A 56,974-nucleotide genomic window follows, 5' to 3' on the forward strand; every position below is an offset into this window, starting at 1 on the left:
GCGCCTCCGTGCAGGTGACGGTGTGCCGCCGACGGGTGACACGGAGCCGGGTCAGCGCCCCGCGCCGGTGACCACCGTCCGCTCCGCCGAGAAGCCGCCCCAGGTACCGTCCGGCAGCATCGCCCGGACGCGTACCCGGTGGCGGACACCGGACTCACGCCCCACGTAGAAGCTGTACTCCGCCCGGTCCCGCGGGGCCCGGCCCCCGTACACCAGGGAGGTGGCGGGCCTGCCGTCGAGCTGGATCTGGTACTCCGTGATCTCACCGTCGACCCGCGGCGGAACCCAGCTGAGATCGAGGTAGTGGGCACCGTCCGCCCGGTGGCTCGACGCCCGGAAGGCGGTGGGCGCCGTACCCCGGCCGTCGTCCCCGCCCGGGGTGGTGATCCGTACGGCGGCACTGGCGGGGGAGACGTTCCCGGCCGCGTCCCTGGCCCGGACGGTGAACACATAGGCCCTGCCGGGCCGCAGCCCCGTGACCACCGCGGCCGTCTGGTTCCCGCCCACACCGTGGATCTTGGTTCCGCTCTGATGGATGTCGTACGAGACCACCTTCCGGTCGTCCTTGGACGCGGACCAGCTCAACTGCACCGCCCGGCTCCCCGCCGGCCGGCCCCGGGGTGCCGCGGGGCGGCTCGGGGCCGAGCGGTCGTCGGCGACGGCCGCAGGCGTCCGCGCCCGCACGGCACGGCTGCTCGGGCCCAGACGTCCCTCGGCGTCCCTCGCCCGCACGGTGAAGACGTACGACGTGGAAGGCCGGAGTCTGGTGACATCCACCATGTGCTTCGAACCGGGCACTTCCTGGACCTTTGTGGTGCCGCGATACACCTCGTAGCGCTCGGCCCGGGCGGTCGTGTTCCACATGACGTGCACGCTGGTCGCGGTGCCCGCCTCCGCGGTGACGCCCGTCGGCGCGCCGGGCGGGGAGCCGCCGTCCTCCCGGCCGGTACCGGCCCAGCCGCACGAGGTGAGCAGGGCCAGGGCCGCGCAGAGGGCGAGCCGTCGCGGGGAAACGGGGAGAACGGAGGGGACTCGCACGTCGCTGCCTCCCGGGGCGGCACTCGGGAATGGTCCGGACCAATAGTGGCGCCGATGACGCGATCACATCAAGAGGGCGGTGCCGGGTGGCGGCCGGGCCTCCCTGCTTCTACGGTCGCCGGACACCGGTGCCGGAGGTCCCGCGAGGACCTTTATGCTGAAGGCCACGCGCTCGAACGCACGCCCCAGGGCCGCGAGTTCGAGCCTGTCGCGCGGACCGCTGTCGTCGCAGATCCCGCGCCGGCGCGGGCGGCCGGGAGGGCCGGGGCGTATCGCGCGCCCGGGCTCCCGGCCCCCGCCGTGGGTCACGGACGCGTGCACCGTCCGGACCCCCAGCGGTGGCCCGGCCGCGAGCCCGGGGACAGATTGGGCTGAGTGCCCGTCAGGTCCCCGAGGAGAGGCTCACCCATCGTGCGTGTCCAGTCCCTCACACTGGCCGCGGCCAGTGTCGCCCTGCTCGCCCCGACGGCAGCGCCCGCCGATCCGCCCCCGCACCGTGCCCGGCCGGTGGTGTGGCGTGAGGGCACCGTCCGCGCCGCAGACCTGCTCGGCGCGGTGCGCGAGTGCGACCAGATCTCCAAGGGCCGGTACCGCAGCGACAACGGCAGACCGGCGGACATCCCGGTCTGCGCGACCCGCGACGCCGTGCACTGGAAGGCCGACATGGACATCGACTGCGACGGCCGCCCCGGCCCGCGCTGCAACCGGCGCACCGACCCCTACTTCGCCGCCAGTACGGCGTACGCGCAGTCGGACGGCCGCCCGCTGAGCGCCGAGCGCCTCCCGTTCATCGTCGTACCGGCGCCGAGCCGCATCTGGGACTACCGCGCCCACGGGATCGGCGGCGGTACGGTCGTGGCCGTCGTGTACCGCGACCGGGTGCAGTACGCGGTCGTCGGCGACACGGGCCCGCAGAACATCATCGGCGAGGCGTCCTACGCGACCGCCGAGGCGCTCGGCATCCGCCCCGACCCGCACGGCGGGGGCGTGGCGTCGGGCGTGACCTACATCGTGTTCAAGAACACGAAGGTGTCTCCCATCGAGGACCACGCGGCGGCCGTGAGAGCGGGGGAGCGAGCGGCACTCCGGCTGGTCGGCGCGGCGCCCGGCGCGGGCACGCCGACCGGCTGACCCGCCGTCACCGCCTGCGGCCGGGCCGGACACCGAGCCTGCGGCCCGTCCTCCGCGCCGTTCCTGCAGCCGTACTGTGCGCCGGTCCTGCGGCCGTCTTCCGCATCGGTCCTGCGGTCGTCTTCCGCAACGGACCTATGGTCGGGGTCCGCGGCGGGCTCGGGGTCGTCTTCCGCGCCGGGCTTGCGGTCGTCCTGTGCGCCGGGCTCGGGGTCGTCTTCCGCCGGGCTTGGGGTCGTCTTCCGCAACGGTCCTGCGGTCGTCTTCCGCAACGGACCTATGGTCGGGGTCCGCGGCGGGCTCGGGGTCGTCTGCCGCGCCGGGCTTGCGGTCGTCTGCGGCATCGGACTGGCGGTTGTCTGCCGCTCCGGGCTTGCGGTCGTCTTCCGCGCCGGTCCTGCGGTGGGGATCCGCGCCGGTCCTGCGGTCGTCTGCCGCATCGGCCCCGCGGTCGTCTTCCGGCAACGGACCTGCGGTCCGGATCCGCGCCGGTCCTGCGCTCGTCCGCCGCGCCGGGCCCGCGGTCGTCTCCCGCAACGGCCCTGCGACCGCCTCCCGCACCAGAGCTGCGGGTCGGACTCCGCGTCGGGCCCGCGGTCGGGCTCCGCCCCGGGCGTGCGGCGGCCCGGCCGCGGCCGTGCTCCCGAGCGGGAGACAGCCCTGTGTTACACCTTCCGGTAGGAGTACGCCTCCGCGGCGGCCGCTTCCACCGCCGCCAGGTCCGCGCCGGTCGCCGCCGTGACGACCGCGGCCACGGCTCCCTCCACGAACGGCGCGTCCACCAGGCGCGTGCCCTCGGGGAGTTCGTCGCCCTCGGCGAGCAGCGCCTTCACGGTGAGCACCGCGCTGCCCAGGTCGGTGAGCACGGCCACCCCCGCGCCCCGGTCGACCGACGCGGCCGCCGCGGCGATCAGTTCGGCGCTCGTGCCGAGCCCACCGCCCTCCGTGCCGCCCGCCGGAGCGACGGGCACCGCCGGGCCGCCGCCCGCGAGCCCCTTGGCCAGCGCGGCGACCGAGGCGGCCACCTCCGCGCTGTGCGACACCAGCACGATCCCCACCAGCCGCTCGTCACTCACCGTCGGCCTCCGCCAGTCCCGCGATCAGCAGCGCGGCGGAGGTGGCCCCAGGGTCCTGGTGCCCGATGCTGCGCTCGCCCACATAACTCGCCCGGCCCTTGCGCGCCTGCAGGGGCGTCGTCGCCACCGCGCCCTCCTCCGCGGCGGTCCGGGCCGCCGCGAACGACTCACCGAGCGCGTCCACCGCCGGGACGAGGGCGTCGATCATGGTCTTGTCGCCCGGGGCGGCACCCCCGAGCGTCATGACGGCGTCCACCCCGGCCCGCAGGGCCTGGACCAGTTGTTCCACGCTGACCTCGGGGGCGTCTCCCAAGGCCTTCCCGGTGCGGCGCAGCAGCGTCCCGTACAGCGGCCCCGAGGCGCCGCCGACCGTGGAGATGAGCCGGCGGCCCGCCAGGACAAGGACCGCGCCGGGCGTGTCCGGGGACTCCTCCTGCAGCGCGGCGCTCACGGCGGCGAAGCCACGCTGGAGGTTGCTGCCGTGGTCGGCGTCCCCAATGGGGGAGTCGAGGGCGGTGAGCCGCTCCGCCTCACGGTCGACGGACGCGGCGGTCGCCGTCATCCAACGGCGGAAGAAATCGGCGTCGAGCACTGGCTCTCCTTGCCTGGTAGGTGTGGTGGTCCGCTGCCCCGCTGTCACATGCCCCAGCGCAGCCCCGGCGTCTTCACCGGCGCGTCCCACAGCCGCAGCAAGTCCTCGTCGGCCTGGCACAGGGTGAGCGAGGCGCCCGCCATGTCCAGGGACGTCACGTAGTTGCCCACCAGGACCCGGGCCACCGGCACCCCGCGCTCGGCCAGCACCCGCTGCACCTCGGCGTTGAAGCCGTACAGCTCCAGCAGCGGCGTCGCGCCCATGCCGTTGACCAGCACCAGTACCGGATTGCGGGGCCGGAGGTCCTCCACCACCGCCTCGACGGCGGCCTCGGCGATCTCGCCGGACGTCATCATCGCCCGCCGCTCCCGGCCGGGCTCGCCGTGGATGCCGATGCCCAACTCCAGCTCGCCCGGCGGCAGGTCGAACGTGGGGCTGCCCTTGGCAGGGGTGCTGCACGCGCTCAGGGCGACACCGAAACTGCGGGAGTTCTCGTTCACCTGCCGGGCGATCGCCTCGACCCGCTCCAGCGGCATCCCCTCGTCCGCGGCGGCTCCCGCGATCTTCTCCACGAACAGGGTCGCGCCCGTGCCGCGCCGGCCGGCGGTGTAGAGACTGTCGGTCACCGCCACGTCATCGTTGACCAGCACCTTCGCGACCTGAATGCCCTCGTCCTCGGCCATCTCGGCGGCCATGTCGAAGTTGAGCACGTCACCGGTGTAGTTCTTCACGACGAAGAGCACGCCGGCCCCGCTGTCCACGGCGGCGGCCGCACGCAGCATCTGGTCCGGCACCGGCGAGGTGAACACCTCGCCCGGACAGGCGGCGGACAGCATGCCGGGGCCGACAAAACCGCCGTGCAGCGGCTCGTGCCCCGAGCCCCCGCCCGACACCAGTGCCACCTTCCCGGCGACAGGGGCGTCCCGCCGCACGATCACCCGGTTCTCCACGTCCACGGTCAGCTCCGGGTGCGCAGCCGCCATACCGCGCAGCGCGTCCGCGACGACGGTCTCCGGGACGTTGATCAGCATCTTCACGGGAACCTCCTGGTGAGACCGGTGAACATGTCTCCGGCCAACATTTTCGCAGTTCAACATAGGGCGGGCCAGTTCTCGACCTTCCTCGTGCCCGGGAGCTCGGGCCGCACGCCGAGGCGGTCGGCACGCAGGCGCACCGGTTTCGTCGACGGGTCATCAGCTCCTTGCCGGACTCGGTGCGGTCGGCCGCGACACTGCCGCGGGCAAGTATCGACCGTACGGCGGCGACGGTCACGTGCGCGGCCGGTCCATCGAGGACTTGAGTACCGCAACTCATGTGCACCGCATGGCCGGCCGGCAGCATCCGCCGTATGACGAACGGCAGAGGAGCGACGACGGCGCTGCACCTTCTCCTGGTCTGAGCGGTGGCGGTGGCCGCGGTGCCGGCCCTCGGCTTCGCGCTGCTCGCGGCGCTCTGGGGCGGTGGGAGCGGGGCCGTGGCCGTGGTGCTCGCGGTGGGTGCGCCGGCGGCCGTGGGCCTGCTGGCCGTGGTGGGGGTCCCCGCGCGGTCCGTGGTCCCGCTGTGCGGTACCGCCCGGGGCCGCCTCGGCTGGGCGGCCGCGGTCTTCCTCCTCGGCACGTCCGGTGTCGCGGCGGGGCTGCTCGCGTACCGGGCCGGCGTGGACCTGGGCGGCGCGGGCAGCCGGGTCGCGTTGACAGGGGTCCCGTACGCCGTGGCCGCCGCGCTGTTCGTACCTGGCCGGTGGGTCCGGCGGGGGGCCGTGACCGCGCTCGCGGCCGGGGTGGCCTACGGGGGTTTCGCCGGCCCGGCGCAGGCCCGGCAGCGGCGGCACGAGGCGGAGATCGCCCGCTACCGGGAGTACGCGCAGGTGCAGTACCTGGGCGCCGCACCGCCCGGGATGACCGTGGCCCGTGTCCGGGTCGGCGCGGCGTTCGGTGTCGAGTACCGCGGTGTCCGGCCCGACGAGTTCTCGCTGGCCTCGCTCACCGTGCGCTCGCCGTCGGCTCCGCGGGCGCGGTGCCCCGAGCCGCCGGACGAGGACCTGGCCTGCACCGTGGACGCCCGGGGCGGCATCCGCACGGTCCGTCGGATTCCCGGCGGCACGGCGGAGATCACCCTGATCCGCAGGTACCGCGGCATGGAGGCCGAGGTCTCCAGCCAGACCCTCGACGAGCCCGGCCTGCGCCGTCTCCTGGACACACTGCGCCCGCTGCCGGACGCGGAACTGGAGCGGCTGATGCGGGAGGACCGCATCGACAGCGGCTTCTGACCACCACCGGCCCGGGGGCGGCCCCAACCCGAGCACCACGCCACCCCCGAACCGCTGCCCCGGCTCCTCGCTGACGTCCGCGTCCGGACACAGGACCTCCGCCTGGACGAGCCGGGCCTCCTCGGGCACCACCAGCCGGCTGACTGAGTCCGCACGGCCCTCGCCGAGCACCGCCCAGTTCGTCATGGCCGGCACGGGCCCCGGGGCGGCCGGTCAGCGGTGCTGTACGGCCTGCTGCAGCAGGCGCTGCAGGGTTCGCTGCTCCTCCTGCGTCAGGCCGGCCAGAGGGGAGTCCGCCGTCAGCAGTTCCAGCAGCCGCTCCCGCAGTGCCGTGCCCTGGGGTGTCAGGACGAGCTGCTTGGCGCGTCGGTCGGCGGGATGCGGCCGGCGCTCGATCAGGGCCTGCTTCTCGAGCTTGTCGACGATGAAGGTGGCGTTGGAGGGTTCGCAGCTCAGGCGGTCGGCCAGCTCTCGCATGGTCATCGGCCCGGTCAGCTCGCGCAGAGCGGTCGCCTGAGGCGCCGTCAGGCCGAGCTTTCCCGCGCGCTGCCGGACGTGTTCCGCGATCCGGTGAGCCATGCCGTTCACCAGGCCGCACAACTCGCGCTCGGCCGTGGCCCGGGCGTCCGCATCCCTCATGCGCACCAGTCTAGCGAATACATGCAGTCTTGATAATGCAAGCTTGAATGGTTCTAGCTTGATGCTTATGGTGGACTGCGGCCGCCGGACGGCGGCCCTACGATTCGGCTCTTTCCCGAGAGGTGCACAGTGAACGACGCGAAGCCGATCACCGGTGAGCGACTGCGCCGGCCCGCGATCATCAGATCGGTGACGCTCGGGGCGACGAAGGTGAGTTACGTCCCCGACGGCGCCGTCCAGCTCGTACCGCGCCGCTGGCTACCGGACACCGACGACGAGGTGTGGTCCGCCCACCCCGAGTACCTGGACGACACCGGGCACCTCGTGGCAGGGATCGGCGGCCTGTTGGTGGAGCGTGACGGCCGTGCGTTGCTCATCGACGCCGGATTCGGGCCCCAGGCGGTGCCCGCCGTACCCGGCAACCCTCACGGCGCCATCCACGGCGGCGCGCTGCTGGACAGCCTCGCCGCGCTCGGCAGGGCCCCCGAGGACATCGAGGCCGTTGCCTTCACGCATCTGCACATCGATCACATCGGATGGGCCCGGCAGCCCGTACCGGGTGGGACCGAGTCCGCCTTCAGCAGGGCCGGCCATCTCGTGAGCGAGTCCGAATGGGCCCGGCGCCACCTGCTCCACGCCCACGGAACGGACGAGAGGATGCTCGCGGCCCTCGCGCCCCGGGTCCGGACCGTGGCCGACGGCCAGGAGATCTTCCCGGGGGTCCGGGCCCGGCTGATGCCCGGCCACACCCCGGGTCACCTCGCCTACGTCATCGAGTCGGGCGGACGGCGGCTCATCGCGTTCGGTGACGCCCTGCACTCCCCGATCCAGGTGACCCACCCGGAGTGGTCGGCGGCTTCGGACCACGACCCCGCGCAGTCCGCCGGCTTCCGGCACCGGCTGGTGACCGAGCTGCGCGCGCCCGGCACGATCGGGTTCGGTATCCACTTCGCCGACGTGGTGTTCGGCACCGTTCAGCAGGACGGCGGCCGCACGGTCTGGCACCCACTCGACGACTGACGCTCCCGGGCCGGGCGGGCGCACGCGTCGCGCGGCCCTCCCGCCCCATGACGGGGCCGGCCGACGGACTCACCTTACGGTGGGCCCCGTCGACCCCCGCGCGACCCGCATCCGTCGGCAAGGGCCCTGACCGGACCATCGGGAGAGCCCTCACCGGCGGCCCCGGTCCGCAGCGCGGACATGAACCGGCACCGACCGTGCCAGCCGGGATGAAGCACGCGGCACCGGGTACCCGCCGCCGCATGATCAGGCGCGCACTGTGGCAAGGGCTGGTCGCCGGTACCGCCGGCGGCGTCGTGATGACCCTCGGCGAGAAGGTGGAGCAGGCGGTGACCGGCCGTCCCGACTCCCACGTACCCGCCCGGGTCCTGCAGAGACTCACCGGCATGCGGGAACGTCCCGGCACCCAGCCGCTGCCCGTCAACTGGGCCATGCACTTCGGCCAGGCCGCGGTGCTCGGCGTGCTGCGTTCGGTCATGGCCCAGGCCGGGCTGCGCGGCCCGGTCGCCTCGGCCAAGTTCACGGTCGTCCGCCTCACCAACGACCAGATCCTCGAGAACGCCACCGGCGTCGGCGCCCCGCCCCAGACCTGGCCCCGTAAGGAACTCGTCGTGGACGTCCTGCACAAGGCCGTCTACGCCTTCGTCACCGGTGCCGTCGCCGACGCCCTCGCCGCTCGCAACGGACCCGGCCCGGGACAGCGTCACGCGGCCCTGCGCCGGGGCCGCCGGGCCGATGTCGGGCCCCTGCCCCGCAAGGACGCCTACACCCGGTGAAAAGCCGGATCCGGACGCACCTACGGGAGCGGGCCGCCTCGACGCATGTCGAGGCGGCCCGCTCCCGGTCGGTCCCGGCGGTTGCGGCCGTCAGCCGGTGAGGTCGCAGACCACGGCGCTCACCGACGCGGCACAGGCCAGGACGGCACAGGCCCCGGCCGCGTGCCGCCGGAGCAGAGCGCGCCGGAGTTCGGCGTAACGGGCCTCGTACTCCTCGCGCAGTTCCGCCGCCCGCTGGACCGTGCCGCGCAGGAGGCGGCGGCTGACGTCGAGCCGCTGCCGCACGAAGTGGTCGGTGAGTTCCTCGGCCTCGGCCGTCGTCAGCCACGGCAACTGCGCGCACAGTTCGTCCGCCTCGCGCCGCGCCTGGTCACGATGGCTCTGGGCGAGGAGGTACCCCTCGGCCTCCTCGGCCAGGCCGCTCCCCGTCGCGCCGGCCGGCGCCCCGTGCCCGGCGCGTCTCACGGCCGGTCGCCCTTGTGGCCCTCGGCCTCCACGACATCACGCCGTCCGGTGTTCTCCGCCTGGTCCAGCATGGCCACGTCAGGGTGGTGCAGGTCGAAGGCGGGGGACTCGGAGCGGATCTTCGGCAGGGTGACGAAGTTGTGGCGGGGCGGCGGGCAGGAGGTCGCCCACTCCAGGGAACGGCCGTAGCCCCAGGGGTCGTCGACCTCGACCTTCTCGCCCTTCTGGGCCGTCCTCCACACGTTGTAGAGGAAGGGGAAGGTCGACATGCCGAGCAGGAAGGCGCCGATCGAGGAGACGGTGTTCAGGGCGGTGAAGCCGTCGGCGGCGAGGTAGTCGGCGTACCGGCGGGGCATGCCCTCGGCGCCGAGCCAGTGCTGCACCAGGAACGTCATGTGGAAGCCGATGAACAGCGTCCAGAAGTGCACCTTCTCCAGGCGCTCGTTGAGCATCGTGCCGGTCATCTTCGGCCACCAGAAGCTGAAGCCGCCGAACATGGCGAACACGATCGTGCCGAACAGCACGTAGTGGAAGTGGGCGATCACGAAGTACGAGTCGGTGACGTGCCAGTCCAGCGGCGGCGAGCCGAGGATGACGCCGGTCAGTCCGCCGAAGAGGAAGGTCACCAGGAAGCCCGCCGCCCAGAGCATGGGCGGCTCGAAGGACAAGGACCCCTTCCACATGGTGCCGATCCAGTTGAAGAACTTCACACCCGTCGGTACCGCGATCAAGTACGTCATGAAGGCGAAGAACGGCAGCAGCACCGCGCCGGTGGCGAACATGTGGTGCGCCCACACCGTCACCGAGAGGCCCGCGATGGCGATGGTGGCGCCGACCAGCCCCGTGTAGCCGAAGATCGGCTTGCGGGCGAAGACGGGGATGATCTCCGTGATCACGCCGAAGAACGGCAGGGCGAGGATGTACACCTCGGGATGGCCGAAGAACCAGAACAGGTGCTGCCAGAGGATCGCTCCGCCGTTCTCCGGGTTGAAGATCTGCGCCCCGAAACGGCGGTCGGCCTCCAAGGCGAACAGCGCGGCGGCCAGCACCGGGAACGCCAGCAGCACCAGCACCGAGGTGAGCAGCACGTTCCAGGTGAAGATCGGCATGCGGAACATGGTCATGCCGGGGGCGCGCATGCAGATGATGGTGGTGATGAAGTTGACCGCACCGAGGATCGTGCCGAAGCCCGACAGCGCCAGCCCCATGACCCACAGGTCACCGCCGAGGTAGGCGGTGCGCTCGCCGCCGCTGAGCGGGGTGTAGGCCGTCCAGCCGAAGTCGGCCGCGCCCTGCGGGGTCAGGAAACTGCTCATCACGATCAGCCCGCCGAAGGCGAACAGCCAGTACGAGAGCATGTTCAGCCGTGGGAAGGCGACGTCCGGGGAACCGATCTGCAACGGCATGATCGCGTTGGCGAACCCGGCGAACGTCGGCGTCGCGAACAGCAGCAGCATGATCGTGCCGTGCATCGTGAACGACTGGTTGTACTGCTCGTTGGACAGGATCTGCAGACCCGGCCGCGCCAGTTCGGCCCGGATCGCCATCGCCAGTGCTCCTCCGACCAGGAAGAACAGGAACGAGGTGATCAGGTACAGATGTCCGATCTTCTTGTGGTCGGTGGTCGTCAGCCAGGAGACGATCACTTTCCCTCTGCCGCGGCGCTCCACCGCGGGTACTGGCGCAACCGGTTCAGTGTGTGTCGCCATCAGTCCTCTATCGGCAGCAACAATGCATGACGGGTGACGGGTCATCCGACCCGAGGAACCTAGTCGTTCTCCTTCATCGCCATTGCCCGACATAGTTCTTTCTTGGGCTGAATGGCGGAATGTTCCATTCGATGGGGCGGTGGGGTCAACGCCGTTTGCGCAGGGCCGCGAAGACCACCGCGGAGACCACGAGCCCGGCCAGTCCCGCCAGCACCTTCCTGAGCACGGCCGCGGGCAGGTTCAGTCCCAGCGCGTCGCGGGTCCGGTCGTACAGGCTGAGCGGCACGCCCAGGACCGTGTTGCCCGGCGGGCGCCGCGGGATGACCGGGTGGGGGTGCGTGGGCGCGGTCCGGCGCATCGTCTCCCAGGCGGTGCCGAGCCTGCGCAGCCGGTCGGTGTCCACGGCCTCCTGCAGCCGGGGCAGCAGGAGGCCCTCCTCGTCCTGGATGTCCTGCCGGATCAGCGCGAAGGCGCGCTCCACCTTCTCCTCGCGCTCCGGGGTGCCGGGCTCCAGGCGTTCGATGTCGGCCACCAGATCGTTGATCTCCTGGTGCTCCTCCTCGACGCGGGAGGTCAGCTCCTCGCCGTCCGGCACGGAGCGCCGCACGGCGGGCCACAGGACGGTCTCCTCGGCGAAGGCATGGCTGAAGACGAGCTGGACCAGGTCCTTGAGGACCTTCTCGCGGTCCTCACCGGCCGGCAGGGACCGGTACCGGTCCATCAGGCGGTCCATCTCCGCGTGGTCGCGGCGCTGCCGCGCCAGCACGCTGGACTCACCGCCCAGTTCCTCGACCGACTGATCCTCGATGGTCCTGGGCACGGGCCGCTCCCTTCGACGGGCCGGCGCTACACCGGCGTCACCCCCGGCGGTCGCCGGATGCCGCGCGCGAGTACCCCGATCCCCCGGCCTACACCTCGCGGAGGGGCCTTTCCCGGGGGCAAGCTGGTGCCAGCTTCCCGGACGTGGTTTGCCGCGAGCGGGCCGCGGCACTCGGTGACCCGCGAGAGCGGGCCTCGCCGCGCACCGAGCGCAGGCCGGGCGTACGGTGCCCGGCCCGCCGGGCGGGTGGAACAGAGGGTGGTCGATGACGACGATCGGCGTGGAAGAGGAGTACCTGCTGCTCGACCCGGTCACGGGTCTGCCGGTGCCCCAGGCGGACAAGGTGCGCGCCGCGGCCGGCGTGGGCCGTCTGGTGGCCGACCAGGAGGTGCAGTACGAGCTGCTCCAGGCACAGGTCGAGGTGGCCACACCGGTCTGCACCACCCTGGAGGAGGTCGGAGGCCATCTGCTGCGGCTGCGCCACGCCGTGGGCGGAGCGGCCGAGGAGCACGGTTGCCGGATCGGGGTGTGCGGCACACCCCCCGTGCGGCACGGCCGCCCCATCGCCGTCACCGACCAGGCCCGCTACCGCGCGATGGTCCTGCAGGCGCCGCAGCTGGTCGCCGAGCAGCTGGTCAACGGCACGCACGTGCACGTGGGCGTGCCGGACCGGGAGGCGGGCGTGCAGGTCCTCAACCGGATCCGCCTCTGGCTGCCGACGCTGACGGCGATGGCGGCGAACTCCCCGCTGTGGGACGGCCACGACACCGGCTTCGCCAGCTGGCGCACGGTGATCTTCAGCCGGTGGCCGGTCAGCGGGATGCCCCCGTCGTTTCGCGACGTCGAGGACTACGACCGGCGTGTGGAGCGGCTGCTGGAGGCCGGCCTGATCTCCGACATCGGCCAGCTGTACTGGCAGGCCCGCCTCTCCTCGCGTTACCCGACCATCGAGATCCGCTGCCCGGACGTCCAGCTGCGCGCCGACGAGGCCGTGATGCTCGCGGCGATCATCCGGGCCCTGGTGGAGACGGCCCTGGCGGAGGCGAACGCGGGCGTCCCCGCCCCCGACTGTGCCCAGGAGCTGCTCCAGGGCGCCATGTGGCACGCCGCCCGGCACGGACTGGGCGACACCCTGGTCGATCCCGGCGGCACCCTGCAGCGCGCGGGCGACGTGCTGTACCAGCTCCTGCGGCACGTGAGCCGCGCCCTCGACGCCTCGGGCGACGCCCGCCAGGTCACCTCCCTGGTCCACCGGCTCCTGCAGGACGGCACCGGGGCCGACCGGCAGCGCGCGGCCCTCGCGCAGGGCGGTCTGCGGGCCGTCACCGACCTCGTCAGCGCCCAGAGCACGATGCCGTGACGCCGGCGATCCCCTCCTCAGGCGGCCGCGGCGTACGCGGCGGCGACGGCGGTGTCCGTACGGGCGTGGACGACCAGGCGCGTGCCGGCCGGGTCGGCCTCCGCCTCCAGCGCCCGGCGGGTGGGGGCGCTGTGCGTGGCCACCGACATCAGCACGCCCAGGCGGCTGCACAGGCGGTGCACCCGCAGGAGCACGCCGACCGCGGCCCGCGTGGCCGGCTCCCCGAGGACGACGACCAGGGGAGCCGGGCGGTACGCCTCCACGAGGCCGGTGATCCGGGTGAGCAGTTCGGCCCGCCCGCCGACACCGGGGTCGCGGTGGACGGTGACGACGAGGACTCCGCGATCGAGGGAGTGGGACAGCAACACGGCCTCCGTTTCCACGTGCGGCGCGGGGTGGTTCACCGTCGAAGTACCCGCGGGCGGGACTCCGACGCTTCCGCACCGGTGAGCCGCGGCCCGGTGGGTATCCGTCCCGTGCGCGGCGGGGGCCGACACCAGCGGTGCGGCCGGTGACCGGAGGAGGCGGGACCGTGAGGGAACACAGCGGGGAGGGCGGCCGGCGGATGCTCGCCGATCTGCTGGCCGCGAGCCACCTCATGCCGGTCGAGCTGCTGCCGGACAAGGCGACCGAGTGCGCACGCGCGGCCTCCTTCAGCCGGGTGCTGATCTACCTGGCCGACCTCCAGCGCCGGACCCTGCGCCTGCTCCCCGGTGCCGGGGCGGACGGCGGCGACGCCGAGCACGAGCTGCCCGTCGAGGGCACGGTCGCCGGACGCGCCTTCCAGTACAGCGGCGTCCTGCCCGCCTCGCCCCCGGGCGGCGACGTCTTCGAGTGGTGGGTACCGCTGCTGGACGGGACGGAGCGCATCGGGCTGCTCCGGGTGAGCGCCGAGCGCGACGACGCCGCCGTCCACGAGGACATGGAGGCGCTGGCGGGCCTCGTCGCACTGATCGTCGTGAGCAAGCGGGGCACCAGCGACGCGCTGGCCCGGCTCGGGCGCAGCCGGCCCATGAGCGTGGCCGCGGAGATGCAGTGGAACCTGATGCCGCCGCGCACCTACGCGGACGGCAGGGTCGCGATCGCCGCCGCACTGGAACCGGCCTACGACATCAGCGGCGACGTCTTCGAGTACGCCGTCGACGGGCCCCTGGTCCATCTGACGATCTTCGACGCGATGGGCCACGACACCGCCGCCGGACTGTCCGGCACCCTGGCGCTGGGCGCCTGCCGCAACGCCAGGCGCCAGGGCGCCTGCCTGGCCGACAAGGCCGACGCGGTGGAAGCCGCCCTGCTGGAGCAGTACGACCACCGGCGCTACGTCACCGGGATCCTGGCCACGCTCGACACCCGCACCGGCGTCCTGCGATGGGTGAACCGGGGCCACCATCCGCCGATCATCATCCGTGACAGCCGCTGGTCCACCCATCTGCGCTGCCCCCCGGCCCACCCCATGGGCACCGGACTGGGCCTGCGCACCACCGTGTGCGAGGAGCACCTGCAGCCGGGCGACCGCATCGTCCTCTACACCGACGGCATCACCGAGGCCCGCAGCTCCGGCGGCCGGGAGTTCGGCCTGGCGCGCTTCACCGACTTCCTGATCCGCCACCACGCCGACGGCCTGCCCGTCCCCGAGACACTGCGCCGGCTGGTCCAGGCCGTGCTGGCGTACCACGACGGCCGGCTGGAGGACGACGCCACCGTCCTGCTGTGCGAATGGATCGGACCGCACCTGGAGCCGGTCGGCACGGCGGCGGCTCTGACGGGCCTGTCGTCGGAGGGGCCGGCGGACGGTGAGGGACCGGTCGGCGGCGAGAGGCGGGCGGACGCTGAGAGGCCGGCGGGCGCTGACGGCGCGGGCCCCGTGCACTGAGCACCCACTTGGCACCCGGCCGGTGGCCGGATCCCCCGGGGGCCGAAAGACTGCCACGGACGCATCCGTGCTCGTCGGCCCCCGAGGCCAGGCTTCAGGACGGCCGGCGGGCGAGTCCCCCCACAGGAGACGGCCCGTGACTTTCAATCCGCTGGAACAGCGGGGCATCCCGCTCGACCGCCAGCTGCGCAACTGGCGCGAGCTGAACGTGCAGCCGATCGACCCCGACCGCTGCGACCCGTACACGCGCTGCCGGATCATCACCATGAACGGCATCGAGGTGGAGGCCATCCTCTTCAGCCACCAGCTCGCCCGCAACACCGTCGACCCGGAGGTCAAGCGGCAGCTCGCCCGGACCCGCTACATCGAGGCGCAGCAGCAGAAGGCCGTCAACTGGCTGCTCCCCGGGGTGTCGTCGGTCCTGGAGACGACCATCGCCTACGAGCAGGTCGCCGTCGACCTGACGGCGTGGGTGGCGCGCATGGAGCCCGACCCGTATCTGACACAGGCGTACCAGTTCGGCGTGCTGGAGGACTTCGACCACCTGTACCGGTACGCCAACCTCTACGAGATGATCGAGCACCGCAAGGCGGAGACGATCGTCGACGGGCTGACCGAGGTCATGCCGGGCCGGCCCACGAAGTACCACCACCGCAACCCGGTCGACAACGTCCGCGACCCGTACGACCGCTCCACCACCAACCCGCTGTCGAAGCTGCACGCGCTGACGATCATGTCGGCGGAGCAGCAGACCATGAACTTCTACATGAACACCGGCCCCACCTACATGGAGCCGATCGCCCGCCAGCTCTACCAGGAGATCGGGCTGATCGAGGAGGAGCACGTCACCCACTACGAGTCGCTCGTCGACCCCGGTGAGACGTGGTGGGAGCAGCTGGTCAACCACGAGTACAACGAGTGCTACCTGTACTACTCGTTCATGGAGCAGGAGAGCGATCCCAAGGTCAAGGCGATCTGGGAGCTGCACCTGAACATGGAGCTGGAGCACCTGCACACCGCCTGCGACCTGATGCGCCGCCACGACGGCCGCGAGCCGCAGGAGGTCCTCGCCCCCGAGCTGCCCAACGTGCTCACCTTCGAGCCGAACAAGCAGTACCTGCGGGAACTGCTGGAGACCCAGATGGACCTGACCACCCTGGGCGCGGGCTACGTGCGCGAGGCGCACGAGCGGTTCGAGAAGATGCAGGAGCAGATCCACGGCGGCGAGGAGCCGCCCAGCGAGCGCGTGATGGCCGAGCACGACGCGATGTTCGGACGCGAGTACCGCGTGCAGTCCGAGGGCGAGCACCCCGACCCCGCGATGCGCGAGAAGTGAGGCGGACGGCCATGTCCGAACTGCACACACCCCAGGCCGGTGACGACCGCGCCGAGGACACCGACGTCGTCGCGCTCCTGATGCGCCAGCACGGCGACATCCGCAACCTCTTCGACGAGGTCGAGCAGAGCGAGGGCGAGGAGCGCCGCGAAGCCTTCCGCAGGCTGGTGCGGCTGCTCGCCGTGCACGAGACCGCCGAGGAGGAGGTCGTCCACCCGTTCGCCCGGCGGTCCCTCGCGGGCGGGGAGCAGGTCGTGGAGGACCGGCTCGCCGAGGAGCGCGCGGCCAAGGAGACCCTCGCGGCCCTGGACGACATGGACACCGACGATCCGGAGTTCATGCCCCGGCTGCGTGCGCTGCGGACGGACGTGCAGGAGCACGCCCGGGCGGAGGAGCGCTACGAGTTCACGCACATCCGCCGCAGCACCGACGCCTCCGGCCTCGCCACCATGGCCAAGGCCGTGAAGGCCGCCGAGGCCATGGCGCCCACCCGGCCCCACCCGGGCGTCGAGTCCGGTGCGGCCAACGTGGCCCTGGGTCCCGTCGCCGCCCTCATGGACCGGACGAAGGACACGGTCCGCAAGGCCATGGGCAAGGACTGACGCGGGGACGCGCGCTCGTGACGGCCCGGCACCCGTACCGACGGGGTGCCGGGCCGCCTCCGCGCCCACGACCCGGACGAGGGCGCCCACGACCCGGACGAAGGCGGATGCGGTCACGTTCTGACCTCGTCGCCTGTCAGGGTGGCCGTGAAGCCGCCCGGTGAGTGGACGACGGGCCGGCGCACGACGCGAAAGCCGAGGACCCTGGATGACCGTTCTGGACGCACGAGCGCTCAACCGCGCCACCCTCGCACGCCAGTTGCTCCTGGACCGCGCCGACCTGCCCGTGCTCGACGCCGTCGCCCACCTGGGCGGGCTCCAGGCGCAGGAACCACAGGAGCCGTTCACCGGGCTCTGGTCGCGGCTGCGGGCGTTCGACCCGGACGGCCTGTCCGGGCTGCTCACCGGGCGGCGGGTGGTGCGCACCCACCTGATGCGGCGCACCGTCCACCTGGTCACCGCCGCCGACGCCCTGGCCTGGCGGGGCCGCCACGACGCCATGCTCCGTCAGCGCGTGCTGGGGGTCTACCGCCGCGAGCTGGACGGTGTGGATCTCGCCGAGCTCGCGGCGGAGGGCGAGAAGATCATGTCCGACGGCGAACCGCGCACGATGCCCGAACTGGGCCGGGCCGTCGCCGGCCGCTGGCCGCAGGCCGGTCCGCGGCCCCTGGGCGAGATGCTGGTCGCCGGTCTCCTGCCGACCGTGCAGCTTCCCCCGCGCGGCCTGTGGCGGGCCAAGGGCGGCGCACGCTACGCCCTGATGTCCGCCTGGCTGGGACACGGGACGGACCCGCCGGCCGCGGACGGCTCCGACCCCGTCGGGCAGGCACTCGTGCGCAGGTACCTCGCCGCCTACGGCCCCGCCGCCTCCGCCGACCTGCGCGCCTGGTGCGGCCTGGCCGGACTGCCGCGCGCGGTGAGCGCCCTGCGCGGGGAACTGGTCTCCTTCCGCGACGAGCGCGGCCGGGAACTCCTCGACCTGCCCGGCGCGCCGCGCCCGGACCCCGGCACCCCGGCCCCGGTGCGGTTCCTGCCCGCCTTCGACAACGCCGTTCTCGGCTACGACGACCGCGGCCGCATCATCGACGACGCCCACCGCGGCCTGTCGGTCGCCGGGGCCCGCCTGGTGCTGGTCGACGGCCGGGTCGCCGCGACCTGGACCGTCGAGGCGGACACCGTCCAGGTCACCCCGCTGCGCGGCCTCTCCCGGGCCGAGCGCGACGCCGTGACGGAGGAGGGGCACGCCCTGGCCGGCTTCCTCCGCGCCGACCCCGACGCCCCCGGCGGCTCCGGCGACGGGCGCGGGCGGGTGCGGATCGCCGCGTCCCCGCCCCGGCACCGCCGCGCACACCGCTGATACGTAAGCGGTCCGGCGGGTACCCAGGGCTGCGCCGCGGACGCGATCCACCGCCGTCCGCACGGAACAGCGAGGAGCCGGCATGGGACGGAAGGGGTCGGGGACACGGCAGGACCGGGCCGCGAGCCTGCGGGAGACCGCGGCCGGCGTGTTCGGCTGGGACACCCTCCTGCCCGAGCAGCTCACCGCCATGGAATGGGTGCTCGACGGGGAGGACACCCTCGTCGTCATGCCGACCGGGTCCGGCAAGTCCGCCGTGTACCAGGTCCCCGCCGTCCTGCTGTCCGGGCCGGTCGTGGTCGTCTCGCCCCTGCTGGCCCTGCAGCGGGACCAGATCGCCGGGCTGCCGGAGGGCGAGCGCGCCCCCGGCGCCGTGGCGGTCAACTCCGACCTGGGCGCGACCGCGACGCAGGAGGCCTGGGAGGCGGTGGAACGGGGCGACGCCCGGCTGGTGTACCTGTCACCGGAACAGCTGGCCAAGGACGACGTGCTGGAACGGCTGGCCGCGCTGGATCCGGCCCTGTTCGTCGTCGACGAGGCGCAGTGCGTGTCGTCCTGGGGCCACGACTTCCGCCCCGACTACCTGCGCCTGGAGCAGGCCGTGCGCCGCGTCGGCCGACCGCCCGTCCTGGCCCTGACCGCCACCGCCGCCTCACCGGTGCGCAAGGAGATCGCCGAACGTCTCGGCATGCGCCGCCCGCGCCTGATGGTCACCGGCTTCGACCGGCCCAACATCAGACTGGAGGTGCGCCGCTTCCTGGACGACGAGGAGCGGCGCCGGGCCGTCGTCGAACGCGCCGCCGCGGAACCCAAGCCGGGCATCGTCTACGCCGGCACCCGCAAGGACAGCGAGCACTACGCCCGCGAGCTCGCCTCCCTGGGACTGACCACGGAGGCCTACCACGCCGGCCTGCGCGCGGCCGAGCGCGAGCGCATCCACGACGCGTTCCTCTCCGGCGAGGCCGACGTGGTGGTGGCGACCTCGGCGTTCGGCATGGGCATCGACAAGGAGGACGTACGGTTCGTCCTGCACGCGTCGCTGCCGGGCTCGCTGGACGCCTACTACCAGGAGATCGGCCGCTGCGGCAGGGACGGGGAGCCGGCCCTGGCCGTCCTGCACTACCGGTCCGAGGACACCGGCATGCAGACCTACTTCGCGGGACGCAGCCCCGGTCGCGAGACCCTGTCGGACGTCGCCCAGGCCGTGCACGAGCACGGCGACGACCCCGCCGGCCTGGACGAACTGCGCGAGGAGACGGGCCTGTCCAGGAACCGGGTGACCGCCGCGGTGAACCTCCTGCAGGAGGCCGAGGCGGTCGACACGGGCGAGGACGGCGAGGTCCGCCCGGCCGACGGGGTGTCCCCCGAGGAGGCGGCGGAGGAGGCGGCGCGCACGGCGCAGGCCCACCGCCGCACGGACCGCACCCGGGTCGAGATGGCCCGGGCGTACGCCGAGACCACCGGCTGCCGGCGGTCCTTCCTGCTCGGCTACTTCGGGGAGGAGCTCGCGGCGCCCTGCGGCAACTGCGACCTCTGCGACGAGGACCGGGACGGCCGGCAGGCCGGCGAGCGGCCCGCGCACCCGGCCGCGGCCGCCTACCCCGTCGGCACCGAGGTCCGGCACGAGCAGTGGGGCGACGGCACGGTGCTCAGCGAGGACCAGGACCGCATCACCGTGTTCTTCGCCCAGGCCGGCTACCGCACGCTGGCCCTGGAGGCGGTGGCCGCCCAGGACGGTCTGCTGGCGGTGCTGCGGAAGCCCGGAGAGGACCGCTGGTCGGGCTGAGGGGCCCCGGCAGGGCCCTCCGGCGGTGCCGGGAGCACACTGGAAGGGTGCTGCCGGTGCTCACGAGGGGGTGTCGGCGATGGAAGCGTCCGGGCGCACGCACGTGCGGTGGTGGCGGTGGCGACGCAACCCGCTGCGACGGCGCGTCGACGTCGTCGAGGCCTGGGTCGTGCCGGTCGGCTGGGTGCTGGCCCTGCTGGGCGGGCTGTTCGCGGGGCTGACGGCGTCCGAGGCCGTCGACCTGGCCGTCGAACGGCAACGGGCACAGAGCCACGAGGTGCGGGCCGTTCTCGTCCGGGACGCGCCGGGCCCGGCCGCGGCCCGTGCGGCGGGCGACCACCGGGTGTGGGGCACGGTGCGCTGGACCGCGCCGGACGGGTCCCACCACCGGGAGGAGGCCCGCGTGCCGCCGCGGGCCGCCGCCGGCTCCACGGTCGCCGTCTGGGTGAACCGGGAGGGCGACCTCACCGGCCCGCCGGTGTCCGGCGGCGAGGCGTGGCTCCACAGCGCGATGGGCGGGGTGCTGGCGGGGTCCTTCGCGGGCGGCACGGTCATCGGCACGCTGTGGCTGACCCGTCTGGCCCTGGACCGGCGGCGGCTGGCGATGTGGGACGCGGAGTGGGAGCGCGTCGACACGCGCCGGGGCTGGAAGACGGGCTGAACGGGCCGGACGCCCGCGGGAGTTGCTGCTGCGGGGATCAGGCCCGTCCGACCGCGTCCCGGCCCTCGATCGTCTCGTGGTCCCCGGAAGGAGCGGGCGCGGCCCGCCCGGAGCGCCGCCCGCGGCCCCGGCGGTCGGTCAGACGGGTGGCCAGGGGTTCGGTCCAGCGGGCGGTCAGCGGGCCGAGCAGGACCAGGATCAGGACGTAGGCCGTGGCGAGGGGGCCGAGGGACGGTTCGATGCCCGAGGTGACGGCGAGACCGGCGATGACGATGGAGAACTCGCCGCGGGCGACGAGCGTGCCGCCGGCGCGCCAGCGGCCCTTGCGCCCGACCCCGGCGCGGCGCGCGGCCCAGTACCCGGTGGCGATCTTCGTCGCGGTCGTGACGGCCGCCAGGGCGAGCGCGGGCAGCAGCACCGGCGGGATGCTGGCCGGGTCGGTGTGCAGGCCGAAGAAGACGAAGAACACCGCGGCGAACAGGTCCCGCAGCGGCGCGAGCAGGCTCGTCGCCCCCTCGGCCACCTCGCCGGACAGCGCGATGCCCACCAGGAAGGCGCCCACCGCGGCCGACACCTGCAGCTGCTGGGCCACCCCGGAGACCACCAGCGTCACCCCCAGGACGACCAGCAGCAGCTTCTCGGGGTCGTCGCTGGAGACGAAGCGGGAGACGTGGCGGCCGAAGCGCACCGCCAGGACGAGTACCAGGGACGCGACTCCCAGGGCGATGGCGAGGGTGGCACCGCCCGCGGCCAGCCCCACCCCGGCCAGCAGGGCCGTCACGATGGGCAGGTAGACCGCCATGGAGAGGTCCTCCAGGACGAGGATGCTCAAGATGGCCGGCGTCTCGCGGTTGCCGAGCCGGCCCAGATCGCCGAGGACCTTGGCGATGACACCGGAGGACGACACCCAGGTGACGCCGGCCAGGACGACGGCGGCCACCGGGCCCCAGCCCAGCAGCAGGGCCAGCGCCGCCCCCGGCAGGGCGTTGAGGACCGCGTCGGCGAGCCCGGCCGGATAGTGGGTGCGCAGGTTGGTGACGAGGTCGGCCGCCGTGTACTCCAGGCCCAGCATGAGCAGCAGCAGGATGACGCCGATCTCGGCGCCGACGGCCACGAAGTCCTCGCTGGCGCCCAGCGGCAGCAGACCGCCCTTGCCGAAGGCCAGTCCGGCCAGCAGATACAGCGGAATGGGTGAGAAGCGGAAGCGCCCGGCGATCCGGCCGAGCAGTCCGAGCCCGAGGATGAGGCACCCGAACTCGATCAGGAAGACCGCGGAGTCGTGCACGGCGGGTCACTCCCGCCCGAGGATCGCGGCGGCCGCCTCCACACCCTCGCGGGTGCCGATGACGATGAGGGTGTCGCCGCCGGCCAGCCGGAAGTCGGGGGCGGGGGAGGGGATGGCGTCCGCCCGGCGCAGCACCGCCACCACGGACGCGCCGGTGTCGGTGCGGATCCGGGACTCGCCCAGCAGCCGTCCGTTCCAGTGCGAGGAGCCGGGCAGTTCTATGCGCTCGGCGACGAGTCCGAGGTCGGTGGTGGAGAGCAGGTTCGGTGTGTGGTGCGACGGCATCAGCGCGTCGATGAGGGCGGCCGCCTCGTCGGCGGTCAGCCGCACGGACAGGTCGCAGGCGTCCGGGTCGTCCCTCCGGTAGGCGCTGATGGTGCGGTGGCCGTCGCGGTGGGCGACCACCGACAGCCGGCGGTCCTCCCGGGTCGTCAGGTCGTAGCGGACGCCTATGCCGGGCAACGGCGTACTGCTGAGGCGCGGCGCGCTCATGGCTGTCCCCTTCGGGTCGGCGTGCGCGTCCCGGTCGGCTCGCGGCCGGGGGCCTCGCCCGGGTGAACGCCGGATCCGGCCGGTGAGGTCATCCTAAGCGGCGCCGCCGGACCGCACCCGTCCTGCGCGTGCTATCGGGGTGCGTCCGGGACGGGAGTGCCGGACGGCAGGGGAGTGGCCGTGGAGAGCTCCGCGCCCTGCACCTGCTCCACGGTGCCCTCCTCCCGCCGGCTGTCCTGGCCCGCGCCGGTGGAGAGCTGCGACCAGGCCCCGAGGGCCAGCGCGACGGCGGCCGCGGTCGCCGCGAAGCGTCCGGCGCGCCGCACCCGGGCGCGGTGGTCCAGATCCCGCCAGGCCACGCGGACCCGCGGCTCGTCCGGCTGCCACAGTTCGCCCACGGTCTGCGGCGGTTCGGGCCGGCGGCCCCGCGCCCGCTCCCGCGCGGAGGGCTCCCTCGGCGCGGTGGCCCGTATGGCCGACTCGCTGTCGCCCAGAAAACTCAGCCACACCTCGTCGGTGAGCGCGGGGAGGCCGTCCGGCTCGCCGGACGTCCCCCGCCCACCCGTCCCTTCCGTGGTCACGTCGCGTCATCCCCTCTGCGCCGGCCCGGTCGTGGCGCGGCGCGTGATCAGTATGCCGCCGGGCCGGGCAGTTGCGCCCGTCCGTGCGCCCGCTGCCGCACCGGGGTCACGGCACACCCGCTGCTTCGGTGACAGCCGGGCCGGCGCCGCCTCCGGCCGCGAGCGTTCCGCGACGGCGGACGGCATGTCGCCGGGGTCGGCCCGGTCGGGCAGTTGGTCCACCGGACGCTCACCCCACCGGCGCCGCCGGGCGGAACGGGCCGCGAGGCGCACCAGCACCGCGCGCACACAGGCCTCCGGAGTCTGCTCGGTGACCTTCGGCCGGGCGAACCGGACCTGCTCCACCCTCACCGTCCTGCGTCTCAGTGGCCCCCTGCACGTGTGGAAAGACGCTGGACCCCCGGGCGCGCCGCACCCTGAACCGGTGATCCACGTCTCCGGCCCGGCACCCTCCCGGCAGCCCGCCGGGAGGGTGCCGGGCATGCGAAAGGGCCCACGCGGCAAGGCGCGGGCCCTTCATGACGCTCCCGCCCCGCCCCGGGGCGCAGGAGGGTGCGACGCGGCTCAGCGGGCTCCCGGGCCTCCGCTGCCGAATCCGCCGCTGCTGCCCTCGTTCCAGCGCGGGCGTTCCTGCGAGCCGCTCGTCCGGTCGCTCTGCCGGCCGTTCGTCTTCAGTTCGTGCGGCGTCAGGCGCTCGTCGCTGCGCGGCATCTCGTCCGGCTCCCGGCGCTCCTGCGTCTCCCGGACCGGGCCGCCCTCGGGCATGCGCGGCTGCTCCTCCGGACGCGGTGTGGGCAGTTCCCTGCGCTTGTTGCGAAAGCCGAGGACGAAGGCCCCCAGCAGCAGGGCCACGACCACCACACCCGCCACAGCCAGCCCGACGCCGAGGGCGCCACGCCCCGCGGCCATCTCCATCCATGCGCTATTCATGTCACGCGGGTACCCCTGCTTCGCGCCGTGAACCAGGCTCACCCGGCCCCGCGGTACCGGGTTTGCCGGCGCCCGGCGGGGCTACCCGCGCTGCGTGACTTCGACGACATCCCAGCAGGAGCTGTTCCGGTTCCTGGAGGACCGGTTCGCCTGCGCCCAGGCGTGCACCGAATGTGCGCGGGCCTGCGCGCTGCGCGCGAGCCTCGTGGATCCCGACGGCACCGAGAACCAGGAACTCGTACGGCGCAAGGGCATCATGTGCGCGGAGGTCTGCGACGCGACCTGCCGCGTGCTGTCCGAGCAGAACCAGGTGGACGAGAACACCATCCGGGTCCAGGTGGAGTGGTGCCGGACCGTCTGCCTGGAGGCCGCCCACGTCTTCGACCGCCAGCCGGGCGCCGAGGACTCGGCGGCGGCGTGCCGCGCCTGCGCACGCGCCTGCACGGAGTTCCTCGCCACCCTCGACTGACCGCGCGCGGGGCCGGCGCCCGGGCCGTACCGGCGTGCCCGTGTCCGGAAGGCACCCCCCACCCGTACGAGAGCAGACCCGCGCACAGTGGCCGTGCCGTCGTGGAGCCCGGGCCGATGTGAGGCGCGCGACCGGCGCGGCCCGGGGCGCCGGGCCCGCGTCCGGAGGATCGACGGCATCCGGTGCGCCACCCTCGCAGGTCCCGGACGCGGCTCAGCGGCGCACACGTCGTGCGGGCCATGGCGGGACTCGGCCCGTACGCCCGCCCCGCCCCGTACACACCCGGACGGCGGGCCGCCATACTGGAGGGGCCAGGGGGCGGGCGAACGGCTACCGGGGGGAGCGTCGCGCGACATGGGGGAGAGCAGACTCATCCAGGGCCGGTACCGGCAGCTGGAGCTGATCGGACGCGGCGGCATGGGGGAGGTGTGGCGGGCGCGGGACGAGTCGCTCGGCCGGCACGTCGCCGTGAAGTGCCTGAAGCCGCTGGGCGCGAACCACGACCACGCCTTCACCCGCGTCGTGCGTGAGCGGTTCCGGCGCGAGGCCCGGGTGGCCGCGGCGCTGCAGCACCGGGGCATCACCGTGGTGCACGACTTCGGGGAGTCCGAGGGCGTCCTGTACCTGGTCATGGAGCTGCTGACCGGGCGCAACCTCAGCGAGCTGCTGGCCGGCCACCGGCGCCACCCGCTGCCGGTCGACGACATCGTGGAGATCGCCGAGCAGGTCGCCGCCGCTCTGGCCTACTGCCACGAACAGGCCATCGTGCACCGCGACCTGAAGCCCGCCAACATCGTGCGGCTCGACGACGGCACGGTGAAGATCTGCGACTTCGGCATCGCCCGCCTCGGCCACGACATCGGCTTCACGTCCCGGCTGACCGGCACCGGCATCGCCATGGGCACCCCGCACTACATGTCACCGGAGCAGATCGGCGGCACCGAGGTCGACCAGCGCAGCGACCTCTACTCGTTCGGGTGCGTCCTGTACGAACTCGCCACCGGAGTCCCGCCGTTCGACCTGGACGACGCCTGGTCGATCCTCGTCGGCCACCGCGACACCCCGCCCCGCCCGCCCCGCGAACTCCGGCCCGGGCTGCCGGTGTTCCTGGAGCGGGTGATCCTCGACCTCCTGGCCAAGGACCCCGAGGACAGACCGGGCGACGCCCGGGAACTGGCCTGGCGGATCACCGCCCACCGCGCCGCCCCGGCCCACGTGTCCGTCGCCGCCGCGCCCTTCCCGGCTTCCGGCGCGCCGGCGCCGACCGGCCGGATGCCGTCCTGGACCCACGGCATGACCAGCGGGCACAGGGCGGCCGGTGCCGTGCCGCGCACCCCTCGTCCCGACCCGGCGGCCGGGCTGTCCGGCGAGTGGATCGCCCGCCCCGCCACCGGCCCCGGCGCCCCGGTCCCCGACGAGCGGCCACCCGCTCCCCGGAAGCCCTGACCGGCCTGACCGGCCTGACCGGCCGGTGCCTGGGCCGGCCGGACCACCCCGACACTCTCGCCGCCCGGAGCGGCGAGGCGCACTGCCCGGAGCGACTGGGCCGTGCAGACGGGGCGGTGGCCCCGTACCGCAGGGTGGCGGCCCTGCGGGACCAGCGGACGCCGGCCGGTCGCTGACCGGTCCGGCGGCCGTCTGGAACACGACGATCACCCCGTGTTACGAAGAACCATGACCGCACCCGAGGGACCCCGCGCACACCGGACGTACGACGCCGTCATCGTCGGCGGCGGCCACAACGGCCTGGTGGCCGCCGCCTACCTGGCCCGGGCGGGCCGCTCCGTGCTGGTTCTCGAACGGCTGGACCACACGGGCGGGGCGGCGGTGTCCACCCGGCCCTTCGCCGGTGTCGACGCCCGGCTCTCCCGCTACTCGTACCTGGTCAGCCTGCTGCCCGGGAAGATCGTCCGCGATCTGGGTCTGGACTTCCGGGTCCGCACCCGCACCGTCTCCTCGTACACACCGGCCGTGCGCGACGGCAGGCCCACCGGCCTCCTGGTCGGCGGCGGCGAACGGCGCACCCGGGAGTCCTTCGCCCGGCTCACCGGCTCCGACCGCGAGTACCGGGCCTGGCGGGAGTTCTACGGCATGACCGGCCGCGCGGCGCAGCGGATCTTCCCGACCCTGACCGAGCCGCTGCCCACCCGCGAGGAACTGCGCCGCCTCCTCGACGACGACCGGACCTGGCGGACGCTGTTCGAGGAGCCCCTCGGCACGGCCGTCGAGGAGTACTTCGCCGACGACCTGGTGCGCGGCGTGGTCCTCACCGACGCCCTCATCGGCACCTTCGCCGACGCCCACGACCCCTCCCTCAAGCAGAACCGCTGCTTCCTGTACCACGTGATCGGCGGCGGCACCGGCGACTGGGACGTGCCCGTCGGCGGCATGGGCGCGCTCACCGACGCCCTCGCCCACGCGGCCCGCGCCGCCGGCGCCGTCCTCGCCACCGGCCACGAGGCGCTGAGCATCGCCACCGACGGCCGCACGGCCGAGGTCGCCTACCGCACGGCCGACGGCGAGGGCGTCGCCGCCGCCCGGCACGTCCTGGTCAACGCCTCCCCGCAGGCGCTCGCGGAACTGACCGGCGACACGCCCCCGGCGCCGGCGGAGGGCGCCCAGTTCAAGGTCAACATGCTCCTGGAACGCCTGCCGCGGCTGCGCGACACCGCCGTCGACCCGCGCGAGGCGTTCGCCGGCACCTTCCACATCGCTGAGGGCTACGAGCAACTGGCCGCCGCGCACGCCCGGGCGGCCGCCGGTGAGCTGCCCGCCGCACCGCCCTCCGAGATCTACTGCCACTCGCTCACCGACCCGACCATCCTCGGCCCCGGGCTCGCCGAGCGCGGCTGCCACACGCTCACCCTGTTCGGCCTGCACACCCCGGCCCGGCTGTTCGCCCGGGACAACGACGCCGTGCGCGCCGAACTGCTGGAGTCGACCCTGGCCCAGTTCGACGCCCACCTCGCCGAACCCCTCGCGGACTGCCTGGCCGCCGACGCCGACGGCAGGCCCTGCATCGAGGCCCGGACGCCGCTCGACCTGGAACGGGACCTGGGCCTGCCCGGCGGGAACATCTTCCACCGCGAGCTGAGCTGGCCATTCGCCCAGGAGGGCACGGGACGCTGGGGCGTGGAGACCCGGCACGCCAACGTCCTGCTGTGCGGGGCGGGCGCGGTGCGCGGCGGCGGAGTCAGCGGTGTGCCGGGGCACAACGCCGCGATGGCGGTTCTCGAAAAGGAGACGGGGTGAATCACACCGCCGTCCCGGGGCACTCCGACAAAGCTAGATGAAACGGACTGTCCGGCCGTCTCGGACGGTCGCACCACCCCACGGGAGGCCCCTCATGGCCGAGCTCAGCCCGACCGACCTGCAGAAGGCCCTCAAGGGCATGGACTACCCCACGGACAAGCAGCACCTGGTGGAACGCGCCCGCAGCAACAACGCCGACGACAAGGTCGTCAGCACCCTCGACGGCCTGAAGGAGGACCGCTTCGACGGTCCCAACGAGGTGCAGAAGGCCGTCTTCAACCAGTGACGCGACGGCCGCGTCAGTCGGCCGACGGTGCCCAGCCCACCGCTTCGAGGCGTGCCGCGTCCGCCGGACGCGCCTCGTCGAACAGGGCGCCGTCGGCCGACCCCACCCGCAGTCCGTCCACGTAGCAGCCACGCCCCACGGAGAGCCGGTCCGTCGTGTACCGCCAGCGCAGGATGAGGCCGCGGGCGGCGGGCAGGTCGGCGATCGTGCGGTGCCAGACCCGGCCCGACCAGCCCGTGACCGCGCCCGAGGAGTGTGTGCGGGGCTCCTCGCCCCGGCGGGACGTGGTGAAGGGCACCGGCTGCCAGCCGCTGCCGCCGTCGGCGGAGGCCTCCAGGATCAGGGTGTCGGCCGCGGGCTCCGTGTCCCACCACAGTGCGCAGCGCAGCAGCGCCCGGCCGCCTGAGGTGTCGAGGGCGGGCAGGGTGAGCGTCGCCGTGGTGGAGAGCGCCGTACCCGAGAACCAGGCCGTGCGGCCCCGCACGGGGCGGACCGGTACCGCCCGGGCCAGGTTGTTCGCGGCGGCCACCCGCGGAGCGGACCCGGAACGCCAACTGCGCACCGGGTGGACGGAGTTGCCGAGCACCACGAGGAACGAGTCCGTCGTCGGGTCGAGGACCAGCGAGGTGCCGGTGAAACCCGTGTGCCCGGCCGTGCGGGGTGTGGCCATCGCGCCCATGTACCAGTGCTGGTACAGCTCGAAGCCCAGACCGTGCTCGTCGCCGGGGAAGGCGGTGTTGAAGTCGGTGAACATCAGCTCCACCGACTCCGGTGCCAGGATCCGGCCGCGCCCGTACACACCGCCGTTGAGCAGGGTCCGGCCGAGCACCGCGAGGTCCCACGCGTCGGAGAACACGCCCGCGTGACCCGCGACCCCGCCCAGCGCGTAGGCGTTCTCGTCGTGCACCTCGCCCCACACCAGGCCCCGTTCCAGCCCGGACCACGGCTTGCGGGCGTCCTCGGTGGCCGCGATCCGCGGCCGCCAGGAGGCGGGCGGGTTGTAGCGAGTGCGGCGCAGCCCGAGCGGGGCGGTGATCTCCTCGCGCAGCAGGGTGTCCAGGGAGCGGCCCGTGATCCGCTCCAGCACCAGTTGCAGCGAGATGAGGTTGAGGTCCGAGTAGAGGTACACCGTGCCCGGTGCGGAGACGGGCGTCTCCTTCCAGATGAGCTCGAGCCTCTCCTCGTGGGTCGGCGCGCCGTACAGCGGGATCCACGCGCGCAAGCCCGAGGTGTGCGTCAGCAGCTGCCGGACGGTGACGTCCTGCTTGCCCGCCCGCCCGAACTCCGGCAGATACGAGGCGACCTTCGCCTCCAGTCCCAGCGCGCCCCGCTCGATCTGCTGCACGGCCAGGATCGAGGTGAACAGCTTCGACACCGACGCCAGGTCGAAGACGGTGTCCTCGGCCATGGGGATCTGCTCGCCGGGCTCGAACTCCACGCCGGTGTCGGTCTTCTCGTCGTAGGCCCGGTAGCGAACCGCCATCCCGATGGGCCGGTGCAGGGCGACCGTGCCGCCGCGGCCGGCGAGCAGGACGGCACCGGCGTACCAGGGGTGGACGGGGGAGGGGCCGAGGAACGCCTCGGCGTCGGTGACGAGCCGGCGCAGGTGGGAGGCGAGCAGCCCGGCGCGTGCGGCCGAACCGTGCCGCAGGGTGGGACGCCGGTCCCGCGCCGCGGGATCGGCCGCAGCCGGCCCGGCGGGCAGCGGGGCGAGGGCGAGGGCCCCGCCCAGGGCCAGCCCCGCCCGGGCCAGTTGACGCCGGGTGGGTCCGCCGCTTGCCGCCTCGTGGGTCACCGCGCATCCCTTCGCCACAACCGTCTCGGGTGTCCCCGGAAGTATGTCCGCCGCACGCACCCGCGAACCGGACGCGTGGAAGGCACTGCCAGCCGGTGCACGCCTTGATGACGGGACGTCAGGTCCCGTCGGGGCAGCGGGGGTGGCGCTCGGGCCGAGCGCCACCCCCGCACCGCGCGGTCAGCGGCGTTCGCGCACCCGCACCACCCTCAGCTCCGGCGACGACAGGATGTCCTCCTCGCAGAAGCGCGACGTCACCCACCTCTCACCGGAGAACAGCCGTGTCTGGTCGGCATGGTGGGGCGAGGCCGGGTCGGAGGACTGGGAGTACGTCAGCAGCGTGCGCGCCACCGGGCAGGGCGTACGGTCCCACCCCACGGCCTGCAGGTGGCTGCTCCCGAACGGGACGTCCGCGTAGCCGCCGCGGGCGGGGTCCCACGTCGGCTCGATGACGTTCCACACCCCGAGCCTGCCCGCGCCGCCGGGCACCGGCAGACGCTCGCCGTCACGCACGACGAACTGGTGGGCACCGAGCGGCGCGTCCAGCGCGATGCCCGCGGCGCGCAGTTCGGCCACGGCGTCGGCGAGGGCCGTGGTGAAACCGGCGGCACCGGTGTTCAGGGCGCGCGGCGTGCGGACCGGGTCCGCCGGCGAGTACGGCACCTTCCACCGCCGCTCCTGCGGCACCGCCTGCTCCAGCTTCCGCCAGAACCGGTCGAAGAGCAGGGCTCCGCGGCTTCCGGTGTCCATCGTGCGGTCCCACCCCTTCAGCACCCGGCACGCCCGCGTCACGTCGACGGCCGCGCCGTCGCTGCCCGTCGCCGTACCGCCGGGCAGCGCGGCACAGGCGCGGGCCGTGTCCGCGGCCGCGAGGTCACCCGCGGGCACCCGGTTGGCGAACTGCTGCCGCTGCAGGTCGCGTACGGTCAGGCCGCCCTTCCCGGCCATCGCCGCCACGTCCTCGATCGCGCCGCGCGTGCGCAGCCCGGGCTGTGCGCCGACCGTGCCGAAGATCCGCTCGTAGCCGGTGATCGGCCGGTCGGCGTTGGTGAGCCAGGGCGTGTCGTTGGAGTTCTCCACGTACGGCGCGTCCCTCAGCGTCGGCATCCGCGCCGGGCCGAAGATGCCCGGCACGACCGCGTCGGGGTCACGGCCGAGTGCGCAGTCGCCGCGTGAACCGTCGAGAATCGCGACCCCGGACGCCGGGTACGTCGTGCGGCCGAGCTCCGTGGAGCAGCGCTCGGCCAGCTCGTCGGTGACACGGGGGAGTACCTGGGACTGGGTGTAGAGGGAGTGCCCCGCCCGGTCGGCGGCGATCGTGTTCACCCAGGGGATGCCCTGGTGCCGCCGTAGGGACGCGAGGACGTCCCGGGTGCTGCGGGCCTTGCCGAAGCCGAGGGAGGTGTCGGCGAAGCGCAGGTTGGCGGCGTTCGGGTCGTACAGCGCGTACGCCGTCCGGTCGGTCCACGGCAGCGGGACCTGACCGCTGAGGGAGGTGACGACGGGGCCGTAGCGGGTCCACCACTGGGTGCGGGTCACCGGCGCGCCGTCCTTCACGGTCACGGTGACCGTCCGCTTCCGCATGCGCTCCGGCTCGCCGTCCACGAGGTGGACCGTGGGGTCGTCCGGATCGAGCGTCAGCCGGCGGAAGGCGGCCGGGACGCCCGTGGAGACGGTGTGGCTCCACGCCACATGGGCGTTGAACCCGATGGAGATCGCCGGGAGGCCGAGCAGTGAGCCGCCGGAGACGTTCAGCTCGCCCGGGATCGTCTGCTGCGACTGCCAGAACCGGCGACCGCCCTGCCACGGGTAGTGCGGGTTGCCCAGCAGCAGTCCGCGTCCGCTCGCGGTCGTGGTGCCGTGGAAGGCGACCGCGTTGGACCCCATGTCCCCCTGGCCCCACAGTCGGCCGGCCGCCTTCACCACGGCTCCGGCGTCCGGTGCGCCCGCGGACCGCGTTCCGGGTGCCGCCGCGGGCCGGGCCGGCGGGCGCGCCGAGGTGATGCTGTCGACGAAGCGTCCCTCGCCCGAGATCGAGGCGAGGGCGAGGCCGCGGGCCGCCACGTCCAGCTCGGTGACCGGCCGTACCCAGGGGGCGCCCGCGCAGGCGGGATCGGAGATCGTCCGCTGCTCCAGCCAGGCGTTGTACCCGGCCGCCCACCCGCGCATCATGGCCCGCATCTCGCGGCTCGGACCCACCGGCGCACGCCCGGCCAGCAGCCGCTCCACGGTGCGGCTCTCGCGCACCCCGCGGAAGTACAGGTCACTGGCGAGGTTCGTCCGGGCCGCGGAGAGGTCGCCGCCGGGAGCCGCCCCGGCACCGAAGTACCGCGACCGCTCGCCGCGCAGGGTCACGAAGCCGTCGGCGAGGGTGCACACCTCGTCGGCGGCCTGCGCCCAGCCCGTACCGAAGCCCAGACCGGCGTGGTCGCCGGCGAGGATGTGCGGAATGCCGTACTCGGTGTAGCGGACGACGGCCGACAGGCCGTCGCGGGAAGGGTGCTGCTCCGCTTGCCGCGGTTGCGGGGAGGCGGCCGCGGGTAACGCGGACGCGGCCGTGAACAGGGCCGTCGCCCCGAGAACGAGCCGTCTCAGCCGGCTGCGCATCGTGCCCTCCAACGTCGTCGGGTGAAAGGAGCGTCGAACGTGCGAAGTGATGCGAACGGTCAGCGGTACCACCACAGCGGACGCGGGAGGCGGTGCCCGGGTTGAGCGGACCGCGGTGCTCCCGGCTCGCGGCCCGCGCGTCCTTGACCCACTCCCGGGCCGAACCGAGGATCGTCGTCATGACGACGCCCGCGACGATCCCGCCCGGACACGGCAGCACGGTCGACGGAGTCCTGCGGCGCAGCGCCCGGTGCACTCCGGCCCGTGTCGCCGTGGAGTACGGCGAGCGCACCTGGACCTACGAGGAGCTGGACACCGCCGTCTCCCGGGCGGCGAGCGTCCTGCTGGGCCTGGGGGTGTCACCGGGCGACCGGGTCGCCGCCTACGGCCACAACTCCGACGCCTATCTGATCGCCTTCCTGGCCTGCGCCCGCGCCGGCCTGGTGCACGTGCCGGCCAACCAGAACCTGACCGGTGACGACCTGGCCTACATCGTCGGCCAGTCGGGCAGCTCCCTGGTCCTCACCGACCCGGACCTGGCCGCCCGGCTCCCCGGCGGCGTACGCACACTGCCCCTGCGCGACACCGACGGCTCGCTGCTCGACCGGCTGGAGGGGACGCCCGCGTACGACGGTCCCGAGCCGCGCAGCGAGGACCTCGTGCAGTTGCTGTACACGTCCGGCACGACGGCCCTGCCCAAGGGCGCGATGATGACGCACCGGGCCCTGGTGCACGAGTACCTGAGCGCGATCACCGCGCTCGACCTCGCTGCGGGCGACCGCCCCGCGCACGCGCTGCCGCTGTACCACTCGGCCCAGATGCACGTCTTCCTGCTGCCGTACCTGGCCGTCGGCGCGACGAACATCGTCCTCGACGCCCCCGACGGAGACCGGCTGTTCGACCTGATCGAGACGGGCCGGGTGGACAGCCTGTTCGCCCCGCCCACCGTCTGGATCGCCCTGTCCCACCGCCCCGACTTCGCCACGCGTGACATGAGCGGCCTGCGCAAGGCCTACTACGGCGCCTCGATCATGCCGGTGCCGGTTCTCGAACGGTTGCGGGAGCGCCTGCCGGGCCTGGCCTTCTACAACTGCTTCGGGCAGAGCGAGATCGGCCCGCTGGCCACCGTCCTCGCACCCGACGAGCACAGGGGCCGCATGGACTCCTGCGGCCGGCCCGTGCTGTTCGTCGACGCCCGGGTGGTCGACGAGGATGGCGTCGACGTGCCCGACGGCACCCCCGGCGAGATCGTCTACCGTTCCCCCCAACTGTGCGAGGGCTACTGGGACAAGCCCGAGGAGACCGCCGAGGCCTTCCGCGACGGCTGGTTCCGCTCCGGCGACCTCGCCGTGCGCGACGCCCACGGCTACTTCACGATCGTCGACCGCGTGAAGGACGTCATCAACTCCGGCGGTGTCGTCATCGCCTCACGCCAGGTCGAGGACGCGCTCTACACGCATCCGCAGGTCGCCGAGGCCGCGGTCGTGGGCCTGCCCGACGAACGGTGGATCGAGGCCGTCACGGCCGTCGTCGTCCCGCACGGGGAGGTCACCGAGGCCGAACTCATCGACCACGTCCGCGAGCGGCTCACCCCCTTCAAGGCACCGAAGCGGGTGGTGTTCGTGGACGAACTCCCCCGCAACGCCAGCGGAAAGATCCTCAAACGCCGGCTCAGGGACGACCTCGGGAACCGGTAGACCGGCCGGAGAACCCGCTTGTGCCGGGCCGGGCCCGGCACGAGGATCGACCGCATGCCGATCCTCGACGCCCCGGACGGAACCCGACTCGCCTTCCACCGGCTCGGCGCGGGGGAGCCGCTGATCGTGCTGCCCGGCGGCCCCATGCGGGCCTCCGCCTACCTCGGGAACCTCGGCGGACTGGACGCCCACCGCCGACTGGTGCTGCTGGACCTGCGCGGCACCGGGGACTCCGAGGAGCCGGCGGACCCGGCGACGTACCGCTGCGACCGGCTCGTGGACGACGTCGAGGCGCTCCGGCTCCACCTGGGCCTGGAGCGGATGGACCTGCTCGCGCACTCGGCGGGCGGAAGCCTCGCCATGCTCTACGCGGCCCGGTATCCGCAGCGGATCGCGCGGCTGGCCCTGGTCACCGCCACTCCCTGGGCGCTGGGGTGGCCCGCCACGGCCGAGGACCGGCGTACGGCGGCCCTGCGAAGGGCCGCGGAACCCTGGTTCGCGGACGCGTTCCCGGCGTTCGAGGCCTGGCTCGACGGTTCGGGCGACTTCGACCCGGTGTTCGTGCCGTTCTTCCACGGACGCTGGGACGACACGGCCCGCGCCCACGCCGGCCGTGAGGAGGCCGAGACCAACGACGACGCGGCCGACGCCTACGGCGGTGACGGCGCCTACGACCCGGAGGCGACGCGCGGCGCACTGGCCCGCCTGACCGCCCCCGTGCTCGTCCTGGCCGGTGGGGCCGACGGCGGACCGGCCCCGGCCCTGGCCCGCCGCACCGCCGGCGTCTTCCCGCACGCCGAGTGCGTGGTGCAGCCGGGCGCGGGGCACTACCCGTGGCTCGACGACCCGGAGTGGTTCACGCGTCGTGTGTCCGCCTTCTTCTCCTGACCGCGCGGCACCCGGTCCGGGCCGCCGGCCGTACGGCGCGCTCAGGGCTGCGGGCCGTACGCCGTCATGAAGCGGTCGCGGAACTCGTCCATGCCCCAAAGAGGTGCGTCCCGCGCCGGCTTGAGGCCGTCCGTCCAGCCCCAGTCGGCCACGCGCTCCAGGACCCCGCTGTCCTTGGCGACGATGCTGACGGGCACGTCCCGGCGGGTGTCCCCGGCGAGGACGGTCGGCACCGGCTGGTGATCGCCGAGGAAGACCAGGACCGTGTCCTCGTCGCCGTAGCGCTGCACCCACTCGATCAGGCTGCGGATCGAGTACTCGACGGCCTTGCGGTACTCGGCGCGCACCTTCTCCGGGTCCTGCCAGACCTCCTTCGGGTCGGTGCCCTCCTTCTTGATCCGGTGGAACACTGAGCCGTCGCCGAGGTCCTCCCAGTCGATCATGCGGGCGACGGGGGACCACGGGTTGTGGCTGGACGCCAGGATGATCTCCGCCATGATCGGCTCGCGGTCCTCCTTCCCGTGCTCCAGGCGCTGGAAGGCCTCCATGCTGAACTGGTCGGGCACCGGCGTCCAGCTGAAGTAGGGACCGTGGTAGCCGAGGTGCTCGGAGTCGTAGATGTGATCGAGGCCGAAGAACTTCCCCTCCGGCCAGGCCCGGCGCACGCCCGGCACGATGCCGACGGTCCGCCAGGCGCCGGTGCGGCCGAAGTACTTGGTCAGCGTCATGCGGTCGCTGGTGGTGAGAGTGCGGTAGCGCTGCTGGTTCTTGATCCACAGCCCGGACAGGAACGTCGAGTGGGCGAGCCAGCTGCCCGCGCCCGTCACCGGCGAGCGCAACCAGCCGCTGCGCGAGGCGAACCCGGCGGACTTCAGCCCGGCCGTGCTCTCCTCGAGCACGGCGTCGGTTTGCGCGGCCATCGCCGGATCGTCGATCGCCACCCGGCCGTAACTCTCGATGAAGGTGAACAGGACGTCCTTGCCCCGCAGACCCGTCAGCAACCGGTCCGGCGGGGTCTTCGCGAAGGCGTCCACGGCGGCCTGCTTCCGGAACACCCGCGCGTCCCGCAGTCCCGCCCGGACCTGCTCGACGCGGTTGCCGACGAACTCCGCGTTGCCCTTCGTGGCGACCGGCACGGTGCCGATCTGCAGGCCCAGGGTCATGCAGGTGATCCACGCCGTGCCCAGGACGAGCACCGTCCGCCCGGCGGCCCGCCGGTGCCGGACCATCAGGTTCGACAGCCGCACCACGGCCAGTGCCGTCAGCACCAGCAGCACCACGAACAGCACGACGACGCCGGTGACGGCCAGGACCTGACCGGTGCGGCCGAACGACTCCCGCAGGAAGTCCGTCGCGTCGTCGAGCAGGATCCAGTCCAGGACCAGGTCGAACGGCCGGGCCAGGATCTGGTGAAAGCCCATGTCCACGACCTTCAGGACGGTCAGCAGCCCCAGCAGCACCCCCGTCACGACGGCCGTGATCCTCCGGGGCCTCGGCGGCAGTGCGAGCAGCAGTCCCGCCAGCAGTACGCCCTCGGCGGGGATCCGGACGAACGAGGCGAACTCCACCCGCTCGATCCGGTTGGGCAGGAGCAACGCGAACAGCACGAGCACACCGGCCAGCACGGTGACCGCGAGCGAGACCCCGTGCGCGGCCCGGGGGTGACGCCGCCGCCAGCCGAACCAGCCGGGCCGTGAGCCGTCCACAGGGGGCTGCGGCTCCGCCGTACCGCCGCTCCCGTCCGATTCCGCGGCGTCGCCCCGCGGGGCCGGGGCCTTGACCTGGGCCGGTGCGGCACCGGCGGCGTCGCCGTCGGGTTCGGTACCGCTCTCGGCCGGGTCAGGCTGGTGGCGGGAGCGAGTGAAAGGCGGCACCCGGTGGTCCTTCCGTGCGGTCGTGCTCAGGCATGGCGAACAGAGCCCTCGCGAGGGCCTGCCACCACCAGTACGTCCGGACGTCACCCCGAGTTCAATCGCCACCGCCGAAAGGTCCCCCTCACGTGCCCTGTCGGCGGTGGGACCCGATCGCTAGGCTGACCGCGGACGACGAAATGGGGAGGAGCACGGACGTGCCCGAGACCACCACCCAGCAGCGCCCGTTCACGGGCTGGGACAAGCCGGACCTGGACCTCAGCAACGCGCAGTGGCAGTCCAGCAGCCGCGGCCGGGGGGATGTGCAGATCGCCTTCGTCGAAGGCTTCATCGCCATGCGCAACAGCGCCCGGCCCGAGAGCCCCTCCCTGATCTTCACGCCCGACGAGTGGGGCGCGTTCGTCTCGGGAGCCCGGGAGGGCGAGTTCGACCTCACCTGACCGGCTCCGAACCGCACCAGGGCGGCACCACCGGCCCGGACGGGCGGACGGGGCCTGGTACGGATCTGCCCACCGGGTGACGGGGCGGCCGATCCGGGGGTGTCGGCGCCGCGATCGCGGACACGAGTCCCGGGACATCCTCCCGGAGCCGCCCTGTGCGTCAGGCTGGCACCGGGAGGAGACGGTCGTATCCCGGAGGTGAGGACCCCATGAGCACCCTGCCGGTCGTCGCAGCGGTCGACGGTTCGGACGACAGCCTGCGCGCCCTCGACTGGGCCGTCGACGCCGCACGCCGGCGCGCGGCACCCCTGCGCGTGGCCCATGTCCGCCAGTACGCGCACTGGGCACAGCCCGACGTGCTCACCGCCGGGCCGGCGGACCCCCAGGACGACCCGGTCCTCGACCGGGTCCGCGCCCACCTGGAGGGACGCCCCGACCTGCCCGACACGCAGTACTCCGGACTGGAGGGCGCGATCGGCGTGGTCCTGCCCGAACTGGGCGCCGGGGCGCAACTGCTGGTGCTCGGCTCCCGGGGCCGCGGCGGCTTCGCCAGTCTGCTGCTCGGTTCCACCAGCATGGCCGCCGCCCGCGACGCCGAGTGCCCGGTCGTCGTGGTGCCCCGGCCCGGGCGCGAGGTCCCCGGCGACGCGGCGCCCGGTCCCGGCTCGCGGGTGGTCGTCGGCCTCAAGGTGGACGGTCCCGACGAGGCCACCCTGGAGTTCGCCTTCGAGGAGGCCGCCCGGCGCGGCGCCCGCCTCCGCGCCGTCGCCGCCTACCCGTGGCCGGCGCAGCCCTGGATGATGCCCGGCGAGCTGCCCCCGCCGGTCGTCGACCGGAACGTCATCGAGGACGAGGCCCGGGTCCTCGCCGACGGCTTCCTCGCCCCGTACCGCGAGCGGCACCCCGATGTCGAGGCCGAGACGGTCGCCGCTGCCGGTGACGCGGCCGGGCACCTCGTCCACGCCTCCGCGGACGCCGACCTCGTCGTCGTGGGCCGGCACCGGCGGCGCCTGATGGCACCGGCCCGCATGATGGGCTCGGTCACCCAGGCCGTCCTGCTGCACGCGGCGAGCCCGGTCGCGGTGGTGCCGCCGGCCTCCGGCGAGGACTGAGCGGCCGGCCCGTCCGCCGCCGGCCCGTCCGCCGCCCGCCCGGCGCTCCACGGGCCCGGGCACGTACCATGGGCGACATGTCGTTCCTCCGCCGCCGCAGCGCCACGCCCGCCGGGCCCGACTTCGACGTACTGGCCATGGACCCGGGCGACTGGCCCGGCAACCTCGGTGCGGGACTGCTCCCCGCGCCCGACGGCACCTGCCAGGGCGTCTTCCTGCGCTACGACCTGTTCGGCGGCCGCGGCCCCGCGATGATCATCGGCAACCTGCCCGAGGGATCGCCGGCCCGCGAGGTCCCCGAGGGCGAGGTCCCCTTCGAGGTGGCCCAGCTGCTGCTGGCGCTGGAGAACGACGAGGAGGTCACGGTCGTCGACACCGAGGACGTTCCGGTGATGCAGGGCGACAACCTCCTGATCGTCCGGCGCGTGAAGCTCTCCGAGAGCCGGATCTCCTGCGTCCAGTTCGACCGCAGCGACAACGTCCTGGTGACCATCGCCGCCTGGGACCGTCCCATCACGGACGACCTGTACGCGCTGCTCAAGCCGCTGCCGGCAGAGCTGTTCCAGCAGGGCTGAGCACGCCCCGCACACACGAGAGGGCCGCTGCGCGCCGACCGGCGCACAGCGGCCCTTCCGTCCCCGTCAGCGAGTACCGACCGCCGCGCGCACGGCCCGCCGGGCCAGCTGGCAGTCGTCGTGCAGCCGCCGCAGCAGCAGCCTCTGCTCCTCGCCGGACGGCGCGGCACCCTGGTGGGCCGTACCCGGGGCCGCCGGGGACGCCTCGTGCAGGGAACGCTGCACGGCCGTCTCACAGGTGCGGATCTCGCGGGTCAGCACGAGCATCAGGTTCACCAGGAAGGCGTCCCTGGACGCCGGGCCCGCCGACTGCGCGATCTGGCTGATCTGACGACGGGCGACCGGTGCGTCCCCGAGCACCGACCACAGGGTCGCCAGGTCGTACCCCGGCAGGTACCAGCCCGCGTGCTCCCAGTCCACCAGCACTGGACCGGCCGGTGACAGGAGGAGGTTCGACAGCAGCGCGTCGCCGTGGCAGAACTGGCCCATGCCCTGCCGCCCCGCGGCCTGCGCGATGCCGTGCAGCAGTTTCTGCAGATCGCCCAGGTCGCGGTCGGTGAGCAGGCCCAGCTCGTGGTACCGCGCGATGCGGGCCGCGTAGTCCAGCGGGGCGTCGAAGGTGCCCGCCGGCGGCCGCCAGGCGTTCAGCCGGCAGATCGCGCCGAGAGCCGCTCTGATGTCCGCACGCGGCGGCGCCTCGGCCGGGTGCCGCTGGAGGGCCGCCACCCGCCCGGGCATCCGCTCGATCACCAGGGTGCAGTTGTCCGGGTCCGCCGCGATCAGCCTGGGCGCCCGCACCGGAGGGCGGTGCCGGACGAACGAGCGGTACGCCGCTATCTCGTGGCGGATCCGCTCGGACCAGGCGGGGGAGTGGTCCAGTAAACACTTGGCGACGGCGGAGCTGCGACCGGTCGTACCGACCAGGAGCACGGACCGGCCGCTGCGGCGCAGCACCTGCACCGGACTGAACTCCGGGCAGATGCGGTGCACCGACGCGATGGCCGTGCGCAGCTGCGCGCCCTGGGGGCCGGACAAGTCGAGTCTCCCGCTGAGCGGTTGGGTGCCGAGGACCGCGCCGCGCCGGGTTCTGCCCGCGCCGAGCACGGGGTTCGCCGGCCGCGCGGGGGCGAGGTAGGGGCCGTTGTCCGCGGGACGCGGGTGCAGCGACCGGGGCGGTGCGGACACGGAGGACGATGCTGCGTACATGGGCGGAACAGATCCCTTCGTGTGCCTGCGACGACAGCGCACCACCCGGCCCGGAGCCCGGGATCACCCTGGGGAATGCCCCTGCGGCGACCGGGTCGGGGTGGCGCGTTCCTACCTGACACCGGATGGCCCCTGGCACACCATCTGGCGCACCCTGGCGAACCCTGGCGAATAGTCGCCCGGCAACTCCGGCCGGGCTACTGTCAACTCAGCCGAGAACCTGGGGGCTTGACGTGAGCGGACAACCCAACACCCGGCTCGCGGACCTGTTCGGCCTGGCCGGCTGGTCCAAGGGCGAACTCGCGAGGCTGGTCAACCGGCAGGCGGCGGCCATGGGCCACCCCCAGCTGGCGACCGACACCTCCCGGGTGCGGCGGTGGATCGACACGGGAGAGATCCCGCGCGATCCGGTGCCGCGGGTGCTGGCGGCTCTGTTCACCGAGCGTCTCGGCCGTGTCGTGACCATCGAGGACCTCGGTCTGGTCAGGCACGGGCGTACGGGGAAACGGCAGGGCGGCGGGAGCACGGAGTCTCCCGACGGTGTGCCGTGGGCGCCCGAGCGAACCGCCGCGGTCCTCACCGAATTCACGGGAATGGACCTCATGCTCAACCGACGCGGCTTGGTGGGCGCGGGCGCCGCGCTCGCCGCGGGATCCGCACTCAGCAGCGCCATGTACGACTGGTTGCACACCGACCCTGCCCTGACGGCCGACGCCCCCCGCCTCGACCACTCCCTGCACGCCGACCCCGCTGGGTTCGACCGCTACGAGGCCGCCCCCATCGGGTCGCAGGAGATCGAGGAACTGGAGCGCTCCGTCGAGGTGTTCCGCGCCTGGGACGCCGCCCGTGGCGGCGGGCTCCAGCGCAAGGCCGTGGTGGGCCAGCTCAACGAGGTGGGCGGCATGCTCGCCTACCGCCATCCGCCCCACCTCCAGCGGCGCCTGTGGGGCGTCGCCGCCAACCTCGCCGTCCTCGCCGGCTGGATGTCCCACGACGTCGGCCTGGAGCCCACGGCGCAGAAGTACTTCGTCATCGCCGCGCACGCGGCCCGGGAGGGCGGGGACCGGCCCCGTGCGGGCGAGGCGCTCTCCCGCGCGGCCCGCCAGATGGTGCACCTGGGCAAGCCGGACGACGCCCTGGACCTGATGAAGCTCGCCGCCTCCGGCTCGGGCGACGAGGTGCTGCCCCGCACCCGGGCGATGCTCTACACCGTCGAGGCCTGGGCGCAGGCCGCCATGGGCAAGGGCCAGGCCATGCGCCGCACCCTGGGCCGTGCGGAGGATCTGTTCGTCTCCGACAAGGCCGACGTGCCGCCGCCGGACTGGATGCAGACCTTCAAGGAGGAGGACCTGTACGGCATGCAGGCCCTGGCCTACCGCACGCTGGCCGAGTTCGAGCCGGGAGCGGCCGTGCACGCCCAGCACTACGCGGAGAAGGCGCTCGCCCTGCGGGTCGACGGGCGTCAGCGGTCGAAGATCTTCGACTACCTGTCGATGGCCTCCGCCTGCTTCATCGCGGACGACCCCGAGCAGGCCGACCGCTACGCCCGGCTGGCGCTGGTGTCGATGGGATCCAACTCCTCGCACCGCACCTGGGACAGGCTGCGCGAGATGTACCGGCTCACGGCTCAGTATTCGGGGTCGCCGAAGATCCAGGAACTGCGGGAGGAGATCAAGCTGGCCCTGCCGAAGACCAAGGGCAAGGGGGCCGCCGGCCGCGCATCGGCCTGACCGTCCGTCAACTCCGCGACTCAGCGGTGATTTTCACCGCGAGCAGACAGGCGTTGTCCTCCCGCTCGTGCGTGCCGAACTCCTCGACGACCGTGCGCACGCAGTCCTCCGCGGTGCGGTCACCGCCCAGGCGTGGCGCCAAGCCGAGGAGGAGGTTCGCGGCAGCCCTCCCGGTGTGCCCGGGCACCAGCCCGTCGGTGTACAGGAGCAGCAGGTCGCCTGCCTCCAGGGCCTCCTCGGCCTGCCCGTAGACCGGTCCGGAGGTGGCGCCGAGCAGGACGCCGTCCGGTGCGTCCAGCACCCGCCCCGTCCCGCCGCGGAACAGCAGCGGGGCGGGGTGCCCGGCCTGCGCCCACACCAGGGTGCGCGTCCCGGGCCGGTAGCGGCAGCACACGGCGCTGCCGAGGGCGGGTTGCACGGTGGCGTCCAGTAACTGGTCGAGCCAGGCCATCACCTGCGCGGGCCCGGCCCCGGCCATGGCCATGCCCCGGACGGCGCCGAGCAGCATGGTCATGTGGGACGTGACGCCGACGCCCTGACCGGTGAGGTCGCCGACGCTCAGCAGCGTCTCTCCGCCGGCCAGTTCGAGCGCGTCGCACCAGTCGCCGCCGATCGGTGTGTGCGTGGACGCCGGCAGGCGGCGGGCGGCGAGGTCGAGCGCGCCGGGGACCCGGTGCGGGAGCCGCAGGGAGCCGCGCCACGGCTGCAGCACGGCCTCCTGCAGCTCGGCCGCGAGCCGGTGCTCGCCGCGCGCGGCCTCCCGCCGGCGGTGCAGCGAGTCACGGGTCTCGCTCACCGCCCGCTGACTGCGGCGCAGTTCACTGACGTCGCGCAGCACGGCCCACATCGAGGCGGTGCTGCCGTCGGTGGCGAGCACCGGTTCGCCCATCATGTGCACGGTGCGGACGTCCCCGTCCCGGCGGGAGATGCGGAACTCGCCGTCGATGGGGCGGGCGTCGACCAGGCAGTCGGTGACCATCGCCGTCAGTCTCGGCCGGTCCTCCTCGAGCACGATCGACGGCAGTTCGTCGAGGGTGAGCGGGGCGGCGGCCGGGTCGCGGCCCAGGATCCGGTACAGCTCCCCGGACCAACTGGCCTCGTCCGTCTGCAGGTTCCACTCGGCGCTGCCGACCCGGCTGAGCAGCGAGCCCCGGGGCGCGGGCTCGCTGACCGCCGCCGTGGGCAGCGGGCCGTCGCGCAGCTGGGCCAGGTGCTCGTCGAGGTCGTCGAGCTGGTGCAGGGCCAGGTCGTACAGCGCGCGCTGCCAGCGGCCCCGGGGGTGGTCCGCCTCGCCACCCGCCGCGTCCCGGCGCACCGCGTCCACGTCGCCCTTGAGCCGCCGCGCTTGCGATATGAGCGCGTCGACCGGGCCGCGTCCGGGCGGCTGGGCGGCGGGGCGGTCCGCGGAGAGGTGGGACGGCATGACGCACTCCGATGCGGGGACGGGACGGCCAAGGCGGACGGAGGGACCGTTACGACTGTTGCACAGCCCGCGACGGCCTGTAAGGGATTTGGCACCACACGATACGGTGGTGCTTCCGGCATATGCCACAGTCTCACCGGGTTACTCGAAGGTAGCTGTCGCGAGGGCGTCCGGTGGGCTCAAGTCCTAGGTTACACACGCTTCTTGACGGTCCGTCGGCCAGTCGTCGAGGGGTGCTGCACATGTTCGACGGGCCTGCGTTCGAAGGTTCGAGGCCTGCCGCCCCGCCGTCTCATTCCGCGTCGTGGTCGGAACCGCAGGAACTGCCGTCCGGCGGCAGGGTGCCGTAGAGCAGGAAGGCGTCGACCTTGCGCTGCACGCACGTGGAGGAGCCGTAACCGGTGTGGCCCTCGCCCCGGTTGTCCAGCACCACGGCCGACGAGCCGAGCCGCTTGGCCGTCTCCGTCGTCCACCGGTACGGCGTGGCCGGGTCGCCCCGGGTGCCGACGAGCAGCATCCGCGGGCCGTCGACGTCCTTCACCTTCTCGCGGATGTAGTCGGTGCCCTTGGGGCGGCCGTAGCACATCAGCACCTGGGTCAGCCGGTACCGGCCGAAGACGGGGGAGGCCTCCTCGTAGCGGGTGCGCAGCCGGTCGAGGTCGCGGGTCACCTGGGCGGCGGCGGGGCGGTCCGGGTCGTCGGCGCAGTTGACCGCCATCAGCGCCGCCGGGAGGTTGTCCATGGGGACGTCCTCCGGGTCGGTGAGTCCGGTGTGCCCGGCCCGCCGCGGCGGGAGGGCGAACCCGCCGGACAGGAAGGCCTCCAGGCCCCGGGTGTCGCCGTCCTCCAGCAGTTGCGACAGGGCCCGCTGCAGCGAGGGCCACAGCTCGCGGCTGTACAGGCCCTGCCCGAGGGCGCCGGCGAAGTCCTGCCCGGAGAACGCCTCGCCGAAGTCCGTCGGCACCGGGTCCCTGTCCAGCGCCTTCACCACGCGCACGACCCGCTCCCGGGCCTCCCGTGGGTTGCGGCCGAAGGGGCAGGCGATGTCCTCCGTGCACCAGGTGAGGAAGTTCTCCAGGGCGGTCTGCTGTCCCTGTGCGCTCACCAGGCCCTGCTCGGCCAGCGGCTCGGTCAGGGTGTCGACGCCGTCCAGCACGATCCTGCCGACCTTGCCGGGGAACTCCGCCGCGTACACGGCACCGAGCCGGCTGCCGTAGGAGAAGCCGAGGTAGTTCAGCTTGCCGTCGCCGAGGGCGTCGCGCATGACGTCGAGGTCGCGGGCGGCGTTCACGGTGCCGATGTGGGGCAGGACCGGGCCGGAGTGCTCGGCGCACTCGGCCGCCGCCGCGCGCAGTTCCTCCAGCACGGCACCGGCGTCGGCCCCGTCGGCGGCCCCGTCCGCCGCCGCCAGCGCGTCGGGGGCGTTTCCGCAGCTGACCGGTGAGGAGCGGCCGACGCCGCGGGGATCGAAGGAGACCACGTCGTAGCGGTCCGTCAGGCCCATGAAGTCCTTGCCGCCCATGCCCAGTTGCGCCACGCCCTGACCGCCCGGGCCGCCGAAGTTCAGCAGCACCGAGCCGCGCGCGTCACCCGTGGCCCGGTAGCGGGCGACGGCGAGGTCGAGGGTCCCCTCGCCGGGGTGGGCGTAGTCGAGCGGGACGGTGACCTTGCCGCACTCGAGGTCCTCGGGCATCTCCATGCCCTCGCACCTGGACCAGGTGACCTCCTGGTCGTAGAAGCGCGCCAGGCCGGGCGACGGCTCGTCGACGGCCGGCAGTGCGGTGCCCAGCAGGGCGAGCCCGGCCGCCGCGGTGACCGCGCAGCGCGGTACCGGGGGGCGCGTGGACAGCTTCGCCAGCATGGATGCCTCCAGGGACGCGGGACGCTTCGCAGCGGACCGGGGAACGGCGCCCTCGCCCACGATAAGCGCACCCCGGAACCCGCGCCTCCGCACGAGTGGGCCCATGGCGTCCCGCATTCGGCGCAGCGGCGGCCGGCAGCCGGCCACCGGCCGCCCCGGGCCCGTGTCCGGCGCCCACGGACCCCCGCATACGAAGCGCTTTACCGCTAGTTCGACAACCCGGCCGCTCGATGGGGTGAAAGGCCGATGAGCCATAACTCGCACCGGGTGGCGGGCGTTCTACCCGGTGCGGGTGAGTGCCCGCGACGACGATGTCTGGAAGGCAGGCAGCCTATGAAACGGGTTACCCGGAACGGCATGATCGCCGTCGCCGCCGCGTCGGGCGCGATGGCCATGACCGTGCCCGCGTACGCAGGCGCCGGGGCGGACGGCTCCGCAGCCGGATCGCCCGGGGTGGTCTCCGGCAACACCGTCCAGCTCCCGGTGCACGTCCCGGTGAACGCGTGCGGCAACACCGTGAACGTGGTGGGGCTGCTCAACCCGGCCGCGGGCAACACCTGCGCCAACGCGGACGGCGGGCCCCACGGCCCGCAGGGCGCGTCCGCCGAGAGTGTCGCGAAGGACTCCCCGGGCGTGATCTCCGGCAACGGCGTGCAGCTGCCCGTCGACCTGCCGGTCAACGTCACGGGCAACTCCGTGAACGTGGTCGGCGTCGGCAATCCCGCCACCGGCAACACGTCCTCGAACACCCCGGACGACCCGCCCGCCCGGCCCGACCGTCCTCGGCAGCAGCAGCCGCCGGCGGCCGAGCCGGAACCGGAGCCCGAGCCGCCCACCCGGCCGCGGACGCTCCCCGCGCCCGCTCCGGTCCCGCACGCCGTCCCCCACGCCAGGGCAGCCCTGGCCCACACCGGCACGGACCACACCCTCCAGGCCCTCGCGGCGAGCGCGGCACTGGTGGCCGGCGGGGTGGTGCTGCGCCGGCGCTTCCGCCCCGGTTCGCAGCTCTGAACCCTGCCGGCGGGCACCGGCCCCTGCTGGGCGGGCACCGGCCCCTGCCGGGCGAGGGTCGGCCCCTGCCGGTCGGGGGCCGGCTCCCGGCTCACACGCCTTTCCGCTCGGCGAACTCGCCGACGTCCTCCGTGACACCCTCGGCTTCACCCCGGCCCTGCATCCCGGGCGGCCACCGCCCGCCGGACCGGCCCGTGGCTCACTCGCGCCCGCGATGCAGGCGGACGTGCAGCGCCCGCACCTCCTGAGCCAGTTCCGGCACCGGTCCGTCGACGATCACGCCGGGTGCGACGTCATGGACGGGGAGTGTCCGCACCGGCGGCGCCGGGACGTCCAACTCCTCCAGCCACGAGGCGAGTTGTACGGACGAGGCGACGTAGACGATCCGGCCCAGGCCGACCCAGGCATGAGCGGCCGCGCACATGGGGCAGTGCTCCCCGGACGTGTAGACGGTGGCCGCGGCCCGTTCCGCGGGGGTCATGTGCTGCGCCGACCAGCGCGCCAGCGCGAACTCCGGGTGCCGGGTGCGGTCGCCGTCCGCCACCCGGTTGCGGTCCTCCGCCAGCACCGTGCCGTCCCCGCCGGCCAGCACCGAACCGAAGGGCTCGTCCCCGGCCTGAAGCGCCTCGGCCGCGAGCTCCACGCAGCGGCGCAGGTACGGCAGTTCCGTGTCCTTCACGACCATGGGCAGCCCTCTTCGCGTGCGGATGTGATCGACGAGACCCTACGGCGCGGACACAGCGGGACGGAAACGACGGCGCGGCGCGCTGCGGGCAGGGCAGGGGGCGGCGCGGCACGGGAAAAGACGTTGCGCCCCGGCCCGGCCGCTGCTGGAGTACGGCCATGGATCACCAGCACCGGGTCGCGCTGCTCGCCGAGTTCGACCGCGACGTGCGGGAAGGGGCCCGGCCGGAGGGCCCCGGCGCCCACGTGGAACGCTCGGGCGACGTCGTCCGCCATGTCGGCGGTGCCGTCGGCTGGAACGGCGTCGTGTGGTCCGCCCTCGACGAGGCCGGGGCCGATGCGGCCGTCGCCGGGCAGATCGAGCGCTTCCGCGGCCTCGGCGCCGACTTCGAATGGAAGCTGTACGGGCACGACGGCCCCGCCGACCTGAGCCGGCGGCTGCGTGCGGCCGGGTTCGAGCCCGGACCGGCGGAGACGCTGATGGTCGGCGAGAGCGACGGTCCCGCCTCCGTCGCAGAACCGCCCCACGGCGTCCGTGTCGTGCAGGTCACCGACGCTGCGGGCGTGGACCTCGTGGCGGGCGTCCACGAAAAGGCGTTCGGCTCGGACGGCTCCTGGCTGCGCCACCGGTTGCTCGCCCGGCTCACCGCCGATCCCGGCGGCGTCGTCGCTCTCGTGGCGATGGCGGGTGACGAGGCGGTGAGCGCCGCCCGCCTGGAGTTCGCGCCCGGCACGGGCTTCGCCGGGCTGTGGGGCGGCGGCACGGTCGAGGGCTGGCGCGGCCGGGGCGTCTACCGGGCCCTGGTGGCTCATCGCGCCCGGATCGCCGCGGCTCGCGGCTGCCGTCACCTCCAGGTCGACGCCTCCGACCGGAGCCGGCCGATCCTGGCACGCCTGGGGTTCGTCCCGCTGACCACGACGACGCCGTACCGGTACACGGTGCGCCGTTGACCCTCTCCCTCCCGCGCAGCTACGGCCTCGGCGAGGCCTTCGCCGCCGTGCCGGCGCACACCAGGCCCAGGACCACGGCCGGCGCGCCGATGACGATGTTGTTCCACACGACACCGGCGTCCGGACCGCTGCCGACGATCCACGGCGAGACGATCATCCAGACCCCGAGGGCGCACATGGCCCAGCTCAGGCCGTACATGCGCTCGGGAGCGCGGGTGAACCCGAGCGCCAGCAGCCCGATGGCGATCCCCATGATCAGATTGCGGGTCGCGACGGACGGCTGGCTCGCCGTGTAGTTGACGATCCACGGCGACGCGGCGCAGTACAGACCGAGCAGAAGACTCGGCGACCGCGTCTGGTGAGACGTGCGGTAGCTCCACGTAAGCACCGTTTTGCCCTTATCCGCCCTTTATGTGTAGAGGTCGTGGGTTGCGCGAAGTTCGAACGCGCGTACATGTGCGGGCGGATCGGGGGCAACCGGATGTGTACGACAGCGACCGATCGACGCGGCCCCGGTGGGCGGCGCAGAACTGGGGAGGGCAGTGGACGTGACTGCGGCCATCAGTGCGAAGGTGTTGGAACGGTTCCCGGCGGGATCCCCCCGTGGTTCGTGGCCGGCGGAGGAGTGCGCGGCACGCCGCCGCGCCGAGGGCGAGGCCGCCACGGTCGTGATGGACCTGGAGTCGGACGCCTTCCTCGTGGTCGTCCCGGACGAGGACTGACGCGACGGACCCGCCGGACGACGACCGTCGCCCGGCGGGTCCGTCGGGATCTGCCGGGCCCCAGCCGGACGCCAGAGAACCGAGATGCGTCCGGCGTGCGTCGGCCGTCTGGCCCTGGACCAGCAGAAACATTCCCTCACGGGCCAGGCGCTGCGCCCGGCCTCGTCGGCGGGGACCGGTGGTGTTGACCGGCTTGACCCACAGGCGCCGGCCCTTGGGACGCAGCTCCTTGGGGAGCTTGTTGCCGTGACGGGCTGATCGGCCAGCGCGTAGGCCTCCCGCCGCACCTCGTCGAGCCGGACGCGCAGCGACCGGGCCGGCGCCCCGCCCTTCGGGCTCCGCTCCACCAGGTCGAGGGCCGCGTCCGTCACCCCGAACACGGCGGGACCGGCGTTGGCGGCCCGCGGCAGGTCGGCCCCGGCGAACTCGGCCTGCGGCACGCGCCGGACCACGGACGTCTCCGGCACCCACAGGGCGTCCAGGCCAAGGGACACCGTACGGGCGGCGGAAAGGGCGGCGAGCCGCATCGGCGCGGAGGGTGCCAGGCCCGGTTGTTCCCGGGCGTCGGCGAAGGCGAACACGACCTCCGCCGAGTCCGTGACCCCGGGCGGCAGCATCACGTGGTTCAGGCCTCACCCGGTGTACCAGGGGACCCTGCCGTCGAAGCGCCGGCCGCCCCGCTCAGGGGTGGCCCGGACCGGCACCCGGGGGAAGGCGCGCACGTGGGCGTACGCGATGCCGGCCATCAGCTCGCCGCTCGCCAGCGGACGCAGCAGCCTCTCCCGGGCCGGCCCGTCGTGTCCGGCGAGCAGCTTCACGGGCGTGTGGTGCTGGTCTGCACGAACCGGGTGGAGCAGCACGCCCCGGCCGGGATCCCCACGGTGCGGCGCGCCACGGCGACGTGCGCGTCCGCCCCGCCGTACTCCGCCGGGGTGCCCGCCCCCAGCAGGCCCGCCCTCCCGATCGACTCGAGATGACTCGCGGGCACACCCTCCTGGTCGACCCGCTCCGCCTGCGGGGCCGGCAGATCGCGAGCCAGCCGCTGCGCGGCGGTGACGAGGGGGTGGGTCGTGGTGGTCATGGAAGGATTCCGGCGCCCGTGCCCGCGAAGCGCCGGACCGGGGGCGTGCCGTGCGTGCGGCAGGCGCGGAGCTGGCCGGGAGAGCTGCGGCCGAACCGTCGGCGCGCAGCTGGTCTGTACCTGACTGGTCTACACCCTTGACTGGTACAGACCAACGCGGTTGAGTGTGCCTCCACAGCCCCCCACCACGGCCGCCCCCACGCCGTGTCCGGTCCGCCGGTGCGTGCGGTGCGGGCCGCTGCGTCCTGCCCCACCGGGGTGCGGCCGTGCCGCACAAAGGAGTTGATCCCGTGTCGAGACGCCGTGTCTCCGCCGTCCTGGCCGCCCTCGCCCTCGCCGGCACCGCCCCGGTGCTGCTCCCGGCCACGAACGCCGCCGCCGCCTCGTGCTCCAGCTACCCCAACTGGGTGGCCGGCAAGGCGTACAACGCCGGTGACATCGTCCGCTACACCGACGGCAAGGCGTACATCGCCGAGCACGCCAACCCGGGCTACGACCCGGTCATCAGCACCTGGTACTGGGAGCCGTACGCCTGTGACGGCGGGACCGGCACGCCCGACGCGCGCTTCGTCGTGACGGAGGCGCAGTTCAACCAGATGTTCCCCAACCGGAATTCGTTCTACAGCTACAGCGGCCTGACCGCGGCGCTGAGCGCCTACCCCGGCTTCGCCAACACCGGAAGCGACACGGTGAAGAAGCAGGAGGCCGCCGCCTTCCTCGCCAACGTCAGCCACGAGACCGGCGGTCTGGTGCACGTGGTGGAGCAGAACACCGCCAACTACCCGCACTACTGCGACTGGAGCCGGCCGTACGGCTGCCCGGCGGGGCAGGCCGCCTACTACGGGCGCGGCCCGATCCAGCTGAGCTGGAACTTCAACTACAAGGCGGCGGGCGACGCGCTCGGCATCGACCTCCTCAACAACCCCTGGCTGGTGCAGAACGACTCGGCCGTCGCCTGGAAGACGGCCCTGTGGTACTGGAACACCCAGACCGGTCCCGGCAGCATGACGCCGCACAACGCCATGGTGAACGGGTCCGGTTTCGGCCAGACGATCCGCAGCATCAACGGCTCCCTGGAGTGCGACGGCAAGAACCCGGCGCAGGTCCAGAGCCGCGTGAACAACTATCAGCGCTTCACGCAGATCCTCGGGACGACCCCCGGCGGCAACCTCTACTGCTGACGCCGGGCCCCAGGGCGTGGTGTCATGCGGGGTGTCATGCTCCTGACCAGTCCGTCGGACGAAGGGCATCCCGCATGCGCCCACGCACCCCCCACCTCCTGCTGGCCACGACCGCGGCGCTCGCGACCGCGGTCGTGGCCCCGCAGTCCGCTGCCGCCGCCGTGCCCGCCCCGGGCACCTATTACGTCCAGAGCGCCACGACCGGGCTCAACGCCGCCGACACCGGCGGGGCCGTCGAGCAGCACAGACCCCGCGGCAACGAGGACCGCCAGCAGTGGCGGCTGAAGCCGGACGGATCCTCGTACCTCCTGGAGAACACCGACGCGCCGGGCAGCTGCCTGGGCCGCAGCGGCGACCTGGCCGCCACCGTCGCCTGCGCGAGCGGGGACGCCGCCTGGGAGATCACGCCGTCCGGCGCCGACCGGTACAACCTCAAGGCGCCCGGCACCGCGCGCCACCTCACCGTCGCCCCCAGGCCCGCGGGGTCCACCTACCCCGCCCGCCTCGCCCTGGGCGGCACGGGCGACCTCGCCGACTGGTACCTGACGCCCGTCGACCCCGTCACCTCGCCCATGCCGCCGCAGGACCGGCGCACCCTGGACCAGGTCACGTTCCTCACCACGCACAACGCCTACGCCAACGGGGTCGACGGCGGCTTCGCCCCACCCTTCGTCAACCTGGTGCCCAACCAGACCCGGGGCATCGAACGGCAGCTGGCCGACGGGGTACGCGGCTTCATGCTGGACATCCACCAGACCCGCGACGGTGCCATTCTCTGCCACAACAGCTGCACCCTCGTCAGCAGGCCCGTCGCCCTGTGGGTCGACCTCCAGCGCATGGTCGACTTCCTCGCCGCCCACCCCGACCAGTTCGTGACCGTCTTCCTCGAGGACCGCGTCGACCCGGCCGTGCTGCGCGCCGAACTCGCCCGCGTCAAGGGCCTGCCGGACGTGCTGTACCGGCCCGACCTCACCGGCGTCCGGCAGAACGGCTGGCCCACCATGGCCCGACTGACCGCGGCCAACGACCGGTTGCTCATCTTCACCGACCGCACCCGCTCGTCCGACCAGGCGGGCGGTCTGTTCCGGGACAGCTTCGGCGTGATGTACCAGCAGGAGTGGACCGTGGAGAACCACTGGTCCATGGGCCCGGGCGCCGGCTCCTCCGACTGGTCCTGCTACAGCCGCTGGTACGGCGCCGACACGAACATCCCGCTGACCCGCACGGAGCCCGCGTTCCGCCCGCTGTTCGTGATGAACCACTTCCGCGACGTCCCGCTCACCGGCACCGCGGCGACGGACAACGGCAAACTCGCCGACCGAGCCCAGCGGTTCTGCCGCCCGGCGGCCCGCAAGAAGCCCAACTTCCTCGCCGTGGACCACTACGACCGCGGCAACCCCGCCGCGGCCGTCGACACCCTCAACACGTACACGTACCCGTAACCGGCCCTACGAGAGGGGCCCTCGTCCACGGGCCCCTCCGACGGCGTCGGGCGACGATCAGCGGCCGGGACAGCAGGTGCGGCGGCATCACCTCGCCCGTGCGGACCACCGGGTCGAGGAGCGGCCGGGCACCGAGCACCAGGTGCTCGTCGGCGGTGTGCTCCCGGTCGGAGTGCGAGAAGCCGCCGGTGGAGGGCACGAACAGCATGGCGGCCGGGATCCGTGCCGAGATCACCGAGGCGTCGTGTCTACGACAACAGGGGTGCGCACCTGTCGGTGCGCCCGCGGCACATCTCCTCCACCCCGCCGAGGGCGCGCTCGTCGAAGACCGCTGCGGGCTTGGCGCTGGTGCGCTCGATCCGTGCGGTGCACTCCTCCTCGGCGGCCACCAGGACCAGGAAGTCGGTCAGGGCCCGCTCGACGGCGTCCAGCGCCTCCTCCCTCCCCGCCCGGACCTCCAGCTCCACCGGGCGGCCCCGGGACCATGTTGTCGGCGGCCGGGTCGAGGACGATGACGCCGGCGTTGCCGACGGAAGCCGGGCCGGCCTCCTGGCAGATGCACCTCAGCTCGGCCGCGACGCGGGACGCCACGCGGCCGGGGTCCTGCCGCATCTCGAACGGCGTGGTCCCGGCGTGACCGGCCTGTCCCCGGACGGTGACGCCGTAGCGGCCCACACCGGCGATGCCGGTCACCGGCGCGAGGCCGAGGCCGGCCCGTTCCATACGGGGACCCTGCTCGACGTGCAGCTCGATGTACGCGAACAGGTCCTCGGCGTGCGGGTCCCGGGTGAGCGCGGTGCAGCCGGTGAGCCCTCCCTCGCTGCCCTCCCTCACCCCCTCCGCCGAGGTGTCCGGCGGCGGGGACGGTGTCGGAGTGGGGGCCGATCAGCAGCCACGGCCCGGAAGCCGCCGAACGGCGGGCGAACACGTGGCGCGGACCGGCGCCGTCGTCACGCGCTCGGTGGCGGGGCCGGCCCGCTGCGACGGCGCGGCCCGTCGCGGCCGGACGAACCCGCAAGGGGCCCGACCACGCCCGCCGGCGCGGTCAGGTGGCCTCCGCCTCCGTGACCTCGTCGGTCCGGCCGTCCGCCCGCGCCCCCGCCGCGGGCTCCGTCAGGAACTCCAGGACGTTGGTGAGGTGGAGCATGCGCTCCAGGAACTCCGGCCGGTGGTCGAGGTGGAGGACCGCCCGGGCCGCGCTGGTGTGACGGTGCACCATCAGCAGGGCCGACAGGCCGGAGGAGTCGATCCACGTCAGGCCGCCGAAGTCCAGGCGTACCTCGCGCAGCCCCGCCTCCTCGGACAGGAGGGGGACGACGGCGTCCAGGAGGTCGCCGCAGGTGTCGTAGTCGAGTTCGCCCACCACGCGCACGGTGAGCGTGCTCGCGGCGCGGTGGGTGAGGACGGTGAACGGAACGGGAGGCAGGTTCGTCATGCGGGAGTCTCGGAGCCGGGGACGGGACGGGCGGGGCGGTCGGCGAGCACGGCGGTGCCGTCGCGGATCAGGGCGAGGGCCCGGGGGAAGTCGTGCAGTCGCCCGGCGAGGACGTCCAGACCGGCGATCAGCGACCGGGCGGGCACGTTCCGGGCCTCGAGGATGCCGGCGGTCCAGCTCAGGAACGACGTGAACAGCTCGGCGTCGTCCACGTACAGCGCGGTCGCGAGGAACTGCACGATGTGGGCGACGTCCTCGGCCGTGCGCTCGCGCTGCTCGTCCGTGTAGGACCGCATCGCCGGAAAACGGTCCTCCAGCCCGGCCAGGGTGCCCCGGACCAGCCGGGTCCGGGTCTGCGCGACCATCGTGTACTCCTGGTCGGCCAGGTGCGGGAGGTCGTCGACCGCCTGGCGCAGCGCCGCGGGCCGGGGCCGGGCGAGTCCGGCGGCCAGGGCGTCGGCGGCACCGCGCGCGTCGGCCGCCCACTCGTCCGCGCCCAGCGCCCGCGCGTAGCGCCCCTTCGGGCCGAAGGCGAGGCCGCCCGCCATGACGGGGACGCCGACGGCCTGGCAGGCGGTGATCGCGCCGTGCGCGGCCGGCAGGTGCGTGGGGATCGAACTGGACAGCAGCACCGCATCGGGGTTGGTCCGGTGCAGATGCGCGATGAGATGCGGGGTCGGCGTCTGGGCTCCGAGGTAGTCGACCTGCCAGCCGCGCAGGCGCAGTGTCTCGGCGACGAGGCGGGCCGGGAAGGCGTGCCACTCCCCGTCGATGCAGGCGACCGTCACGCGGCCCCGGTGCGCCGGGCGTCTCACCGCGTCCCGGCCGCGGTGGGCCAAGGCGGCCACCGCACGTTCGTTGATGGCGGTGGCGGCGTGCTCCTGGGCGACGGTGATGCGGTCGGCGGCCCACTCGGCGCCGACCTTCTCCTGCACCGGTGCGATCACGTCCAGCAGCAGGGTCTCCTCGTCCAGCCCGTCGGCCAGGGCACCGGACAGCACGTCGACGGCGCCGTACTCGTCACCTTCGGCCACGGCCCGCCACAACCGTTTCTGCAGTGTCACGGACATCGCGGGAGCGTTCACCCGTCCTTCCCGTCACCTCGGCGGCCGTTGACGATCGACAGACCACCGGTCCTGGGGACACCGACCGCGACGACGGCCATGTCGTCGTGCCGTCCGCGCCCGACCCACTCGGCGGCCAGCATCTGCACACGCTCCACGACGGCCTCAGCCGGGAGCCCGGCGCACTCGCCCAGGGCCCGCTTCAGCCGGGCCTCGCCGAACAGTTCGTCGCCCAGCGGCCCGCCGCGCGCCTCGGTGATGCCGTCGGTGTACAGCAGACAGGTGTCCCCCTGCTCCAGCACCGTCTCGACCGTGTGCGCGGCCACCGTCGGCAAGGCGCCGATCAGCGTGCCCCGCGAGGTCACCTCCTCCACACGGCCGCCGGCGCGCACGATGAGCGGGGGGAGATGGCCGGCGCTGGTCAGCCGGAGCTGCGCCCGGCCCGCACGGCGGCGCACCGAGGCGAGGACCATCGTGGCGAAGCGGGTGTGCCGGGAGCTGAGCAGCGCCCCGTTGAGCAGGTCCAGTACCCGCTGGTGATCACCGGCCAGGGGGAGCAGGGCGTGCAGGGTGTTGCGGATCTTGCCGGTCAGGACGGCGGCGTCCAGTCCCTTGCCCGCCACGTCGCCCAGCACGACCAGGGTCTCCTGCGAGGGATCGGCGCCCGGGTGGACGTCGTAGAAGTCCCCGCCGACCCGCTCGTGGTCCTTGGCGGCCCGGTAGCTGCCCGCGTACTGCACGCCGTGCACCCGCTGCAGTGTGGGCGGCAGCAGTTCGTGCATCAGCGTCGCGGTGATGGTGGCCTGCTCGGTGTACAGACGCGCCGCCGACAGCGCGGCACCGGCCCGGGCGGCGAACAGCCGGGCGAAGACCTCCTCGCCCTCCGTGAACGCCTGCTCGGTGCTGGAACGCAGCAGGATCAGGGCACCGGCGGGCACGCCGTGTCCGGGCAGGGGAGTGACTATCACCGAGCCGACCGGGCCGGTGAAGGCGTCGGGGATCACCCAGTCGGGAAGGACCGACGGGTCGATCCACCGGGCGGGCACGGGCGGGAAGCCCTGCAGAGCCTCGGGAAGACCGGGCACGCTGTGCGTGTCGATCTGCCGCGTCACCTGCACGACGGGCCCGCCCTGCGGCGCGTACGTCAGCGGGTGCCGGCGGCCCTGTGCGGGGGCGACGAGCACGGCGGCCTCCGCGAGATGTTCCGCGGCCATCGACGCGGCCACCTCCATGCAGCGGGGCACGTTCAGGGTCGACAGCAGCGTCGAGGAGACCTCGGAGAGGATCTCCGAGCGGGCCTGCGCGTTGCGCGCGGCCTGTTCCGCCAGATGGCGGTCGGTGTCGTCGACCAGCCACCACACCACGTCCCCGTCGACGGCGGCGGTCGGGTGGGCCTGGACGATGCGGTCCTTGACCGGGCCGCTCGTCGGGGCGGCGCCGGGGGCGAGGGGTCCGCCGGTAAGGCGCCGGTGGGCGTCGGAAAGCCAGGAGGGCGCCGCCTCGTGCAGCCCGTCACCGCTCGCCGCGTCGGGCAGGAGGAGCCGCGCGGCATCGTTCAACTGCACGACGGTGCCGTGCCGGTCGACGACCAGCACGGGGTAGGGGGCGTCACCCCACGCGCTGCCGACCCTGGTGTCGGCGCTGCGTGAGCGGGCGGAGGAACTGGGGGAAGCGGTCACAAGCGGAGGCACGCATCCTGCGCACCCCACCACCTTCCTGTACTGGAAAACATGCAGACCGCAACCGTCCCGCATCCACGTCGGCAGTGCAACCCACCCAGAAGAGCGCCATATATGCGCCGGATCTCCCTCACATTGCGACGGGGGCGTGATCGTGGAGGTGACCCGGTGGATCACGGGCCGTCACGCCCGCTCGGGAGGCGCCGGGCGTCCCGGTGGCCGGAGCGTGCGCGAGGTGGCCGGCACGGGGTGCGTCCGGCGGTCGGCGCGGCGCGCGTCCGGCGGTGGGCACGGCGTGCGTCCGGCGGTCGGCGCGGCGTGCGTCCGGCGGTGGGCACGGCGTGCGTCCGGCGGTCGGCACGGCGCGCGTCCGGCAGTTGGCACGGCGCGCGTTTTACGTATAACCTCTCCGGTCAACCCCGTGCTCCGAGAGGTCCCGATGCGCCGTATCGCCCTGGTCACCCTCGTCGTCGACGACTACGACGAGGCGATCCGCTTCTACACGGACGCCCTCGGCTTCCGGCTCGCCGAGGACGAGGCCCGGCCGGACGGATCCCGGTGGGTCGTCGTCGAACCCGGTGACCCGGGAGCGGGAACCGGGCTGCTGCTGGCCCGGCCCAAGGGGGAGGCCCAGGCCGCCCGGGTCGGGGACCAGACCGGAGGGCGGGTCGGCTTCTTCCTGCACACCGACGACTTCGCCCGCGACCACGCCCG

53 protein-coding genes and 2 pseudogenes (1 of these 55 only partly in view) are annotated in these 56,974 nt (G+C 73.7%); 27 read left to right on the plus strand and 28 right to left on the minus strand.

Going from position 1 to position 56,974, the window contains the following annotated elements; all coding sequences use genetic code 11:
* Positions 1-51: 51 nt before the first annotated feature.
* Positions 52-1,038 carry a fibronectin type III domain-containing protein gene (locus Q5694_RS01590; RefSeq protein WP_333930120.1) on the minus strand — a complete coding sequence of 329 codons (987 nt, stop codon included), beginning with the start codon at positions 1,036-1,038 and terminating at the stop codon, positions 52-54.
* 411 nt (positions 1,039-1,449) lie between these two features.
* On the opposite strand from Q5694_RS01590, the gene Q5694_RS01595 reads away from it, so the two are divergent.
* Entirely contained in the window at positions 1,450-2,169 is a 720-nt protein-coding gene (locus Q5694_RS01595; RefSeq protein ID WP_333930121.1) for a glycoside hydrolase family 75 protein, read from the plus strand.
* Between the two features lie 665 nt (positions 2,170-2,834).
* On the opposite strand, the gene Q5694_RS01600 is transcribed toward Q5694_RS01595, so the two are convergent.
* From Q5694_RS01600 to dhaK, 3 genes are read right to left on the minus strand one after another with little or no spacing between them, the layout of a single operon-like run.
* Entirely contained in the window at positions 2,835-3,245 is a 411-nt protein-coding gene (locus Q5694_RS01600; protein ID WP_333930122.1) for a PTS fructose transporter subunit IIA, read from the minus strand.
* Positions 3,238-3,837 carry a dihydroxyacetone kinase subunit DhaL gene (gene dhaL / locus Q5694_RS01605; protein WP_333930123.1) on the minus strand — a complete coding sequence of 200 codons (600 nt, stop codon included), beginning with the start codon at positions 3,835-3,837 and terminating at the stop codon, positions 3,238-3,240. Before dhaL ends, Q5694_RS01600 begins: the two co-directional genes overlap by 8 nt.
* A gap of 44 nt (positions 3,838-3,881) precedes the next feature.
* Positions 3,882-4,874 (minus strand): dihydroxyacetone kinase subunit DhaK, encoded by a 993-nt coding sequence (dhaK, locus tag Q5694_RS01610; protein WP_333930124.1) that lies wholly within the window; start codon positions 4,872-4,874, stop codon positions 3,882-3,884.
* Between the two features lie 365 nt (positions 4,875-5,239).
* Here dhaK and Q5694_RS01615 point away from each other — a divergent pair, with 365 nt between their 5' ends.
* A complete protein-coding gene (locus tag Q5694_RS01615; protein ID WP_333930125.1) occupies positions 5,240-6,106 on the plus strand; it encodes a hypothetical protein in 867 nt (288 codons plus the stop codon).
* Between the two features lie 213 nt (positions 6,107-6,319).
* Here Q5694_RS01615 and Q5694_RS01620 read toward each other — a convergent pair whose 3' ends face one another.
* Entirely contained in the window at positions 6,320-6,745 is a 426-nt protein-coding gene (locus Q5694_RS01620; RefSeq protein WP_333930126.1) for a MarR family winged helix-turn-helix transcriptional regulator, read from the minus strand.
* A 129-nt stretch (positions 6,746-6,874) separates the two neighbouring features.
* Between Q5694_RS01620 and Q5694_RS01625 the strand changes: the two genes are divergently transcribed.
* Positions 6,875-7,765 carry an MBL fold metallo-hydrolase gene (locus Q5694_RS01625; protein ID WP_333930127.1) on the plus strand — a complete coding sequence of 297 codons (891 nt, stop codon included), beginning with the start codon at positions 6,875-6,877 and terminating at the stop codon, positions 7,763-7,765.
* Between the two features lie 242 nt (positions 7,766-8,007).
* Positions 8,008-8,541, plus strand: a complete 534-nt coding sequence (locus Q5694_RS01630; protein ID WP_333930128.1) for a hypothetical protein — start codon at positions 8,008-8,010, stop codon at positions 8,539-8,541.
* A 90-nt stretch (positions 8,542-8,631) separates the two neighbouring features.
* Here Q5694_RS01630 and Q5694_RS01635 read toward each other — a convergent pair whose 3' ends face one another.
* From Q5694_RS01635 to Q5694_RS01645, 3 genes are all read right to left on the minus strand, one after another.
* Positions 8,632-9,006, minus strand: coding sequence for a hypothetical protein (locus Q5694_RS01635; protein WP_333930129.1), 375 nt, complete (start codon positions 9,004-9,006; stop codon positions 8,632-8,634).
* On the minus strand, positions 9,003-10,715 hold the full coding sequence (gene ctaD, locus Q5694_RS01640) for an aa3-type cytochrome oxidase subunit I (protein ID WP_333930130.1): 1,713 nt from the start codon (positions 10,713-10,715) through the stop codon (positions 9,003-9,005). Before ctaD ends, Q5694_RS01635 begins: the two co-directional genes overlap by 4 nt.
* Positions 10,716-10,860: 145 nt before the next feature.
* Positions 10,861-11,535, minus strand: coding sequence for a hemerythrin domain-containing protein (locus Q5694_RS01645; RefSeq protein WP_333930131.1), 675 nt, complete (start codon positions 11,533-11,535; stop codon positions 10,861-10,863).
* A gap of 265 nt (positions 11,536-11,800) precedes the next feature.
* Between Q5694_RS01645 and Q5694_RS01650 the strand changes: the two genes are divergently transcribed.
* On the plus strand, positions 11,801-12,895 hold the full coding sequence (locus Q5694_RS01650) for a carboxylate-amine ligase (RefSeq protein WP_333930132.1): 1,095 nt from the start codon (positions 11,801-11,803) through the stop codon (positions 12,893-12,895).
* Between the two features lie 17 nt (positions 12,896-12,912).
* Here Q5694_RS01650 and Q5694_RS01655 read toward each other — a convergent pair whose 3' ends face one another.
* Positions 12,913-13,260: a hypothetical protein gene (locus Q5694_RS01655; protein ID WP_333930133.1), complete on the minus strand. Its 348-nt coding sequence runs from the start codon at positions 13,258-13,260 to the stop codon at positions 12,913-12,915.
* Between the two features lie 200 nt (positions 13,261-13,460).
* Here Q5694_RS01655 and Q5694_RS01660 point away from each other — a divergent pair, with 200 nt between their 5' ends.
* From Q5694_RS01660 to Q5694_RS01685, 6 genes are all read left to right on the plus strand, one after another.
* On the plus strand, positions 13,461-14,768 hold the full coding sequence (locus Q5694_RS01660) for a PP2C family protein-serine/threonine phosphatase (protein WP_333930555.1): 1,308 nt from the start codon (positions 13,461-13,463) through the stop codon (positions 14,766-14,768).
* Between the two features lie 136 nt (positions 14,769-14,904).
* Positions 14,905-16,104, plus strand: a complete 1,200-nt coding sequence (locus Q5694_RS01665; protein WP_333930134.1) for a hypothetical protein — start codon at positions 14,905-14,907, stop codon at positions 16,102-16,104.
* A gap of 11 nt (positions 16,105-16,115) precedes the next feature.
* The gene (locus Q5694_RS01670) at positions 16,116-16,706 is read left to right on the plus strand and encodes a hemerythrin domain-containing protein (RefSeq protein WP_333930135.1); all 591 of its coding nucleotides are present in this window, start codon (positions 16,116-16,118) and stop codon (positions 16,704-16,706) included.
* A 208-nt stretch (positions 16,707-16,914) separates the two neighbouring features.
* The gene (locus Q5694_RS01675; protein ID WP_333930136.1) at positions 16,915-18,063 is read left to right on the plus strand and encodes a winged helix DNA-binding domain-containing protein; all 1,149 of its coding nucleotides are present in this window, start codon (positions 16,915-16,917) and stop codon (positions 18,061-18,063) included.
* Positions 18,064-18,145: 82 nt separating this feature from the next.
* On the plus strand, positions 18,146-19,849 hold the full coding sequence (locus tag Q5694_RS01680; protein WP_333930137.1) for a RecQ family ATP-dependent DNA helicase: 1,704 nt from the start codon (positions 18,146-18,148) through the stop codon (positions 19,847-19,849).
* Between the two features lie 79 nt (positions 19,850-19,928).
* Positions 19,929-20,510 (plus strand): Rv1733c family protein, encoded by a 582-nt coding sequence (locus Q5694_RS01685; protein WP_333930138.1) that lies wholly within the window; start codon positions 19,929-19,931, stop codon positions 20,508-20,510.
* A 37-nt stretch (positions 20,511-20,547) separates the two neighbouring features.
* Here the strand turns inward: Q5694_RS01685 and Q5694_RS01690 are convergent, their stop codons facing one another.
* The 5 genes from Q5694_RS01690 to Q5694_RS01710 form a co-directional block, all read right to left on the minus strand.
* Positions 20,548-21,795, minus strand: a complete 1,248-nt coding sequence (locus Q5694_RS01690; RefSeq protein ID WP_333930139.1) for a cation:proton antiporter — start codon at positions 21,793-21,795, stop codon at positions 20,548-20,550.
* Between the two features lie 6 nt (positions 21,796-21,801).
* Positions 21,802-22,287: a cation:proton antiporter regulatory subunit gene (locus Q5694_RS01695; protein ID WP_333930140.1), complete on the minus strand. Its 486-nt coding sequence runs from the start codon at positions 22,285-22,287 to the stop codon at positions 21,802-21,804.
* Positions 22,288-22,418: 131 nt separating this feature from the next.
* Positions 22,419-22,868: a hypothetical protein gene (locus Q5694_RS01700; protein ID WP_333930141.1), complete on the minus strand. Its 450-nt coding sequence runs from the start codon at positions 22,866-22,868 to the stop codon at positions 22,419-22,421.
* A gap of 6 nt (positions 22,869-22,874) precedes the next feature.
* Complete coding sequence (locus tag Q5694_RS34780) at positions 22,875-23,213, minus strand: hypothetical protein (protein ID WP_443040791.1); 339 nt, start codon at positions 23,211-23,213, stop codon at positions 22,875-22,877.
* A 219-nt stretch (positions 23,214-23,432) separates the two neighbouring features.
* Entirely contained in the window at positions 23,433-23,798 is a 366-nt protein-coding gene (locus Q5694_RS01710; protein ID WP_333930142.1) for a DUF6479 family protein, read from the minus strand.
* A gap of 94 nt (positions 23,799-23,892) precedes the next feature.
* Between Q5694_RS01710 and Q5694_RS01715 the strand changes: the two genes are divergently transcribed.
* The 4 genes and pseudogenes from Q5694_RS01715 to Q5694_RS01735 all read left to right on the plus strand — a co-directional run bounded on the left by Q5694_RS01715 (position 23,893) and on the right by Q5694_RS01735 (position 27,805).
* Positions 23,893-24,267, plus strand: a complete 375-nt coding sequence (locus Q5694_RS01715; RefSeq protein ID WP_333930143.1) for a ferredoxin — start codon at positions 23,893-23,895, stop codon at positions 24,265-24,267.
* A 354-nt stretch (positions 24,268-24,621) separates the two neighbouring features.
* A pseudogene (locus tag Q5694_RS01725) lies at positions 24,622-25,862 on the plus strand (protein kinase domain-containing protein); the annotation flags it as partial.
* Positions 25,863-25,941: 79 nt separating this feature from the next.
* Positions 25,942-27,519, plus strand: coding sequence for a phytoene desaturase family protein (locus Q5694_RS01730; RefSeq protein WP_333930556.1), 1,578 nt, complete (start codon positions 25,942-25,944; stop codon positions 27,517-27,519).
* A gap of 94 nt (positions 27,520-27,613) precedes the next feature.
* A complete protein-coding gene (locus tag Q5694_RS01735) occupies positions 27,614-27,805 on the plus strand; it encodes a DUF2795 domain-containing protein (protein ID WP_333930144.1) in 192 nt (63 codons plus the stop codon).
* Between the two features lie 13 nt (positions 27,806-27,818).
* Here the strand turns inward: Q5694_RS01735 and Q5694_RS01740 are convergent, their stop codons facing one another.
* Together Q5694_RS01740 and Q5694_RS01745 are read right to left on the minus strand one after the other, a co-directional pair.
* Positions 27,819-29,600 (minus strand): serine hydrolase, encoded by a 1,782-nt coding sequence (locus tag Q5694_RS01740; RefSeq protein ID WP_333930145.1) that lies wholly within the window; start codon positions 29,598-29,600, stop codon positions 27,819-27,821.
* Positions 29,601-29,780: 180 nt separating this feature from the next.
* Entirely contained in the window at positions 29,781-32,207 is a 2,427-nt protein-coding gene (locus Q5694_RS01745; protein ID WP_333930146.1) for a penicillin acylase family protein, read from the minus strand.
* Between the two features lie 179 nt (positions 32,208-32,386).
* Between Q5694_RS01745 and Q5694_RS01750 the strand changes: the two genes are divergently transcribed.
* Positions 32,387-33,904: an acyl-CoA synthetase gene (locus Q5694_RS01750; RefSeq protein ID WP_333930147.1), complete on the plus strand. Its 1,518-nt coding sequence runs from the start codon at positions 32,387-32,389 to the stop codon at positions 33,902-33,904.
* A gap of 54 nt (positions 33,905-33,958) precedes the next feature.
* Entirely contained in the window at positions 33,959-34,792 is an 834-nt protein-coding gene (locus Q5694_RS01755; protein ID WP_333930148.1) for an alpha/beta fold hydrolase, read from the plus strand.
* A 41-nt stretch (positions 34,793-34,833) separates the two neighbouring features.
* Here the strand turns inward: Q5694_RS01755 and Q5694_RS01760 are convergent, their stop codons facing one another.
* Entirely contained in the window at positions 34,834-36,666 is a 1,833-nt protein-coding gene (locus tag Q5694_RS01760) for a sulfatase (RefSeq protein ID WP_333930149.1), read from the minus strand.
* Positions 36,667-36,860: 194 nt separating this feature from the next.
* Here Q5694_RS01760 and Q5694_RS01765 point away from each other — a divergent pair, with 194 nt between their 5' ends.
* The 3 genes from Q5694_RS01765 to Q5694_RS01775 all read left to right on the plus strand — a co-directional run bounded on the left by Q5694_RS01765 (position 36,861) and on the right by Q5694_RS01775 (position 38,790).
* Entirely contained in the window at positions 36,861-37,103 is a 243-nt protein-coding gene (locus Q5694_RS01765; protein WP_333930150.1) for a DUF397 domain-containing protein, read from the plus strand.
* Between the two features lie 209 nt (positions 37,104-37,312).
* Positions 37,313-38,215, plus strand: coding sequence for a universal stress protein (locus Q5694_RS01770; RefSeq protein ID WP_333930151.1), 903 nt, complete (start codon positions 37,313-37,315; stop codon positions 38,213-38,215).
* Between the two features lie 77 nt (positions 38,216-38,292).
* Positions 38,293-38,790 (plus strand): hypothetical protein, encoded by a 498-nt coding sequence (locus tag Q5694_RS01775; RefSeq protein WP_333930152.1) that lies wholly within the window; start codon positions 38,293-38,295, stop codon positions 38,788-38,790.
* Positions 38,791-38,856: 66 nt separating this feature from the next.
* Here Q5694_RS01775 and Q5694_RS01780 read toward each other — a convergent pair whose 3' ends face one another.
* Positions 38,857-39,996, minus strand: a complete 1,140-nt coding sequence (locus Q5694_RS01780) for an aminoglycoside phosphotransferase family protein (RefSeq protein WP_333930153.1) — start codon at positions 39,994-39,996, stop codon at positions 38,857-38,859.
* A 233-nt stretch (positions 39,997-40,229) separates the two neighbouring features.
* Here Q5694_RS01780 and Q5694_RS01785 point away from each other — a divergent pair, with 233 nt between their 5' ends.
* Entirely contained in the window at positions 40,230-41,726 is a 1,497-nt protein-coding gene (locus Q5694_RS01785) for a DNA-binding protein NsdB (RefSeq protein ID WP_333930154.1), read from the plus strand.
* A 7-nt stretch (positions 41,727-41,733) separates the two neighbouring features.
* On the opposite strand, the gene Q5694_RS01790 is transcribed toward Q5694_RS01785, so the two are convergent.
* Both Q5694_RS01790 and Q5694_RS01795 read right to left on the minus strand, forming a co-directional pair.
* Positions 41,734-43,149 carry a PP2C family protein-serine/threonine phosphatase gene (locus Q5694_RS01790; RefSeq protein ID WP_333930155.1) on the minus strand — a complete coding sequence of 472 codons (1,416 nt, stop codon included), beginning with the start codon at positions 43,147-43,149 and terminating at the stop codon, positions 41,734-41,736.
* Positions 43,150-43,441: 292 nt separating this feature from the next.
* On the minus strand, positions 43,442-45,010 hold the full coding sequence (locus tag Q5694_RS01795; protein WP_333930156.1) for an alpha/beta hydrolase: 1,569 nt from the start codon (positions 45,008-45,010) through the stop codon (positions 43,442-43,444).
* A gap of 357 nt (positions 45,011-45,367) precedes the next feature.
* On the opposite strand from Q5694_RS01795, the gene Q5694_RS01800 reads away from it, so the two are divergent.
* Positions 45,368-46,021, plus strand: coding sequence for a chaplin (locus Q5694_RS01800; protein ID WP_333930157.1), 654 nt, complete (start codon positions 45,368-45,370; stop codon positions 46,019-46,021).
* 199 nt (positions 46,022-46,220) lie between these two features.
* Here Q5694_RS01800 and Q5694_RS01805 read toward each other — a convergent pair whose 3' ends face one another.
* Positions 46,221-46,706, minus strand: coding sequence for a nucleoside deaminase (locus Q5694_RS01805; protein ID WP_333930158.1), 486 nt, complete (start codon positions 46,704-46,706; stop codon positions 46,221-46,223).
* 158 nt (positions 46,707-46,864) lie between these two features.
* Between Q5694_RS01805 and Q5694_RS01810 the strand changes: the two genes are divergently transcribed.
* Positions 46,865-47,656 carry a GNAT family N-acetyltransferase gene (locus Q5694_RS01810; RefSeq protein WP_333930159.1) on the plus strand — a complete coding sequence of 264 codons (792 nt, stop codon included), beginning with the start codon at positions 46,865-46,867 and terminating at the stop codon, positions 47,654-47,656.
* 19 nt (positions 47,657-47,675) lie between these two features.
* On the opposite strand, the gene Q5694_RS01815 is transcribed toward Q5694_RS01810, so the two are convergent.
* On the minus strand, positions 47,676-48,044 hold the full coding sequence (locus Q5694_RS01815; RefSeq protein WP_333930160.1) for an SPW repeat protein: 369 nt from the start codon (positions 48,042-48,044) through the stop codon (positions 47,676-47,678).
* 160 nt (positions 48,045-48,204) lie between these two features.
* On the opposite strand from Q5694_RS01815, the gene Q5694_RS01820 reads away from it, so the two are divergent.
* Positions 48,205-48,378 (plus strand): hypothetical protein, encoded by a 174-nt coding sequence (locus Q5694_RS01820; RefSeq protein WP_443040807.1) that lies wholly within the window; start codon positions 48,205-48,207, stop codon positions 48,376-48,378.
* 63 nt (positions 48,379-48,441) lie between these two features.
* Here the strand turns inward: Q5694_RS01820 and Q5694_RS01825 are convergent.
* Positions 48,442-49,459 (minus strand): annotated as a pseudogene (locus Q5694_RS01825) (acyl-CoA dehydrogenase family protein); the annotation flags it as partial.
* Between the two features lie 290 nt (positions 49,460-49,749).
* Between Q5694_RS01825 and Q5694_RS01830 the strand changes: the two are divergent.
* The gene (locus Q5694_RS01830) at positions 49,750-50,640 is read left to right on the plus strand and encodes a glycoside hydrolase family 19 protein (RefSeq protein ID WP_333930161.1); all 891 of its coding nucleotides are present in this window, start codon (positions 49,750-49,752) and stop codon (positions 50,638-50,640) included.
* A 74-nt stretch (positions 50,641-50,714) separates the two neighbouring features.
* Positions 50,715-52,082: a phospholipase gene (locus Q5694_RS01835; RefSeq protein ID WP_333930162.1), complete on the plus strand. Its 1,368-nt coding sequence runs from the start codon at positions 50,715-50,717 to the stop codon at positions 52,080-52,082.
* Here the strand turns inward: Q5694_RS01835 and Q5694_RS01840 are convergent.
* From Q5694_RS01840 to Q5694_RS01860, 5 genes are all read right to left on the minus strand, one after another.
* Entirely contained in the window at positions 52,060-52,317 is a 258-nt protein-coding gene (locus Q5694_RS01840; protein ID WP_333930163.1) for a hypothetical protein, read from the minus strand. The genes Q5694_RS01835 and Q5694_RS01840 overlap by 23 nt on opposite strands.
* A 13-nt stretch (positions 52,318-52,330) precedes the next feature.
* Positions 52,331-52,549, minus strand: a complete 219-nt coding sequence (locus Q5694_RS01845; protein ID WP_333930164.1) for a hypothetical protein — start codon at positions 52,547-52,549, stop codon at positions 52,331-52,333.
* Positions 52,550-53,127: 578 nt separating this feature from the next.
* Positions 53,128-53,517: an STAS domain-containing protein gene (locus Q5694_RS01850; protein WP_333930165.1), complete on the minus strand. Its 390-nt coding sequence runs from the start codon at positions 53,515-53,517 to the stop codon at positions 53,128-53,130.
* Positions 53,514-54,587, minus strand: coding sequence for a cobalamin B12-binding domain-containing protein (locus Q5694_RS01855; protein ID WP_333930166.1), 1,074 nt, complete (start codon positions 54,585-54,587; stop codon positions 53,514-53,516). Before Q5694_RS01855 ends, Q5694_RS01850 begins: the two co-directional genes overlap by 4 nt.
* 11 nt (positions 54,588-54,598) lie before the next feature.
* A complete protein-coding gene (locus Q5694_RS01860) occupies positions 54,599-56,260 on the minus strand; it encodes a PP2C family protein-serine/threonine phosphatase (protein ID WP_443040792.1) in 1,662 nt (553 codons plus the stop codon).
* A 439-nt stretch (positions 56,261-56,699) separates the two neighbouring features.
* On the opposite strand from Q5694_RS01860, the gene Q5694_RS01865 reads away from it, so the two are divergent.
* Positions 56,700-56,974, plus strand: the 5' portion of a protein-coding gene (locus tag Q5694_RS01865; protein ID WP_333930559.1) for a VOC family protein. It continues 118 nt past the right edge of the window; the window shows 275 of its 393 coding nt (coding positions 1-275); it begins with the start codon at positions 56,700-56,702; its stop codon lies off the right edge, out of view.

Origin of the sequence: Streptomyces sp. AHA2 (genome assembly GCF_036857595.1) — a bacterium.
Classification (GTDB): Bacteria; Actinomycetota; Actinomycetes; order Streptomycetales; family Streptomycetaceae; genus Streptomyces.

Coding starts and splice junctions, on each gene's coding strand:
- Q5694_RS01620 (WP_333930126.1), bottom strand. CDS start 6,745: ATGAGGGATGCGGACGCCCGGGCCACGGCCGAGCGCGAGTTGTGCGGC.
- Q5694_RS01630 (WP_333930128.1), top strand. CDS start 8,008: ATGATCAGGCGCGCACTGTGGCAAGGGCTGGTCGCCGGTACCGCCGGC.
- ctaD (WP_333930130.1), bottom strand. CDS start 10,715: ATGGCGACACACACTGAACCGGTTGCGCCAGTACCCGCGGTGGAGCGC.
- Q5694_RS01650 (WP_333930132.1), top strand. CDS start 11,801: ATGACGACGATCGGCGTGGAAGAGGAGTACCTGCTGCTCGACCCGGTC.
- Q5694_RS01660 (WP_333930555.1), top strand. CDS start 13,461: ATGCTCGCCGATCTGCTGGCCGCGAGCCACCTCATGCCGGTCGAGCTG.
- Q5694_RS01670 (WP_333930135.1), top strand. CDS start 16,116: ATGTCCGAACTGCACACACCCCAGGCCGGTGACGACCGCGCCGAGGAC.
- Q5694_RS01675 (WP_333930136.1), top strand. CDS start 16,915: ATGACCGTTCTGGACGCACGAGCGCTCAACCGCGCCACCCTCGCACGC.
- Q5694_RS01680 (WP_333930137.1), top strand. CDS start 18,146: ATGGGACGGAAGGGGTCGGGGACACGGCAGGACCGGGCCGCGAGCCTG.
- Q5694_RS01685 (WP_333930138.1), top strand. CDS start 19,929: ATGGAAGCGTCCGGGCGCACGCACGTGCGGTGGTGGCGGTGGCGACGC.
- Q5694_RS01695 (WP_333930140.1), bottom strand. CDS start 22,287: ATGAGCGCGCCGCGCCTCAGCAGTACGCCGTTGCCCGGCATAGGCGTC.
- Q5694_RS01710 (WP_333930142.1), bottom strand. CDS start 23,798: ATGAATAGCGCATGGATGGAGATGGCCGCGGGGCGTGGCGCCCTCGGC.
- Q5694_RS01730 (WP_333930556.1), top strand. CDS start 25,942: ATGACCGCACCCGAGGGACCCCGCGCACACCGGACGTACGACGCCGTC.
- Q5694_RS01735 (WP_333930144.1), top strand. CDS start 27,614: ATGGCCGAGCTCAGCCCGACCGACCTGCAGAAGGCCCTCAAGGGCATG.
- Q5694_RS01745 (WP_333930146.1), bottom strand. CDS start 32,207: ATGCGCAGCCGGCTGAGACGGCTCGTTCTCGGGGCGACGGCCCTGTTC.
- Q5694_RS01750 (WP_333930147.1), top strand. CDS start 32,387: ATGACGACGCCCGCGACGATCCCGCCCGGACACGGCAGCACGGTCGAC.
- Q5694_RS01755 (WP_333930148.1), top strand. CDS start 33,959: ATGCCGATCCTCGACGCCCCGGACGGAACCCGACTCGCCTTCCACCGG.
- Q5694_RS01770 (WP_333930151.1), top strand. CDS start 37,313: ATGAGCACCCTGCCGGTCGTCGCAGCGGTCGACGGTTCGGACGACAGC.
- Q5694_RS01775 (WP_333930152.1), top strand. CDS start 38,293: ATGTCGTTCCTCCGCCGCCGCAGCGCCACGCCCGCCGGGCCCGACTTC.
- Q5694_RS01780 (WP_333930153.1), bottom strand. CDS start 39,996: ATGTACGCAGCATCGTCCTCCGTGTCCGCACCGCCCCGGTCGCTGCAC.
- Q5694_RS01790 (WP_333930155.1), bottom strand. CDS start 43,149: ATGCCGTCCCACCTCTCCGCGGACCGCCCCGCCGCCCAGCCGCCCGGA.
- Q5694_RS01795 (WP_333930156.1), bottom strand. CDS start 45,010: ATGCTGGCGAAGCTGTCCACGCGCCCCCCGGTACCGCGCTGCGCGGTC.
- Q5694_RS01800 (WP_333930157.1), top strand. CDS start 45,368: ATGATCGCCGTCGCCGCCGCGTCGGGCGCGATGGCCATGACCGTGCCC.
- Q5694_RS01805 (WP_333930158.1), bottom strand. CDS start 46,706: ATGGTCGTGAAGGACACGGAACTGCCGTACCTGCGCCGCTGCGTGGAG.
- Q5694_RS01810 (WP_333930159.1), top strand. CDS start 46,865: ATGGATCACCAGCACCGGGTCGCGCTGCTCGCCGAGTTCGACCGCGAC.
- Q5694_RS01835 (WP_333930162.1), top strand. CDS start 50,715: ATGCGCCCACGCACCCCCCACCTCCTGCTGGCCACGACCGCGGCGCTC.
- Q5694_RS01850 (WP_333930165.1), bottom strand. CDS start 53,517: ATGACGAACCTGCCTCCCGTTCCGTTCACCGTCCTCACCCACCGCGCC.
- Q5694_RS01855 (WP_333930166.1), bottom strand. CDS start 54,587: ATGTCCGTGACACTGCAGAAACGGTTGTGGCGGGCCGTGGCCGAAGGT.